Raw genomic sequence first — 57,671 nt, forward strand, 5'->3', positions numbered from 1 at the left:
GTACTGGTTTATTTATACAAGCACATAAGTCTAATCCTGCAGAACCTTTTGTTGAATATTTAGGTAACGGAAAAATGTTTCCTATTCGTTTATCAAGAATTTTTAAATCGATTTTTTTCATAACGATAAATTATTTCATCAAGTAATTTTTGGCTTAATTCAATTTTATTAGAACGTGGTAATTTAGTACAACCATTAGAATCCAATAAAAATAATGAATTAAAGTTATTATTAAATATTTTATTATAAATAGAAATTTTATTTGCGCAAATTAAATCAAGTTTTTTTTCTTGTAATTTTTGATATGCATTTTTTTTTATATTTTGTGTTTCTGCTGCAAAACCAACTACATAAGGACGATTTTGTTTTAAATTACTTACACTTGATATAATATCTGGATTTTTTATTAAAAAAATAGTTTTTTTGTTTTTTTCTTTTTTTATTTTATGTTTTGAAATTTTTTCTGGACGATAATCTGATATTGCAGCGGAACTTATAAAAATATTTTGTTCACTGATTGTTTTATGAACTTTTTTATACATATCTAAACAATTAACAACATTTATTCTAGTGACATTTTTTGGAGTTTTAAGATTAACTGGACCAGTAATTAATGTAACTTTTGCTCCGCGTTTACTTGCTGAATCTGCAATTGCAAATCCCATTTTACCAGAACTGTAATTACCAATAAAACGAATTGGATCTAGATTTTCATATGTTGGTCCTGATGTAATCATTATTTTTATATTTTTAAAATCTTTTTTAATATAAAAATGATTATTTAAAAAATTTATAATTTTTAATGGTGATATCATACAACCCATTCCTATATCACCACACGCTTGTTTTCCTATATCAGGTCCTAAAATTATAAATTCTCGTTGTTTTAATTTTTTTAAGTTATCTTGCGTTGCTTTTGCATAATACATTTGGTTATTCATTGTTGGTACAATGGCAATTGTTGCTTTTGATGCAAGGCAAATAGTTGTAAGTAAATTATTTGCTATACCAGCTCTTAGTTTAGCGATAGTGTTAGCAGTGGCAGGGGCTAAAATGATTATATCAGCCCATTTAGCTAGTTCTATATGATTTATTGTGTTTTTTGTTGATATATCAAATAATGTATTTAAAATGGTATTTCCAGATATTGTTTGTAGTGTTAGTTTAGTAATAAATTTTTTTGCTGATTTTGTCATTACAATACGTACAATTGCACCTTTATTACGTAATAATCTTATTAATTCTGGTATTTTGTAAGCTGAAATCCCACCACAAACACCAAGTATAATATGTTTGTTTAATAACGTATTTTTTTTTTCTTGATTCATTTTTTTATTTTTAATTATATTATAATTATGTTAATATATTATTATATTAACATTTATTTTAATATAAATTAGTAAGTTTTTATTGATTTTATATTTTTATTTTTTTAATAAGTTTAATTATTTCAAAATATTTTAAAATAATTTACTTTTTTATGAAAATAAATTATTTATTTAAAATAAAAAGATTATTTTTGGAGTTGAAATGTCACGAGTTTGTCAAGTTACTGGTAAAAAACCAATGAGTGGGAATAATCGTTCGCATGCTTTAAATGCAACTAAGCGTCGTTTTTTGCCAAATTTACATTATCATCGTTTTTGGGTTGATTCTAAAAAATGTTTTATTAAATTACGTATATCTTCTAAAGGTATAAAAATAATTGATAAAAAAGGTATAGATGCAGTTTTAAATAAACTTATATTATAGGAAAATAGATGTCTAAAAGTATCAGAGAAAAAATTAAATTAGTTTCTTCTAAAAACACTGGTCATTATTATACAACAACAAAAAATAAACGTAATATGCCAGAAAAATTACAATTAAAAAAATTTGATCCCGTTATTCGTAAATATGTACTTTATAGAGAAGAAAAAATTAAATAATTAATGTTATTTTTTAAAATTAAATTTTATATTTATTTTATTATTTTAAAATAAAAAAAGTAAATGATAGTATTTATGTATAAAATATCATGTAAAAATATAAATAATATTATTATTTATATTTAAAAAATGTAATTTTATATAAAAGTAAAAAAAATAAAGTTATTTTTAATATATTATTTTAATTTGTATATAAAATAAATTAATTAAAATCAATAATTTTTATAATAATTATTTTTATAAAAATTTTATAATGTTTATTATTAATTGATTATTTATCATACATATTTATTTATAAAATAAATATGTATTTTTAATTGTATAAAATTATTAGAAAAATAAAAAATATTAAATTAAATAATTTAAATTTTAGTTTTTTTTAAAATTGCTTCAAGAACAATTGAAGGTAAAAATGATGAAATATCACCGTTATATTTTATAATGTTTTTAATTAACGATGAAGAAATAAAAGATAGATTTTGTGATGATATTAAAAATAAAGTTTCTATTTTAGGTTCTAAATGTTTATTTATATTAGCAAGTTGTAATTCATATTCAAAATCAGATACAGAACGTATACCGCGTATTAAAATATTAGTTTTATGTTGTTTAGCAAAAGTTGTTATTAGTTGAGAATAACTAATAACTTCTATATTATCAAAATTTGAAGTTACTTGTTTTGCTAAAGAAACTCTTTCGTTAATTGAAAACATTGTTTTTTTATTTTTATTTTCTGCAATTGCTAAAATAATATGTTTAAAGATAAATGACGCTCTAGATATAATATCTAGATGTCCTAAAGTAATTGGATCAAAAGTTCCTGGAAATATTATTTTATTTTTCATTATTAAAGTTATTTGAAATAATTTTATATTAATAATTAATATTATTTATTTTTTTGTAATTATAAAATTATTTTTTGGTTAGATTTAATTTTATTTTTTTATATATTATTTTAAATCTTAAATTTTATAGTTTTATAAAAAGTGATTTTATGGATAAACTAAAATTAACATTATTGATGTTTTTATATCAAGTTATTTCTTATATTGTTCAACCTTTTATATTTTTAAAAATGATGCTTCGTAGTTTTAAATTTTCTGAATATCGTAAACGTTTAGATGAACGTTATGGTTTTTGTTATGGAAAAGTTGTTTCAAAAGGAATTTTAATACATTCTGTTTCTATTGGCGAAACAGTTGCTGCAGTACCTTTAATACGTTTATTACTTCGTTATTATCCGTTTTTACCAATTATTGTTAGTACTATAACACCGGCAGCTTCTAACTTAGTAGTTTCTGTATTTGGTAAAACTATATATCATGTTTATTTACCTTATGATTTGTTTTTTTCAATGCGTCGTTTTTTAAGATATTTAAATCCTAAGTTAGTAATCATTTTGGAAACAGAAATTTGGCCTAATATGATTAATCAATTATATAAAATGAATATTCCAGTGTTTATTGTTAATGCTCGTTTATCTGACAATTCTTTTATTAAATATAAAAAAATATATTTTTTTATAAAATATATATTATCTAATATAACAAAAGTTTTTGCTCAATCTTTAAATGATGGAGAACGTTTTATTGAATTAGGTTTAAATCGTGTTAAATTAAAAATAATAGAAAATATGAAATTTGATATATATATAAGTAATGATTTAATTGTTTCATCAATGTTGCTAAAGAAAAGAATAGGTATTTGTAGAGATATATGAATTGCTGGTAGTACTCATAAGGGAGAAGAAAAAATCATTTTAAAAACTTATAAAAATTTGTTAAAATTTTTTCCAAAATTATTATTGATTATTGTTCCAAGAGATTTTAATCGTTTTAATAAAATAAAAAAAATGATACAAAAAATGGGTTTTAATTTTATATTACGTAGTAGTAATAAATTACCAACTTCTAATGTACAAGTATTAATTGGTGATTTAATGAATGAGCTTGTATTGTTATATGGAATTTCTGATATTGTATTTATTGGTGGTAGTTTAGTAAAAATAGGTGGTCATAATCCTCTTGAGGCGGCAATATATCATCTTCCTATAATAATTGGTCCTTATATATTTAATTTTAAAAATATTTGTGAAAAATTAATAAAAGCTAATGGTTTAATTGTAGTAACAGATGTTAAATCTATGACATTGGCAATATTTAATTTATTAGTTAATAAAAAATTACGTTTATATTATGGAAATAATGCTGCGAAAGTTTTATATGAAAATCAAGGTGTATCTAATATTTTATTAAAAGAATTAAAACAGTATTTGATATAAAAATATTAAATAAAAAACTATATTTTATTTTTTAAAAAAAATAAATTTTTTATTTAATATTTTTATATTATTTATTAAATTTATTTTTATATTGTAATAAATATATTTTTTGTTTTTATATATATTTACTTTTTTATATTTAACAAATTTAAATAATATTAAATGATATTGATCATTATTAATAGTTATTATAAAATATTATTTAATTTTTTAAATACATCAATAGCTTTAATTGCGGACATTTTTTTGTTATAAGATTTTATAGAATATTGTTTTTCTCCGTAACCGCCAATTAATTTTGGATTAGTAGGACCAAAAATTGTGATGTTTGGTATATTCAATGCAGATGCTAAATGACTTAATCCTGTATCAACAGATACTATTGCTTTTGCATTAAAAATTTGTTGTCCTATTTCTATTAAAGTCATTTTTGGCAAAATATTTACAAAATTAAAATCTTTTGCTAATCTGAAAGCTCTTTGTTGTTCGTATGTATTTGACCAAGGTAATTTTATTTTTATATTTAATTTTTTTATATTAAAAATTAATTCTCTCCAATGATTTTCAGGCCAATGTTTATTTTTACGTGTTGTTGAATGTAAAAAAATAATATAAGGTTTTGATGTTTTGTTTGTTAATTTTGAAAAAAAATTAATGATATTAAAATCACCTTTAGTATTTTTATATTTATATTTTAAACTTTTTGCAAATAATTGTCTGATTCTTTCAACAGCATGTTGTTGTTTTTTTATGTAATGTTTTTGATTATAAAAAAAACTTGCAAGTTTTTCAGTTATACTATAAAAATCATATCCATGTTTTATGCCATTTGAAAAACGAGTAACAAAAAATACACTTTTTAATAACCCTTGCGCATCTATTATAGCGTCATAGTATGTTTTTTGTAATTTTTTATAGAAAATATTACGTTCAATTTTAACTTTTGTGGAAAAAAGATTTTTTCTCCATTGTCTTATTGGTGCTATAAAAATATTTTTAGTTGCATTATGTCATGTTGGGATTTGTGAATAATCTTTTTCTATTACCCAATCAAATTTAATGTTTGGAATAATTTTTTTTGCATCGGTTAAAGCTGGTAAACAATGTATAATATCACCCATAGATGATGTTTTTATTAATAAAACTTTCATATATTATTTTATTTTTTAATTATAGTTATCTTGTAAAAGTTAATTTTATAATATATTTATTAATTAAATTTTATTTAATAATATATTTATAATATTTTTTTTAAAATATATTATTTATTATTTGAGTTTTTTTAATTTTTTTTTTTTTTTTTTATTTTTTTATTTATTATAACATAATAATATTACTTTTAAAATATATAAAATAATATAAAATATATTTTTTATAAGAAATAAAAAATATTTTATTAAATTAATTAAATATATTTTTGGAAAAAAAATGTCAAAAAATTTTTATCAACAAATTAATAATTGTTTGAATGAATTAAAAATTAACAATTTATTAAAAAAAGAATCTATTATTATTACACCACAAAATGTTAATATTGAAATTGTTGGAGGTTATCGTGTTATAAATTTTTGTTCAAATAATTATTTAGGGTTAGCTAATGATCAAAATTTAATTTTAGAAGTAAAAAAAGGAATAGATGATTATGGTTTTGGTATAGCATCAGTACGTTTTATTTGTGGAACACAAAAAATTCATAAAATACTTGAAAAAAAAATTGCTAATTTTTTATGTATGGAAGATGCTATCTTATATTCTTCATGTTTTGATGCAAATTGTGGATTGTTTGAGCCATTATTTGGATTAGAAGATTCTATTATTTCAGATTCATTAAATCATGCATCAATTATTGATGGTATTCGCTTATGCAAAGCAAAAGTTTATATATTTAATAGTAATTCAATGGATGATTTAAAAAAAAGACTTAATGAAGCAAAGATATCTGGATCTAGAAATATTATAATAGCTGTTGATGGTGTTACATCAATGGATGGTATTATTGCAAAATTGCATGATATCTGTGAATTAGCAAATGAATATCAAGCATTGGTAATTGTTGATGATTCACATGGAGTAGGAATTCTTGGGGAAAATGGTAAAGGTTCTCATGAATATTGTAATGTTATTGGTAAAATTGATATTATTACTGGTACATTTGGAAAAGCACTTGGTGGTGTTTCAGGGGGATATATTGCTGCAAAAAAAAATGTAATTGAGTTATTACGTCAAAAATCACGTCCTTATTTATTTTCAAATTCTCTAGCTCCTTGTAATGTTGTTGCATTTATTAAAGCGGTTGATATGATGGTTGATTGTAATCATTTACGTGAAAAATTATGGAATAATGTTAAGTTATTTAGAGAAAAAATGGTTTCAATTGGTTTTAAAATATCTAATTCTAATCATGCTATTATACCTATAATGTTAAATGATGTTAAAATTTCTCAAAAATTTACATATGAGTTATTTAAAAAAGGTATTTATGTTATGAGTTTTTTTTATCCTGTGGTACCAAAAAATAAACCAAGGATTCGTGTGCAAATATCTGCTTCACATAGTGAAAATGATATTTTATATGCAGTTGAATCTTTTGCATCTATAGGTAAAAAACTTAATATCATAAAATAATAAGAAGGTTTTTATGAAAGCTATATCTAAATTAAAAGAAAAACCTGGTTTATGGTTAATTGATACTCCTGAACCTGAACTTGGTGATAGTGATGTTATGATTAAAATCCGTAAAACAGCAATATGTGGTACGGATATACATATATATAATTGGGATAATTGGGCTAAAAAAACAATTCCTGTCCCGATTATTATAGGTCATGAATATATGGGGGAAATTATTAAAATTGGACAATATGTAAAAAATTATAAAATAGGAGATAGAGTTTCTAGTGACGGACATATTGTGTGCTTAAATTGTAGAAATTGTAAAAGAGGTATTTTTCATCTTTGTAGAAAAACTATTAATGTTGGTATAAATAGACCTGGTTGTTTTGCAGAATATTTAGTTGTTCCTTCTTTTAACGTATTTAAAATTCCAGATTTTATTACAGATGATATTGCTGCTATTTTTGATCCTTTTGGTAATGCAGTTCATACTGCTCTTTCGTTTGATTTATCAGGTGAAGATGTATTAATTTCTGGTGCTGGTCCAATTGGAATTATGTCTGCTTTAGTTTGTCATCATGTTGGAGCTAGACATGTGGTTATTACAGATATTAATGATTATAGATTAGAATTAGCAAAGAAAAATGGTATTTTAAAAACAGTTAATGTTTTATATAAAAATATTTTTGATGTAATGGATGAATTAGGAATAAAAGAAGGTTTTGGTGTAGGACTTGAAGCTTCTGGATCAGATAAAGCTTTTCAAAATATGATTGATGTTATTAGTTATGGTGGAAAAATTTCATTACTTGGTATTTCTAAATCACCTAGTACAGTAGATTTAAATAAAATAATATCTAAAGGAGTTTTTATAAAAGGAATATATGGTAGAGAATTATTTGAAACTTGGTATAAAATGACTTCTTTAATTCAATCTGGTTTAAATTTATCTAAAATTATTACTCATGAATTTATTGTTGATGATTTTCAAAAAGGTATTGATATAATGAAAAATGGTTTATCAGGAAAAGTATTATTAAAATGGGATTAGTTTTTTATTATTTAAAATTTAATTTTTTTGTTTTTAGATAATATTTATAATTTTGTTTTTTTTTAAAAATTGTTAAAGTTTTTTATGTAATAAAATATGTTATTTTTAAAATGTTTATTTATAAAAAATTGTAATTTTTTATGGTTTTTATTATAAAACATAAAATGTTTTGTATAAAATATAAATAATTTTTATATTTAAAAAAAACGATAAAATATACTATATACTAAATAATTGTAGTTTTATATAAATTTTTATAAAAAATAATTTTTTTTATATTTTTATTTTATTTTTTTATTTTTTATGATAAAAATAATTTAAATTAAAAAAAATAAAAAGGTTTTTAATGAAGACTTATTCAATTACAATAATTGGTGCTGGTTCTTATGGAACTGCTTTAGCAGTTATGTTATCTAGTAATAAACATGAAGTTGTTTTGTGGGGGCATAAAATAAATCATATTAAGAAATTAAAACAAGATAGAATGAATAAAAAATTTTTACCTGATATCAGTTTTCCTGAAAAATTATTACTTGAAACAAATTTAGAAATTGCTGTTAATATGAATAAAAATATTTTGATTGTTGTTCCAAGTTATGTTTTTGGTGATGTTTTAAGACAAATAAAACCATTTTTAAAAAATGATTCTCGTATAATTTGGGCTACTAAGGGATTAGAAAAAAATACTGGACGTTTATTACAAGATGTAGCTCGTGAAATATTAGGAGAAAAAATTCATCTTGCAGTATTATCAGGTCCGACTTTTGCAATAGAATTAGCAAAAGGAATGCCTACAGCTATTGTTATAGCAGCAAGCAACGATAAATTTGCTGATGATTTACAAAAAATATTTCATTGTGATAAAAATTTTCGTGTTTATAAAAATAGAGATATGATTGGAGTTCAAGTAGGTGGTGTAGTTAAGAATATTATAGCTATAGGTGTAGGAATATCTGATGGTATGGGTTTTGGTTCTAATGCTCGTACTGCATTAATTACTCGTGGTTTAGCTGAAATGAGTCGACTTGGTATTGCATTAGGTGCAAATATATCATCATTTATGGGAATGTCAGGATTAGGTGATTTAGTGTTAACGTGTACTGATGATAAATCTCGTAATCGTAAATTTGGATTAATGCTTGGTTCTGGCTTTTCTGTTAAAGAAGCAGAAAATAAAATTGGAAAAATTATTGAAGGATATCATAATATAAGAGAAGTAAAAATATTAGCTAATTCTAAAAATGTTGAAATGCCAATTACTCAACAAATTTATGAAATTGTTTATTTTAATAAAAATTTATTAGAAGTTGTTCGTTCTTTACTTGAACGTTCAACAAAAGATGAATTTTTTGGATATTCTTAATTTTATATTAAGATATTTTTTTGAATAAAGTTTTTAAAAATTATAAACTTTTTGATAAAAATTTTTTATTAGTATGTATCGACATAATTATTCCAAAACTTGACATTAATACTATTAATGCTGACCCCCCATAACTCATTAATGGAAGTGGTATACCTACAATTGGTAATATCCCGCTTACCATACCAATGTTTACGAAACAATATATAAAAAATATTAATGTTAAACTACCAACTATAATTCGGCCAAAAGTATTTTGTGCATTATTTGCGATATATAAACATCTTATTACTAATAAAATATATAATGTTAATAATATTAATACCCCAATTAAACCTAATTCTTCTGCTAAAACAGCAAAAATAAAATCTGTATGTCTTTCTGGAAGAAATTCAAGTTGTGATTGCGTTCCTTGTAACCAACCTTTTCCAGTAAAACCACCTGATCCTATAGCAATTTTAGATTGAATTATATGATATCCAGCGCCTAATGGGTCAGAATCAGGATTTAACAGCATAATAATACGTGATCGTTGATAATCATGCATTAAAAAGTACCAAAGAAATGGAATAAATAATGATAATATTATTATCGAAATGATTATTAATTTTCAACTTATTCCTGCTAGAAATAAAACAAATATACCAGATAAAGCAATAAGAATTGCTGTTCCTAAATCTGGTTGTATTGCTACTAATAAAGTTGGTATGCTAATAATTATTAATGCTATTAATGTTTTTTTAGAAGATGGTGGATATGAATTTCTGTTTATAAAACGTGCAATCATTAAAGGTACAGCAATTTTAGCAATTTCTGAAGGTTGAAAACGAATAAATCCAAAATCTAACCAACGTTGAGCTCCTTTTGTTATTTCTCCAAAAATGTTAGCTAATATTAATAAAATAATACAAAAAATAAATAAGTGTATAGCTAATTTTTCGTATATACGAGGAGAAATTTGAGCCATTAAAAACATAATTATAATACCACTTATTATTTGTGTAATTTTTTTTTCTATTTTATATATATCTTGTCCACATGCGCTCCACATAACAAATATACTATATATAAGTAATGCAGTAATAATTAATAACATTGGTATATCAATATGAAAACGTTTTAATAATGATTTTTTTTTATTGTTGTTCGTAATATAGTTATATTTCATGTTTTTTATAAAAAAATATTAATAATTTTATATTATATTTATATATTTTTTTTTGACGAAGTATTTTTATTATTATTTATTAATATAAAATCAAATATTTGTCTAACAATATTCCCGATTGAAATATTTCCTACTCCGCCGTTTTCTAAAATAATAGAAATAGCTATTGATGGTTTATCATATGGAGCATATGCTATCATTAATTTATGATCTCTTAAATGTTCTGCTAATTTATTTGCATTATATGTATTATAACTAAAAATTTGTGCAGTACCAGATTTAGCTGCTACTTTATATGTAGTATTAATAAAGTTATGTTGTACTGTACCATTGTATGCATTTGCAACACCATACATTCCTTGTTTTACTAATTGCCAAAAACAAGAATGTATGGTGTTGTTTTGTTTTTTGTTTTCTTTGTAAAAAGTAATTGTATTTCCTAATTTTGTACTGTATAATAAATGTGGTGTTATTATTTTTCCATTATTAATTAGTATCATTAAAGCATTAGAAATTTGAATTGGTGTTGCTGTCCAATAACCTTGTCCAATACCAATTGGTATTGTATCTCCTTGGTACCAAGGTTTTTTATATTTTTTTTGTTTCCATTTTCGATTCGGCATAATCCCTGAACGTTCTTCAAGAATATCAATTCCTGTATTTTTACCGAAACCAAAACGTATCATCCATTTTGATAATTTATCAATACCTAAATCATATGCAATTTGATAAAAAAATGTATCTGAAGATTCAATAATTGATTTTATTATATTAAGTTTACCGTGCCCCCATCGTTTCCAATCACGGTATCGTTTTTCTGATCCAGGTAACTGCCACCATCCAGGATCAAAAATAATTGTATTTGGAGTAATTATTTTTTCAGTTAATGCTGCTATTGAAATAAAAGGTTTTACTGTTGATGCAGGAGGATAAATACCTTGAATTGTTCTATTAATTAGTGGTTTATTTGGATTTTTTAATAATGTTTGATAATCTTTATTTGAAATCCCGTTTACAAATTGATTAGAATCATAACTTGGATTTGATACTAATGCTAATATTTCACCATTTCTTGGATTTGTTACTATAACTGCTGCTCTGCTTGTTTTTAGAATTTTTTCAATGTAAATTTGTAATTTTAAATCTATAGTTAAATATATATCATGTCCAGCTTGAGGTGGTTGTTTATGAAGTTGACGTATTACACGTCCATGGCTATTTATTTCGACTTCTTCATATCCTGTTTTTCCATGTAAAATTTTTTCGTAATATCGTTCTATACCTATTTTACCTATATTATGATCTGCTGTATAATTTGATAAAAGTTTTTCTTTGTCAAGTTGTTCTAAATCTTTATTATTAATTTTTGATACATAACCAATTATGTGTGTGAGTGTTGGTCCATAAGGATATAATCTTCGTTGATAACTTTTTATTTCAACTCCTGGAAAACGATATTGATTTACTGAAAAACGTGCCACTTGAATTTCGTTTAATTGATTTTTTAAAATTATAGGTGTAAAACTATGAGACCGTTTGTGTTCTTTTTGAAAAATAAAAATTTCTTCATTTGTTAAATTGACAATATCACGTAGTTTATTAAATGTTTCTTTTAATGAAAAGATTTTTTCAGGAATTATTTCTAATTGATAATAAGTATTATTTAATGCTAATTGACGTCCCATTCTATCATAAATTATACCTCTGCTTGGTGAAATTGGTAAAAGTTTTATTCTGTTATCATTTGATCGAGTTTTGTAACCTTCATGTTTTATAATTTGTAAATTAAATAAATTAATAATTATAATTAATGTTAAAATAATAATAATTACGAATGAGATAAATGTTCTACGAATAAATAAAATAGATTCAGCTGTATGATCTCGAAAAAAATGATATTGTTTTTTCATGAAATAATTTTATATTTTTATTTTTAATTAATTTTTAATTTAACAAATTATATTAATATTAATTATAAATATCTATTTTATTATTTTTAATAAATTTTTTGATAAAGATTTTGTTGTTTTATATATTGTATAACTGTTTTTGGGGTTAAACTATCACATGATTTATTAAGAAAAATTTTTTGACGTATTTCTGTTGATGAAATATTTTCTAATGGTGTTTTTGCTAGAAAAATATATCCATTTGGAAAATATTTTAATCGTTTATTATCGTTTATTAAATTTTTAAATAACCAATTTTTTATTTTTAAATTATTTATTTTTTTGTAGCAATTTCGTGGGTAAACTAATAAATGACAATTATTTAAGATTTTATCCCATTTTTTCCATGTATTAATAGAAAACAATAAATCTTCGCCTATAATAAAAATTATTGGTTGTTTTATTCCAATTTTTTTTCTTAAATTTATTAATGTATCAATAGTATATGAAGTTATTTTTTTTTTTTCATATAAATTAATTTTAAATAACGGACGATTTTTTATAGCTAAATTAATCATTTCTATTCGTTGTTTATAATTAGCATATGGTTTTTTATGATTAGGAGTAATATTGTTAGGTAATAAATTTATTTTATTTAATCCTATTTGTTTAGCTAAATTCTCAAGAGGTCGTATATGTCCATAATGAATTGGGTCAAAAGTTCCTCCAAAAAATGTATGTAAAATATTTTTTATATTAGTTTTTAACATTTGTTTTTTTAAATTTTAAAAAAAATTGTATTTTTTTTTGATATTAACATAGATAATGATTGTAATTCAAACCATATTGATGAGTAAATATTTTGTTTTATATTTAGTTCTATTTTTGTTAATAATAAAAAAATATTTTGTAATTGATTAAATGTTAATTGTTGTAATGTTTTATTTAATAACCATCTATTGTTTTGATAAATTTTATCTTTGTTTAATGATATTTTAAAATTTTTATTTAATGTTTGATATTTTAAAGTTGTTAATAATATTAGTTCGCGTTGAATGTTTCGTAATAATATTAATGGGTTAATGTTTTCTTGTTTTAGTTTTTTTAAAATATGCCATGAACGATATAAATCACCTTTTAATACTGTATTAATTCAATGGTATGGTGTGAAATAGGCTGAATCTTTTACAATAGTTTTTATACGTGAATAAGTTATTTTTCCATCTGTAAATAACAAAGAAAGTAATTCTAAAGTTTGCATGAGTTCTAATAAGTTTCCTTCATAACAATAGCAAAGTAGTTGATTTGATTTGTCATCTAATGATAGTTTCATATTGTTTGTTTTTTTTGTAAGTCATGTTGATAAATCTTGATATTTAAGTGAAGAACAGTTAATTTGAATACCATTATTAATAATTAATTTAAACCAATCATTATTTTTTTTATTTTTATTAATATTATTAATTATTAAAATTAATAATAAATTTTTATGAAGTAAATTTATTATTTGTTTTATTTTTTCAGAAATATTAAGTGTTATGTTATCATCATAAAATATTAAAGTAATTGTTTGACGAACAGAAAAAATGCTATTTGTTTTACAAAATATAAAAATTTTTTCCCAATCAGTATTTTGTTCTATAAAAAATGTTAAATGTTCATTAAAACCATATTTTTTTGCTATTTTTTTGATTTTATTTAAACTTTCTTTAATAAAAAAATGTTCCGTACCATAAATTAAATAATATTTTTTAAAATTTTTTTGTAAGTAATATGTTAAATTTTCTGGTTTTATGTGATTCATTATTTTATATGTTTTATAATTTTAATTGCGTTTTATTTTTTATGTGAATAAATAAATAGTAAGTTATGTATTAAATTATGAATAGCTTCTTCTTGCATTTCTTGCATAATAGTATCTTTTTCAGTATCTTTTGCTAATGCTTTTAAATTGTTTTCGAAAAAAGTACGTTCAATTTTATTATTTAATTTATAAAATTTATTATTATTTATTATTAATTCTGTATTAATTGTAAATATTAATTGTTTTTCTGCTGCTTTTCCATCACAAAAAATAGATAAAGTTCTTGTATCTTCAAAAAAATTAATTATATTTAATATTGGTGTATTTCTGTTTGTTTTTGATAGATCAAAATTTTTTATTTTTAATTGTTCAATGAGTGTTTTTATAAAATAACTATATTGTTTATTTGAATTCAATTGCAGTTCTTTTTTTTCTGTTTCAGAAAAAATGTTTTTTTGGAAATGAAAACCACATCCTGTATTTATTAAAATAAATAAAAATAGAATTATATAATGCATTTGTTTTTAATAATTAATAAAAATCAATTAATAATAAAATTTAATAATTTATTAGGTATGTAAATAGTATTTATAATATTACCTTTTTTAATATATTTAGATATATTTGATTTTTTTTGTGCTTCATTAAAAATAAAATTTTCGTTTGAGTTATTTGGGACATTAATACATCCTCGTGTTTTTCCATTGATTTGAATAATAATTAGTTGAAAATTATTTTTTATAGCTTTTTTATCAACAGTTGGCCAATTAACAAAATCAATATTTTCTTTGTGTCCTAAAAAATTCCACATTTCAAAACAAACATGTGGAATAATTGGTGATAACATTAATACGATTGCTTCTAAAGATTCTTTAATTAATGCTAAATCTTCTTTTGTTTCTTGTGGTATATTACACAATTTATTTGTGAATTTCATTATAGCCGCGATTGCTGTATTAAATGTATGTCTTCGTTCAATATCATCAGTAACTTTTTCAATTGTTTTATGTAAAAAATAACGTATTTTTTTTTGTTCTGTTGTTAATGATTTTTTAATTAAAATACATGTTGTTTTTTTTTGAGTAAAGTTATAAACTAAACTCCATATTTTTTTAATAAAACGATTAGCTCCTTTAATATTAGATTCTTGCCATTCAATTGTTGATTCTGGCGGAGCTGCAAACATTAAAAATAAACGTAGAGTATCCGCTCCATATTTTTCAATGATTTTTTCTGGATCTATACCATTGTTTTTAGATTTAGACATTTTACACATACCTGCATAAATTAATTTATGACATTTGTTGTCTGTTGCATTAATAATATTATTTTTATTATCACGTTTTAATGAAATATTTTCATTTGACACCCAAATTCGTTGTCCATTATTTTTAATATAGTAAAATGTATCAGAAAGAACCATACCTTGGCATAATAAATTTTTTACTGGTTCATCTGAATTTATTAATTTTAAATCTCTCATTAATTTATGGAATAAACGAAAATACAATAAATGTAAAATTGCATGTTCAATCCCACCAATATACTGGTCTACAGGTAACCAATATGCAGCTGTTATTGGATCAATCATTCCATGGTTATATTTAGGACAAGTGTAACGTGCATAATACCAAGATGATTCTATAAAAGTATCGAATGTGTCTGTTTCTCGAAATGCAAATTTATTTTTTATGGATATATTTTTATATTTATTGTTATTTTTTAATTTGTTATTAATAGTATGTATTACAGGTAATTCTTCTTCTGGTATAGTAATAATGTTTCCATCTTTCATTGTTGCTATTGGAATAGGTGTACCCCAATAACGTTGTCGTGAAATACACCAATCATGTAATTTATAATTAATTTTATGTTTTCCTGCACCAATTGAAATTAGTTTTTTAAGAATACTTTTTGATGCTGTTTCAGGATTCAATCCTGTAAATTCTTCTGAATTAATTAAAATATTTTCTATAGAAATAACTTTTTTTATTGGAATGTTATATTCTTTTGCAAAATTTAAATATGTATTATTATGTGCAGGTATTGCTATATTTGCTTCATCATTTGATTCAACAGGAATAAAATTAATAATCCAAATTGGTAAAAAATTTTTTGTTAATGGATGAATAACATCCATATTTAAATAAAATCCTTTTATATTTGTTTCTTTTAATTTTTTATTTTTTATTTCATTACATTCTTTGATAAATTGAATAATTTTATGATTATTAATATCAATTTCTTTTATTATTGGATGATTAATTGTTATTGCTATAAATGTTGCACCCATAAAAGTACTTAGATTTGTTGTGTATATAGTTATTATTTTACTGGTATTTACTATATTGAAATCAATTTCTATTCCTTCTGTTCTACCAATCCAATTACGTTGCATATTTTTAACTTGTTTTGGCCAATTTTTAAGTTTATCAAGATCATTTAATAATTCTTCTGCATATGCGGTTATTTTAATAAACCATTGTGGAATTTTTTTTAGTTCTATGATGGAATCACAATTCCAACATCTACCATTAATAACTTGTTCATTAGCTAAAACGGTTAAGTCGTTTGGGCACCAATTTACTAATGATAATTTTTTATATACTAATTTTTTTTTGTACAATTTTATAAAAAACCATTGCTCCCAACGATAATATTCTGGTTTACAAGTAGTTATTTCTCGATCCCAATCATAACTAAATCCAAGTGTTTTTAATTGTTTTCTCATATAGCGAATATTATTATAAGTCCATTTTTCCGGTGTTGTATTATTTTTTATAGCTGCATTTTCTGCAGGTAACCCAAATGCATCCCAACCAATTGGTTGTAAAACATTTTTACCTAACATACGTTGATAACGAGATATAACATCTCCAATTGTATAATTTCGTATATGTCCCATATGTAATTTTCCAGATGGATAAGGAATCATTGATAAACAATAATATTTTTCTTTGTTTTTATCTTCAATTACTTTAAATGTTTTATTTTTTTTCCAATAATTTTGTATTTTTTTTTCTATATTTTTATGGCAGTATTGTTTTTTCATTTTAAAAAAATCCTTATACCATGTATTTAAAAAAATATTTTAATAAAAAATTTATGTTTTTTAGTAAAAAATTTTATGTATTTTAAATATTTTATTTAAATTAATTGTTTTTTAACAAAATATATTATTTTATTTTCAACAAAAAACTAATTAAGTAATGTATTTTATATTTTAATTTAATTAATTTTATTGAGTAATTTTATATCTTATGTAGTGAAATATTATATTTGAATATTTTTATTTATTATATAAAAAATATTTATTTATTACGATTTAAAATATATCCTACTATAATAAATATTATTGTAATAATTCATGTTGGAATATTTCCCCAAAAAACATATGGTGTAGTACCTATTGAAGGATAAATTTCACTTGTTAGTACAGTTGTTTTAAATTGTGGTATTATGTTTTGAATTGACCCATAAGAGTTTATTATAGCTGTAATTCCGTTATTTGTAGCATATATCAGTGGTCTACCTAATTCTAATGAACGCATTCTTGCCATTTGTAAATGTTGCCAAGGTCCTATCGTTTTTCCAAACCATACATCATTAGAAACAGTAAGTAAATATTTGCTTGATGTGTTAAAATTATCGTGAATTTGTGTTCCTAAAATAATTTCATAACAAATTGCAGCAGTAATATTGATATTATTTACTATTAATTGTTTTTGTTTGTAATTACCTTTAGAAAATTCTGGTATTTTAAAGTTTAAAAATTGCATAATGGGTTTTATTATTTTTTCTATAGGTAAAAATTCTCCAAATGGAACCAAATGATGTTTATCGTATCTATTTTTTGTTGGGTATTTATATTGTGTTTTATTACCTAATACAATAATACTATTTAATAATTTATTATTTGTATTTTTTTGATCAATATCTATTATTCCTGTTATTAAATTAGTATTAGATTTTTTTAAAATTTCATCTATAGTTTTTAACCAAAATTGATTTTCAAATTCTAATGATGGTATAGCAGATTCCGGCCAAATTATTATGTTGCTTTTTCCTATATATGGTTTCGAAAGATTTATGTATATGTTTTTGATTTTTTTTAAAAAATTAGGTTCCCAATTTAAAGATTGTTTTATATTACCCTGTACTAATGAAACAATTATTTTTTCATTATTTAATGTTTTTGTCCATTTTAAATTTCTTGTTAATGATAAAAAAAATAAAAAAAATATACTATAAAATAATATTAGAATATTTTTACGAATAATTGATAAAGTAATTAAACCGGTTATATTAAATAGTAAAAAAGTTAACATTTCAACACCAAATATTGGTGCTAATGATTTTATTGGACCATTTATTTGGGTATATCCGAATTGCAATCAAGGAAACCCAGTTAGTATAAAACTACGTAAAAATTCAACAGATTGCCATAATGCAGGTGAAAAAAAACATAATCTTCAAATATTTGTTTTTGGTGTAAAATACGTAAGTAATGCTCCAAAAATTCCTGGATATAATGAAAGATATATTATTAATAATATAATTATAAAGATATTAACAAATAAGTGCAAATCAGTAAATTTTGTTAAACTAACATAAATCCAATTAATTCCTGTTCCAAAAAAACCAATTCCCCATAAAAATCCTATAATAAAAGATTGTTTTATATTTTTTTCTATTGTTAATAAAAGAAGAAATAGAATTGAAAGAATCGCTGCTGGCCAAAAATCGAAAGGAGAATAACTTAGTACACCTATTGAACCAAACAGTAAACTTAAAAACATTTGTAAATATTTTTTTGTAAATAAAGATAAATTCATTGTATTTAATTTAGTTTTTAATTATGATTTTGTTTTATTTTTTATTATTTTTATATGCAGAAGAATAATTTTACAATTATCAATAATAACAATTTTAAATTGATAGTTATTTATTGTTATTGTTTTGTTATGTGTATGTAAACTATTAAAAGTTTGTATTATTAAATCGTTTGTATATCTACTTTTTTGTTATTAAAATTAGTTTTAAATGTTTTATTAAAAATTTTTATTTGAGTTATTGTATGTTTTGAATAAAAATAATTATTTAATTGATAAATATTCATGTTGTCTTGATTATTATATTTATTTTTGAATTTTCCTATAATTAGTTTTAAAATATTGTTAATAGTTATAAGTCTAGATATCAATCTAAATTCATTTATTACAATAGTCATATGATAACGTTAAAAAAATTTTTTAATAGTTTATCTATTTTTATTTTTATGAATAATGGTTGTTTTTTTGTAATATTTTATTAAAATTAAAGTTTTTTATGATATTACGTATAAAATAAAGCAAGTTTTTTGTTATCTTAAATAACTTTAAGATTGTTTTTATCTTTTATTGATAACTGAAAAGTGAAAATCAATTGATTTTATAATTATATTTAGATATTTATCTAAATTTTGATTATATTTTAATATAATATTTTGAAAACGTTGAGTTATAATATCTCGAATACGTTTATTTGCAATATTAACAATACTTTTTAACATATCATGTGTTTTTTAAATTAATTAAATTATTTTGTTTAAATTTATTAATTAATATAATTAAATTTTCATATTTTTTTAGGTTTATTATAAAACAAATATTTTAGTAGTTTAAAAAAATACTTTTTAATATTAAAATTACTACTATTCGATAAGTTAATATCAATCATTACGTTTTTGTTTTTTAATTTTTATTAATAAAAATTAAATTTTATGCAAATTTAATTTTATTATTTATAATAAATATATTAATTCATAAAACTAAAATATATAAAGTATTTTTTTATTAATATTTATTTGAATATCCTAATTCTTTTAAAAATTTTTTTTCTAAATATTCCATTTTTTTAGTTTCATTTATTTTTATGTGATTAAAACCTAATAAATGTAAGCAGCCATGAATAATAATATGAGCTCAATGTTCATTTAAATTTTTTTTTTGCTTAATTGCTTCTTGTATAATAAGTTGTTTACAAATTATTATATCGCCTAATATGTGAGATTTTATTTTAAGTAGTGGTTCAAAAGAAAAAGAAAGTACATTAGTTGCTTTGTTTTTACCGCAAAATTTAAAATTTAGATAACGCGATTCGTTTTTATCTACTATACGAATGTTGATTTCACATTTTTTTTTAAATTTAGATAAAACAGTTTTTAATAAAAATTTAAAAAAATTTTTTGAAGGTAATTTATTTTTTGTTTTACATATTATTTGTATATTAAGATTTATTTTATTCATTTTTAAATCGTTATGTAAATAATTTATTTTTTAATTTATGTTAAAATTTCTCCACGTAAAGAATTTGGTAGTATATTTATAATTTTTACATTTATAAAATTACCAACCATATCTATTGAACCTTTAAAATTTACAATGCGATTATTTTCTGTTCTTCCGAAAAAATCATTTGTATTTTTACGAGAAACTCCTTCAACTAAGATTTTTTGTATTGAATTTAGCATATTTTTACTGTATTTCATTGTTTGTTGATTAATAAGTTTTTGTATTAAATATAGTCGTTGTTTTTTTTCATTTTGAGTTATATTATCTTTTAATTTTGATGCTGGTGTACCAGGGCGTTTTGAATAAATAAAACTATAGCTTGCATCAAAGTTTATATCAGAAATGATATCTATTGTTTTTTTAAAATCATCATAATCTTCTCCTGGAAAACCAATAATGAAATCTGAACTTATTGAAATATTTGGTCTAATTTTACGTAATTTGTTAATTATATTTTTGTATTCAAAAACAGTATACCCTCGTTTCATTTTTTTTAAAATTTTATCAGATCCACTTTGTATTGGTAAGTGTAAATGATTAACTATTTTGTGTGTATAATTATAAACTTCAATGATATCCTCAGTAAATTCAATTGGATGGTTTGTTGTGAAACGAATTCTGTCAATTTCATTTATTTTTGATATAAGTCGTAATAATTTTGAAAATGAACAATTATCACCATTTATTGTTTTACTATGATATGCATTTACATTTTGTCCTAATAGATTAATTTCACGAACTCCTTGTTTTGTAAGTTGTGCTATTTCAAATAGTATATCTTTATAAGGTCTACTAACTTCTTTACCTCGTGTATATGGAACAATACAATATGAGCAATATTTATTGCATCCTTCTATAATTGTTACAAATGCTGTTGGTCCTTTTGCATGTGGTTTTGGAAAATTATTAAATTTTTCATTTTTGGTGAAACTAATATCAATTATCAAACTTCGTTTTTTATTTATTTCATTTATCATATTTGGTAATCTGTGCAAAGTTTGTGGTCCAAAAATAATATCAACATATTTAGCGCGTTGATATATAATTTTTCCTTCTTGTGAAGCAACGCAACCACCGACACAAATAATAATATTTGGATTTATTTTTTTTATTTTTTTCCAACGTCCTAATTGATGAAAAACTTTTTCTTGTGATTTTTCACGAATTGAACAAGTATTTAATAATAAAATATCAGCTTCTTCTGCATTTTCAGTTTTTTCAAATCCATGACTATTTTTTAATAAAGAAAAAATTTTAGATGAATCATACTGATTCATTTGGCAACCAAATGTTTTAATGTATAATTTTTTGTTTGTTAACATTTTATTTATCCAAAATTTTTATAAAAACATATTTTATTTTAAATTAATTATTTAAAAATTAATAATTTTATTTTTTTAAAAAAAATTTAAAATTTTTTTAATTTTTATTTTTAATATGTTTTATGTAATATTTAAATAATGTTAGTTTTTTGATAAAATGATTTATTTATAAAAAATAAGTAATAATTTATTTTTTTGTAAGAAATTATAATAAAGTTATATTACAAGTAAAATATTTTAAATATATCAAATGTATTTAAAATTTAGTTATAACTTTAGTTTTTTTTGATTTTAGGTTTTTTAAAATATATTACTGGGGTACCAGGATTTGAACCTGGGATGCCAGGATCAAAACCTGGTGCCTTACCGCTTGGCTATACCCCATTAGAATAAATTATTAATTTTATTAAACATGCGGGAGGCGAGATTTGAACTCGCACACTCTAGGCGCCAGAATCTAAATCTGATGCGTCTGCCTATTCCGCCACTCCCGCAAATAGTGGCTATGACGGGATTTGAACCTGTGACCCCAACGTTATGAGTGTTGTGCTCTAACCATCTGAGCTACATAGCCATTATTTATAAGCTAAAAATATGTTTTTTATTATGATAATAATATTTTATTCAGTCAACATGTTTTTATAGTTTTATAAAATAAAAATTAATTTTTATCTATAAATTTTATTAAAAAATTATAAAAATTTTCTAATAAATAAAATTAATTTTTATATTAAATATTTGTTTTTCAAAGAATGAAAAATTTCATATATAATGTACACTAAGATTTATATAACGGTTATTACGTAATATATATTTTTTTAAAAAAATATAATTAAATTATTAAAATAAATTTGTAAAATTATATTTTTGAAGATTAAAAAATATATGTATGATATTTATATTTTTAAAAGTAACTGTAAAATAATTTATTATTAAAAATTATTAAAAATTTTATGTTAAGGTTTACTAAAAAATGAATGATTTAAATATTCAAAAAAGAAATTTTATTTATCAAATTATAGAAAATGATTTAAATAATAAAAAAAATATTTTTGTACGTACTAGATTCCCACCTGAACCAAATGGACATTTACATCTTGGTCATGTGAAATCAATTTGTTTAAATTTTGGTGTAGCAAAATATTATAATGGTGAATGTAATTTGCGTTTTGATGATACCAATCCTGCAAAAGAAAAAATAGAATATATAAAATCAATTAAAAAAGATATTAAATGGCTTGGTTTTAAATGAAAAGGAAAAATTAAATATTCATCTGATTATTTCGATATATTATATAAATATGCTGTTGAATTAATTAAAAAAAAATTAGCATATGTTGACGAATTAGATTTCAAACAAATTATTGAATATCGTGGAACATTAAAACATTCTGGGAAAAATAGTCCATATCGTGATCGATCTGTGGAAGAAAATTTAATTTTGTTTGAAAAAATGAGATTTGGCGAAATAAAAGAAGGTAAGGCATGTTTGCGTGCAAAAATTGATATGTCATCTTCATGTATTATTATGCGAGATCCGGTTTTATATAGAATAAAATTTATTAAACATCATAAATTAGGAGATAAATGGTGTATTTATCCAATGTATGATTTTTCGCATTGCATTTCTGATGCTCTAGAAGGTATTAGTCATTCATTATGTACTTTAGAATTTCAAGATAATCGTCGTTTGTATGATTGAATATTAGATAATATAAAGATAAATTCTCGTCCTCGTCAATATGAATTTTCACGTTTAAATATTGAATATTCAGTATTATCAAAACGTAAATTAAATGAGTTAGTAAATAATAAATATGTTACTGGTTGGGATGATCCTCGTTTATTAACTATTTCTGGGTTACGACGTCGTGGTTATACACCATCATCGCTTCGTGATTTTTGCGATAGAATTGGCATTACAAGGCAAGATAGTAATGTAAAAATGGAAATGTTAGAATTTTGTATTCGTCGTGATTTAAATAAAAATGCTTCTCGTGTAATGGCTGTGATTGATCCAGTTCGTGTAATTATTAAAAATATGAATGATAAAGTAGAAATGTTAATTGCTAAGAAATATCCAAATAAAATTAATTCTGATATTCGTAGGATTCCATTTAGTAATGAAATATATATTGATCGTTCAGATTTTCGTGAAAATTCTAATAGTAAATATAATCGATTAGTTTTAGGTAAAGAAGTTCGTCTACGAAATGCTTATGTTATTAAAGCAGAAAAAGTAGAAAAAGATATAAACGGTAAAATAATTACGATTTATTGTAGTTATGATCCAAGTACTTTAAATAAAAATCCTAGTGATGGTAGAAAAATAAAGGGTGTTATTCATTGGGTAAGCGTATCTCATTCTTTACCAGCTGAGATTCGTTTATATGATCGTTTATTTAATATTCCAAACCCAGGATTTAAAAATGATTATTTGTCGCATATAAATAATAATTCTTTAATTATACGTAAAGGTTTTGTTGAATTCAGTTTACATAATGCAAAATCTGAAGATGTTTTTCAATTTGAACGTGAAGGATATTTTTGTGTAGATAATAGTTTAAGTAGTAAAAATAATTTAGTTTTTAATAAAGTTATAGGTTTACGTGATATTACGTTAAAAAAAATAAACAAGTGATAATTAAAAATATGGTATTATTAAACAGTAAAAATTTTACTATATTATAAAATAATTAATTGAATAATTTTTATTGAATTTATTATATATTGCTATTTTTGTATTTAAGAATATTAAATATAAGAAAATTTATTTTTTTTAAGTTATTTTGTTAATATTATATAAAGTTTGTTTTATAAAACTAATATTCAAAAGTAGTAATTATGTTTTGAATTTTTAATATTTTATCTTTATATTATTTTATTTTTGTAAAAATTTATATATTAAAAATGTAATTTTATTTTTTTATTTAAAAAATAGTATTTTTATATTTAAAATTATTTAGTTATTGTTAAAAACAAACTGTTATTTAAAATAATTTAAATAAGTTGTTTATATAATTTGATGATTATTATGTTAAATATTAATGTAATTTAAAGATTAAAATGATTAATTTTTAAACTTTGTAATATTTTATTTATTTTTTTGTTAAAAATTATTTTAAGAAAATTAAAAAACAGTTAATATATTTTTTTATTATTTTCACAAAAAAACATTTTAATGAATTATTTAAAATAAAATTATGAATAACTTTTTATTAGAAAAAATTATTAATGATGAACTTAATATTAACGATTTTAAAGATCATTGTCCAAATGGACTTCAAGTCGAAGGATGTTCTGATGTGAATAAAATAATTACAGGAGTAAGTGCCTGTAAAAATTTACTTGAAGTTTCAGTAAAAAAAAAAGCAGATGCTATAATAGTTCATCATGGATATTTTTGAAAAAATGAACATCTAGTTATAAAAGGAATAAAAAAAAATAGATTAAAAATATTATTAAATAATAATATTAATCTTTATGCTTATCATCTTCCTTTAGATGCTCATAAAAAGATGGGTAATAATACTCAATTGGCATATGTTTTAGGTATAAAAATAAAAGGGCAAATTAATCAATTTGTTCAGTTTGGTATTTTAAGAAATCCATTAACTCCATCTGAATTAACTGTAATATTAGAATCACGTCTTGGTAGAAAAATATTACATTGTGGAAATGATGTAAAAAAAGAAATATACAAAATAGCATGGTGTTCAGGCAGTGGTCATAGTTTTATATTGGAAGCAGCTGAATTTGGTGTGGATGCTTTTATAACTGGTGAAATTTCAGAACAATCTTTTCATATAGCAAAAGAAATGATGATACATATGTATATTGCAGGGCATCATGCAACAGAAAGGTATGGTTTAAAAGAATTGACAAAATGGTTAATAAATAATTATGGTTTAGACGTTAATTTTGTTGATATATATAATATAGCTTAATATATATTAATATTTCGGGTAAAATTAAATATTTTTTTATTTTTAAAAATTTATTTTTTTATAATTGTTTTTTAATTATTTTAAAAAAATTATATTTATTTTATAAAATTCATTTTTTAAATTTATAAAAATTATTTTTTTATTTTTTATAAAAAAGTTAATTATGTTGTTTTAAAATATTATAAAATATGGTTTGTTTTTTAATAAAAAATTAAAAAAAATGTAATTATTAAATTTAATATAACTAATTATTATACAATTTTATTGTAGTTTTTTTTAAATTTTTATATGTTTTATAAAAAAATTATTTATAAAAATGCATTTTAGAATTTTTAATGTTTAAAATATAATATTAAAAAAATAATTTTGTATAATTGTTATTTTTTTAATATTTATAAAATTTATTTTAAAATTTTTTAATATTATTTTCTCTATATTAAAAAATTGTTATTAATATATTTTATTTAAAAGTGTATTGGTATTATTTAATTTTATAAATATCTATTTAAATTATTAATTTAAATTATATTTTATAAATTTATCTTAAACAATAAATGCATGTAATATGTTTATTAGTTAAATAAATTTTATGCTATTGTTTAGTAAAGCTAAAATAAATATATAATTTTTAAAATTATAATTTTAACTATTTATAATTTACAATTATATATATTTTATATTTAATATATTAATATTTTTTAATAGTTTTATTTAATAATTTTGTAAATTAAGTATAAAACAACGTTATATAAACAATGTTTAATAAATGTTTTTATTAATAAATTTATATAATGTTAGATTAAAATTTTAAATTAAAATTTTAAATTTTTATAAAAACGTTTTTGTGATTTTTAAAAAATAAAAAAAAATATATTTTTTTATTAGTTATTATATAAGAAATAAATAATAATTTTTGTTTTTTTAATTATTTATTTTTGTTTTATTTTGAAATATTTTATGTGTATGAGTTTTGTAAAAATAAAAAACTACATAGATGATTTATTTTTTTTTTAATTTTTATATAAAAATTAAAATTTAGTTATTAAAAAATTTAATTAAATAAATTATATTTTTTTATTTTATAGGAATAAATATGCGAAAAATGAAAACATGGATAGAATCGAGTTTTTTATCAGCTGAAAATAAATCTTATATAGAATATTTATATGAAAAATATTTAATTGATAATAATTCTGTAAGTGATGATTGGAAAAAATTTTTTCAAGATTATTTCAATTTAAAGTTTAATGTTGATAAAGAATTTAATTTAGAAACAAATACTGACATTAAAAATGAATTAAAAATTTTTTCAAACTATTTAAACAAACAAAATAGTGTATTACAGTTAATTGATGCATTTCGTTTTCGTGGACATGAAAACGCTAATATTGATCCATTAAGATTATGGGAACGAGGAAATGTTCAAGAATTAAATCTTGAATATTATGGTTTTAAAAAAGATGATTTTAATAAAACATTTTATAATGATTTATTAGTAATAAATAAAGATACGTTAAAGCTTAATGAAATTCATGAGAATTTAAAAAGAATTTATTGCGGTTCGATTGGTATTGAATATATGCATATTAAAACTGACGAAAAAAAATGGATTCAAAAACGTATTGAATCTATTAATATTTCGGAATATTTTTCAGATAACGAAAAACGTCTTTTTTTATCAGAATTAATTGCTGCTGAAGGTCTTGAACGTTATTTAAATTCAAGATTTCCTGGATCAAAAAGATTTTCTATTGAAGGTTGTGATGTATTGATCCCATTATTAAAAGATTTAATTTTATATTCAAATAAAAAAAATGTAAATGAAATTGTTTTAGGAATGGCACATCGTGGTCGTTTAAATGTTTTAGTTAATATTTTTGGTAAAAAACCTATTGATTTATTTAATGAATTTGAAGGTAAATATGAAACCGATTCGTTTCCAGGTGATGTAAAATATCATCAAGGTTTTTCTTGTAATTTACAAATAGATAATTCACATATGCATTTATCTTTGCTTTTTAACCCATCTCATCTTGAAATGATAAATCCAGTACTTATTGGCTCAGTTAGAGCACGTCGTGACAGATTAGAAAATGAATGTAAAAATTTCGTTTTACCTATTGTTATACATGGTGATTCAGCTATAACAGGACAAGGTATTGTTCAAGAAACTTTAAATATGTCACAGGTTCCTGGTTATGAAGTTGGAGGTACAATAAGAATTGTAATTAATAATCAAATTGGATTCACTATTTCTAATAGAGAAGAAACGCGTTCATCTGAATATTGTACTGATATCATAAAGATGATAAGATCACCTATTTTTCATGTTAATGCAGATGATTTAGAAGCAGTTATTTTTATTTCTAGATTAGCATTTGATTTTCGTAATAAATTTAAACGGGATGTAATAATTGATCTTGTTTGTTATAGAAGACATGGTCATAATGAAGCTGATGAACCAAATGCAACACAACCTATTATGTATAAAAAAATTAGAAAACACCCAACTATTCGCGAGATATACTCAGAATATTTAATAAAAAAATCTATTTTTACTAAAAATGATATTTTTAATCTTATCAAATTATATCGTGATAAATTAGATTTAGGTGATTGTGTTGTAAAAGAACATAGAAAAATAAATTCTAAAAATTGTATATGGGCTCCATATTTAAATCAAAAATATATTTTTGATTATAGATCAAATTTTAATGAAAACAAATTATATGAGATTGCAATAAAAATTAATACACTTCCTAAATGGATTGATGTTCAATCTAGAGTAAAAAAAATATATGAAGATCGTTTAGAAATGGCAGAAGGAAAAAAATTTTTTGATTGGGGTGCTGCTGAAACATTGGCATATGCTACGTTAGTATATGAAAAAATTAATATTCGTATATCTGGAGAAGATGTTGGTCGTGGTACATTTTTTCATCGTCATGTTGTTATACATAATCAGAAAGATGGTTCAATATATATCCCATTAGAACATGTTGTAAATAATCAAGGTATATTTAGTATATGGGATTCAGTTTTAAGTGAAAATGCTATATTAGCTTTTGAGTATGGATATGCAATAACTGAACCACGTTCATTAATTATTTGGGAAGCTCAATTTGGAGATTTTGCTAATGGAGCACAGGTGGTTATTGATCAATTTATTAGTTCTGGTGAACAAAAATGGGGGCGTATGTGTGGTTTAGTAATGTTACTACCTCATGGTTATGAAGGTCAAGGACCTGAGCATTCATCCGCTCGTTTAGAACGTTATTTACAATTATGTTCTTGCCAAAACATGCAAGTTTGTATACCATCTACTCCATCTCAAGTTTATCATATGCTTCGTCGTCAAGCATTAAATTATATACGTAAGCCATTAATTGTTATATCACCAAAATCTTTATTACGTCATCCATTAGCTGTATCTAGTATAAATGAATTTGTTGATGGAACTTTTAAAACAATTATTGGTGAATTAGATGATATCAATTTAAAATATGTAAAACGTTTAATTATGTGCTCAGGAAAAGTTTATTATGATTTATTAGAGCAACGTCGTAAAAATAAACAAAAAAATGTTTTTATAATTCGTATAGAGCAATTATATCCATTTCCGTATGAAGATTTTCAAAAAATATTAATACAATTTATTAATATAAAAGATTTTGTTTGGTGTCAAGAAGAACCTATGAACCAGGGTGCATGGTTTTTTCTACAAAATATTTTTTATAAAATCATCCCGACAGGAATTATTTTGAATTATGTCGGTCGTGATTATTCTTCATCTACAGCTGCTGGGTGCATATCAGTTCATAAAAGAGAACAACAAAATTTAATTGATAAAGCACTTAATATTAAATAATTAAAGAGGTACAAAGTGAATAATATAGAAATTCTTGTACCAGATCTTCCTGAATCTGTTGCAGATGCTACTGTAATTACATGGCATAAAAAACAAGGTGATTTTGTTTATCGTGATGAAATTTTGGTTGAAATTGAAACAGATAAAGTTATATTAGAAATTCCTGCATCTATAGATGGTATATTAAAAATTGATGTAAAAGAAGGAACAATAGTTTTATCAAAACAACATTTAGGTAGTATTAAACCAACTGATCAAAAAAATAATTTTAAAGATAAAAAAAATGATGTATCTATAGATACAGAAGTTAAAACTGATAAATTTTCTAGTCCAACAGTTCGTCGTATGATTGCAGAGCACGATTTAAATTTACACAAAGAAGATATTAAAGGAACAGGAGTTGGTGGTAGATTAACGCGTAAAGATATTAATAAAATTTTAATTAGTAAAACTATTGAAAATAAAGATAATGATAATAACATTTCATTAAATGAGTCAAATAATCGTGTTGAAAAACGTGTTTCTATGACGAGATTACGTAAACGTATAGCTGAACGTTTATTAGAATCTAAAAAAACAACAGCTATGTTGACAACATTTAATGAAGTTAATATGTCTCCGATTAAAGAATTACGTAAAAAGTATGGTGAAATTTTTGAAGAACGTTATGGTATACGTTTAGGTTTTATGTCTTTTTATGTAAAAGCTGTAGTTGAAGCGTTAAAACGTTATCCGGAAATAAATGCTTCAATTGATGGAGATGATATAGTTTATTATAATTATTTTGATATTAGTATTGCTGTTTCAACGCCACGTGGATTAGTAACTCCTGTTTTACGTGACGCTGATAAAATTAGCATGGCAAATCTTGAAAAAGAAATTAAAAAATTGGCATTAAAAGGACGCGATAGTAAATTAACTATAGAAGAGATGACAGGTGGTAGCTTTACTATAACTAATGGTGGTATATTTGGATCTTTGATGTCTACTCCGATTATTAATTTACCACAAAGTTCAATTTTAGGAATGCATGCCATAAAAGATCGTCCAATGGTTGTAAATGGTAAAATAGAAATACTTCCTATGATGTATTTAGCATTATCTTATGATCATTGTTTGATAGATGGTCGTGAATCAGTAGGATTTTTAAATGTTATAAAAAATATGTTAGAAGATCCAGCTCGTATGTTATTAGAAATATAATATAAGATATTAAAAAAATAAGTTTTTAATTTTTAATTTGACAATATAAAAAATAATAAAAAATATTTATGTTTTTTTTATAATTATGGACATAAAAAAATGAATTTACATGAGTATCAATCAAAACAGTTACTATTACGTTATGGAATCCCAACACCAATAGGTTATGTTTGTTCATCAATTAATGAAATTGTAGATGTAGCTAAAAAAAAATGTAAAGCTCCATGGGTATTAAAATGTCAAGTTCATGCCGGAGGAAGAGGTAAATCTGGTGGTGTAAAAGTTACAAGTAATATAGATGAAGTTAAAATGTTTGCTAAAAAATGGTTTGGTAAGTATTTAATAACATATCAAACAAGCGAAAAAGGACAATTAGTTAACAAAATTTTAGTTGAATCATCTACAAATATAAAAAAAGAATTATATTTAGGAGCTATTATTGATCGTAGTAAAAATTGTATTGTTTTTATGGCGACAACTGAAGGTGGTATTGAAATTGAAAAAGTTGCAAAAAAAACACCAGAATTAATTTATAAGATTAATATTGATCCTTTAACTGGTCCAATGCATTTTCAAGGTAGACAATTGGCATTTAAATTAGGTTTAATTGATAAACAAGTTAATCAATTTTCTGAAATTTTTGTAAATTTAGCGAAATTGTTTTTAAAATATGATCTTACGTTAGCAGAAATTAACCCATTAGTTATAAATAATTTAGATAATTTGATTTGCTTAGATTGTAAATTAGATGTAGATAATAATGCCTTATATCGTCAAAATGAACTTAGTAATATATATGATGAATCACAAGGAGATTCTCGTGAAATATATGCATCTAAATATGGACTTAGTTATGTTGCTTTAGATGGTAATATTGGTTGCATGGTAAACGGTGCTGGTCTTGCAATGGGCACAATGGATATTATTAAATCATATGGTGGTTCTCCAGCAAATTTTTTAGATGTTGGCGGTGGAACCACAAAAGAACGTGTAACTGAGGCATTTAAAATTATTCTTTCTGATAAAAATGTAAAAGTTATTTTTGTTAATATATTTGGTGGTATAGTTCGTTGTGATTTAATTTCTATAGGTATAATTGATGCACTTAAAGAAAGTAATATAACAGTTCCAGTTGTTGTTCGTTTAGACGGAAATAATGCAAAATTAGGCTTAAAAAAAATTAAAGAAAGTGGTTTAAATATTATTGTAACTAATAATTTAATTGATGCTGCTAAAAAAGCAGTAGCAGCCTGTGGGGAATAAATATGTCTATTTTAATTAATAAGGACACTAAAGTTATTTGTCAAGGTTTTACAGGTAGCCAAGGCACATTTCATTCTAAGCAAGCTATAGCATATGGTACTAAAATGGTTGGTGGGGTTACACCAGGAAAAGGAGGTGCAATTCATTTAGGATTACCAGTTTTTAATACTGTTTATGAAGCTGTAAAAGAAACTGGTGCAACAGCTTCTGTTATTTATGTACCAGCACAGTTTTGTAAAGATTCTATTTTGGAAGCTATTGATTCAGGTATAAAATTAATTGTTACTATTACTGAAGGTATCCCAATATTAGATATGTTACTTATAAAATCAAAGTTAAATGAATCTGGCGTTTGTATGATAGGTCCTAATTGTCCTGGGATAATTACACCAAATGAATGTAAGATTGGTATACAACCAGGATATATTCATACTACTGGTAGTATTGGTGTAATTTCTAGATCAGGAACTTTAACTTATGAAGCTGTTAAGCAAATAACAGATGTTGGTTTAGGTCAATCTACTTGTGTTGGTATAGGTGGAGATCCTATTTTAGGATCTAGTTTTATTGATATTTTAAAATTGTTTCAAAATGATCAAAAAACTGAAGCAATAGTTATAATCGGTGAAATTGGTGGCAATTTAGAAGAAGAAGCTGCTTGTTATATCAAAAATTATATTACAAAACCAGTTATTGCTTATATTGCTGGAGTTACAGCTCCTAAAGAAAAGCGTATGGGGCATGCTGGAGCAATTATTTCTGGTGGAAAAGGTACTGCTGATGAAAAAATTTCAATTCTTAAATCTTCTAATGTAAAAGTAGTTTTTAATCTTACAGATATTGGTAAAACTGTTAAATTAGTTTTATCTGAAATTATATAATTTATTTAGTTATTATAAAATAATATTAATATAAATATAATTAAAGCGATATTAAATAAAATGTCGCTTTTTGATTATTAAGTTTAATTAAATATATTATTATGATATTTTTTGTAAAAAAATATAAAAATATATTAAAATTTTGTATTTTGTAATTTTAAAATATAAAATTTATGTTATTAGAATTTTTATAAAAAATATTGTTTTAGATCATTATTCATATAATTGTTGATTAAATTGTACTTTGTTATTTTGAAAATAAATAATTCAAATATTTTTTTATTTTTATTTTTTAAAAAAAATATTATTTTAGGAGTTTTTAATAGTGACTAATATAAATATTATAGATTTATTTTTAAAAGCTAGTTTTATTGTACAATTTGTAATGTTTGTTTTGATTGTTTTTTCTATAATATCATGGACAATAATTATTCAAAAAACTAGAACTTTTAACAATGTTTTCAGAGAAAATTTATTTTTTGAAAAAAAATTTTTTTCTAATTTTGACTTATCAAGTTTATATGAAAAAAGTAAAATACATATTAATAATTTAATTGGTTCTGAAAAAATTTTTTATTTTGGTTTTAAAGAATTCATTCGATTGTATAATGCAAATACTTATAGTTCTGATGCTGTTATGAAAGGAGTATCTCGTGTTATTCGTATTTCGATGAATCGTGAATTAGTATCAATTGAAATAAATATACCATTTTTAGGTACAATAGGTTCAATTAGTCCTTATATAGGATTATTTGGAACTGTATGTGGAATTATGAATACATTTATTGCATTTGGATCTATAAAACAAATAACATTACAGATGATTGCACCTGGTATTGCAGAAGCATTAATTGCAACTGCAATTGGTTTATTTGCAGCAATACCAGCTGTTATGGCTTTTAATAAATTTAATTTATGTATTAATAAATTAGAACAAAATTATGATAATTTTACTGAAGAATTTTTAGTTATTTTACATCGTCAAGTATTTTTTCTAAAATAAATAATAAATGAGAATAAAACTGATGATTAGTAATATTAGAAAAATTAAGTTAAAATCTGAAATTAATATTGTACCGATGCTTGATATTTTATTAGTATTATTATTAATTTTTGTAGTAACATCTCCTATATTAACACAAAGTTTAGAAGTAGATTTACCAGATAGTACAAATACAAAAGCAATAACAACAGATAATTTAATGGTTATTTTAGAAGTAATTGGAATTGATAATTATAATATACTTGTTAATGATGTTCGTATTGAATCTGTTCAACAAAATAAAATTATATCAATAATAAAAGAACAGATAGAAAAAAATTCTAAAATATTTTTTTTTATTGGTGGAGATAAAGAAGTACATTATAATGAAATTATAAAAATGTTAAATATCTTGCATAATTTAGGAATAAAATCTGTTGGTTTACTGACTAATCCTATTTTAGATTAAAATACATGAAAAATTTTTTTAAAAATAATTATGGAAATAAAGAAAAATATTTATTTAATTCGTTATTATTATCTTTTATTTTTCATTTTATTTTAATTTGTTTAATTGTTATAAATTATTTTTTTTCAGATTATAAAATTATTGATGGTAAAAATAGTAAAATTAATGCAATAATGATTGATTCTAATGATGTTATTAAAATATCAAAAAAAAATCAAGAATATCAGAATGTTTTACAAAAAAAAAATAATGTTTTTCAAAAAAAAGAGAATGAAAAAAATATTAATTTAAATGAAAAACAATTGTTTAAAACAGATTTTCAAGGTATTAAAAATAAACATGAATTTATAAAACAAAAAAAACAAGTATTAAAAAGTAATGAAGTTGTTAAATATAAACAAAAAATTAATAAAATAAAAAAAGTAAAAATAAAAATTGAAAAAGAAAAGTTTATAAAAAATGATTTATTAAAAAATAAAAAAGAGAAATTACAAAATAAACAAAAAATAAATTTAAAAAATAAAAAAAATAATAAAAATATTAAAACGTTTATAACAAGTGATAAAATAAAAGAAAAAAATAATAATAAAAATAATAATAAAAATAATAATAAAATTGATAACAATAAAAATAAATTAGATTCAGATTCAAAAATAATTGATAATTTATTGGACGATTTAACTTTATTATCAACGAATAAAAAAAATATACAAAAACTATCTAATATTAATGAATCAAAAATAAATATTTTAAATTCAGAAGTTAATAAATATGCAAGTGAAGTAAAAAATGCTATTCAAAGTAAATTTTATGATTCTGATAATTATAGAAATATGATTTGCGAACTTCAATTAAAATTAGCACCAAATGGTTTATTAGTTAGTATAATTCCTAAAAATACTTTATTTAATAATCAAGAATTATGTAATGCAGCAATAAAAGCTGCTAAGCTTGCTGTGATACCTAGACCACCTAGCATAGAAGTTTATAATACTTTCAATAAAATTGGTAGTGTTCTTATATTTAAACCTTAATTTTATATTTTTATATGATATAATATTGATACTAATTTAATAAAATTAATTTTGTATATTAAGATATAAGAATATGTTATAAGATGATATATACTAAAAGGAGATATAAATGGGATTTTTTTCTAAAACTCTTTTTGTATTTTTTGCTATATCTTCGATAATTTTCGCTGCTGAAGTTCGAATTGAAATTACAGATGGGGTTAATTCAGCGCAACCGATTGGAATCGTACCATTTAAATGTATTGGAATGGGATCTTCAATACAAAAAATTGATAAAATTATTAGTTCTGATTTACGTAATACTGGTAAATTTAATCCTATCGAATTAAATCGTATGCCTCAATTACCAAGTAATTCTACGGAAATAATTCCTAAAATGTGGCGTTTATTAGGTGCTAATGCTATAGTAGTTGGTCAAATTGAATTAGTATCAAATAATAATTTTATTATAAAATTTCAATTAGTTAATATTATAGATAATTTTGTAACTATTTTATCTCAAAATACTTTAAAAATAACAAAAGAAAAATTACGTTATGCAGGGCATAGTATAAGTGATGAAATTTTTGAAAAACTAACAGGTATTCGTGGTGCATTTAGAACTCGTATCGCTTATATTGTTGTTAATAATAGTAGATATTCACATGAATTACGAGTTTCTGATTACGATGGTTATAATAGTTTAATTATTCATCGTTCAAAAGCACCTTTGATGTCTCCAACTTGGTCTCCTGATGGTAAAAGCATAGCATATGTAACTTTTGAAAGCGGAAAATCAATGATTGTAATTAGAAATATACATACTGGATATGTTCGTAATATAGCTTCTTTCCCTAATCATAATGGTGCTCCTGCTTTTTCTTCAGATGGAACTAAATTAGCTTTTGCTTTATCTAAAACTGGAAGTTTAAATTTATATGTTATGGATTTATTAACCGGTAAAATACGACAAATAACTAATGATCGTAATAATAATACCGAACCGAAATGGATGCCAGATAATCAAAATTTGTTATATACTTCTGATAAATCAGGAAGACCACAAATTTATAAAATAAATATTAATAGTAGTGTGTTTGAACGTATTTCTTGGGAAGGAATGCAAAATCAAAATGCTGATATTAGTCCTGATGGAACTTTTATGGTTACGGTAAATTCTAATGGTATCAATCAACATATTGTGAAATATAATTTTGTAAAAAATAATATTGAATTTTTAACTAAAACTTTTTTGGATGAAACACCAAGTATTTCACCAAATGGTATTATGATAATTTATGCTTCTTCTCAAGAAAAAAATAAATTATATTTAGTTTCAGTTAATGGACGTTATAAAACTAATATTCCGATAAATGGTATGCGAGTAAAATTTCCTGCATGGTCTTCATATTTGTAATATATAGTAATGTGGTAATAAATACTTAAGGAATAAATAATGCATTTAAAAAAAATACTTAAAAGTTTGGTAATTGTATTGCCAATAATAATGTTTTCATCTTGTACTTCTAATAAAAATGATGAACAAGATAATATTGAACCTTCAACTAATCAGGTTGATAATGTTTTACCATCAAAAGATTCATTACATCAACAAGGAGAACAATTACAACAAAATAATATTATTTATTTTAGTTTTGATAAATATAATATATCTCAAGAATATATGAATGTATTAGATAATTATATTATGTTTTTACGTGATAATTCTTCTAATGTTATTATTGAAGGTCATGCAGATGAACGTGGTACACCAGAATATAATATTGCATTAGGTGAAAAACGTGCTAATGCAGTAAAATTATATTTACAGAGTAAAGGTATTTCTAATAAACAAATTTCTATTGTTTCTTATGGTGAAGAAAAACCAGCTTCATTAGGATCAACAGAAGATGATTACGCAAAAAATCGTCGAGCTGTAATTGTATCTCAATAGATAATGTTTATCATGAATAATAATTTCAGATGTTTTTTAATTGCTCTGTTGTTATTGGCTAATATAGCGACCAATGAGGTCGCTATTGGAAAAGCTCAAATTTATAATATATCATCTACTTCAATTTTAGAACGTATTTCTAAAATTGAAGAAATGATTGATTATCAAAGTAAACTTTTGTTTCAAATTCAACAACAATTAATTGATAATCAAAATGATATTGATATATTGCGTGGACAAATTCAAGAAAATGAATATAAATTAAATAAATTTATTGCAAATAAAGAAAATTATCGTATTCAACAAGAACAACTTAAAAAATCTGAATTAACTGATTTTACAGAACAATCAAATAATAAATTATTAAATTCAAAATCATCTTTAAATTTATCAAAAACATCAGAAAAAGAACATTATAATTTTGTTGTTGAATTAGCTATAAATAGTAGATCAGAAAAAGAAATAAATAAATCTATAGATGAATTACAAAATTTTATTAAAATTTATCCTAAATCTAAATATCAAGCTAATGTTAATTATTGGTTAGGACAATTGAATTATGTCAAAAATAAAAAAGATGATGCTGCATTTTATTTTGCTATTGTAGTTAAAAATTTTCCTAACTCTAAAAAAAGTAGTGAATCTTTATATAAAATTGGTTTAATCATGCAAGAAAAAGGTTTTAAAGATAAAGCAAAAATTATTTATCAACATGTATTAAAACAATATCCTAATAGCGTAGGAGCATTATTAGCTAAAAAAAAACTTAATATGTTTTAATTGTATTTTATATAAAATATAATATTAAAAATATTATATTTTAAAAATATTAATACATATTTATATATGTAATATGCATGTTGTATTTTACATAAAATATTTTTTATATAAAATGTTTTATTTAAATATTTAGTATAGGTTATATTTTTTTGTGGTTTATTATTTAATAACTTAATTAACATTTTTTAATATTTAATATTTTAGCAAAAAATTTTAGTTTTTATTTTAATATTTTTTATATAAAGATGGGAGTTATAATGAGTAAAGATTTTAATATTAATCAATTAATTTATTCATTTAAATCGAAAAATATATTAAGTCAAGATAAAAAAGATTTTTATTTTAAGCGGATAAAATCATTGTTGGATCAAAAAAATGCTGTTATAGTTGCTCATTATTATACAAACCCAGAAGTCCAGTATATAGCAGAAAAAACAGGTGGATGTGTTGCTGATTCTTTAGAAATGGCTCGTTTTGGCGCTTCCCATCCAGCGGTTACATTAGTAGTTGTTGGTGTTAAATTTATGGGTGAAACAGCAAAGATTTTAAATCCTGAAAAGAATGTATTAATGCCTACATTGAATGCAGAATGTTCGTTAGATATTAGTTGTCCTGAAAAAGAATTTTCAAAATTTTGCGATGAAAATTCAGATAGAACTGTTGTTGTATATGCGAATACTTCTGTAGCTATAAAAGCTCGTGCTGATTGGGTTGCAACGTCTAGTATTGCAGTTGAATTAGTTAATCATTTGAATAAGTTAGGAAAAAAAATTATTTGGGCACCTGATCGTCATTTAGGTTATTTTATTCAACAGAGGACTAAAGCTGATATTTTATGTTGGAATGGGACATGTATTGTTCATGATGAATTTAAAAGTAAATCTTTAAAAAAAATGAAATCTATGTATCCAGAAGCAGCTATATTAGTTCATCCTGAATCTCCTAAAGATATCATTGAACTTGCTGATGTAGTTGGTTCTACTTCTCAATTAATTAAAGCTGCTAAAACATTAGAAAATTCAATAATTATTGTTGCTACTGATAAAAGAATATTTTATAAAATGCAAAAAGATATACCAGAAAAGTTATTTTATATAGCTCCTACATCAAGTGATAATGCAACATGTAAGATATGTGCTTATTGTCCTTGGATGGGGATGAATACATTACAAGGTATTATTGATGCTCTTAAAAATAATACAATAGATCATCAGATTAAAATAAATGAATCTTTAAGAAAAAAAGCATTAATACCATTAAAGAGAATGTTAAATTTTGCAAAAAGTTTAAAAATAAATTAATTTTATATTTTTATTTATTATTTTAAATAATAGTTTTTTATTGGTTTTATGTTTTTATTAAATTCATAAATAATTGGTATTCCTGTTGGAATGTTTAAATTGATAATTTCTTTATCATTTATGTTGTCTAAATATTTTATTAATCCTCTTAACGAATTTCCATGTGCGATAATAATTATTTTTTTACCTTTTATAATATTTGGTTTTATATTTTTTTCCCAATATGGAATAATACGTTCAATAGTATTTTCTAAACTTTCAGTTACAGGTATTTCTTCAGGTAATAAATCAGCATAACGTATATCATTACCAGGATAATTTTGATTATTTTTATTTAATTTTGGAGGTTTTATAGAAAAACTACGACGCCATAATTTTACTTGTTTTTCGCCATATTTAGATATAATTTTTGTTTTGTTTAAACCTTGTAGAGAACCGTAATGACGTTCATTTAATCTCCAACTTTTTTCTATTGGTAACCATTGTTGATTTATTTGATCAAGAATATACCATAGAGTATGTATAGCACGTTTTAATACAGATGTATATGCTAAGTCAAAAGTAAAACCTTTTTTTTTTAATAATTTACCTGCTGTTTTAGCTTCTTCTCGTCCTTTATTGGATAATTCTATATCAATCCATCCTGTAAAACGGTTTTTTTTGTTCCATAAACTTTCACCATGTCTTATTAAAACAACTTTAGTTATAGTCATAAATATTCTTAAAAATAATCTATAGTGTTAAATAGTATATTATTATATATAATAATATAATTTATTATATAAAATAATATTTATATAATTAAAAAAATATTTTAAGTAATTTGTTTTTTATATTATATTATAAAAGTTATAAATTTATTTTTTATAATTAATTACTTAAAATTATTGTTTTTTAATTAAAATATTTTATTAAAAAAATTATTTTTTTATAAAAATACAATTAAATTGAATTTAAAATTATTTTTATTGTTTTAGTTATTTTAGTTAATTGTTTTTTAGTGATTATATAAGGAGGCATTATATAAATAAGTTTTCCAAAAGGACGAATCCAAACTCCATGTTTTACAAAAAGCTTTTGTAAATTAGAAATATTTATTGGTTTTTTCATTTCTATAACACCAATAGCACCTAAAATACGAATATTATAAATATTATTATTATTAATTAAAGGTAAAAGTTCAGTATTTAATTGTTTTTCAATATTAAAAATATTATTTTCCCAATTATTATTCAATAATAGTTTTATATTAGATTCTGCAATTGCGCAAGCTAATGGATTTCCCATAAAAGTTGGCCCATGCATGAAACAATTTGCTTTACCATTACTAATTGTTTCAGCGATATATCTAGTACTAATTGTTGCTGAAAGTGTCATATAACCACCAGTTAATGCTTTTCCTAAACATATTATATCTGGAGATATATTTGCATGATTACAAGCAAATAATTTTCCTGTACGTCCAAAACCTGTTGCTATTTCATCTGCGATTAATAATACATTATATTTATTACATAGATCACGTATACCTTTTAAATATTCAGTATGGTAAAAATACATACCACCTGCCCCTTGAACAATTGGTTCTAAAATAATAGCAGCTATTTTATCATGTTTTATTTCTAGTTGTTGTTTTATATTATTTAAATCATTATTATCTCATTTATCATGAAATTTACATTTAGGAGCTTTAATAAAAATATGTTTTGGTAAGAAGTTTTTATATAAAATATGCATTGATTTTTGTGGATCGCAAACTGACATAGCACCGAATGTATCACCATGATAACTATTTTGTAACGCTAAAAAATATTTGCGTTTTTCACCTTTAGCATGCCAATATTGTAACGCCATTTTAAGTGCTATTTCTATAGCAACTGATCCTGAATCAGCAAGAAAAATACATTCTAAAGAATTTGGTATAATTTTTATTAATTGTTTGCATAGATTTATAGCTGGTTGATGTGTTATACCACCAAACATTACATGTGACATTTTTCTAAGTTGTTTAATTGCGGCATTATTTAAAACTGGATGATTGTAACCGTGAATTGCTGACCACCATGAAGACATTGCATCTATTAATTTTTTTCCATTATACATAATAAGTTCAGATCCTTTAGCTTTTATTATTGGATATACTGGATCTGGATTTATCATTGATGTATAAGGGTGCCATATATGTTTTGAATCGAAATTAATATCTGTAAAATTTAATTTATTTTTCACTTTTTACTTCCATTTATATTAATGTATTAATTTTATTATTTAATATAAGTTGACATGATAATGACAATATTTAAACTAGCAATAACTTTTTAACTGGAGAGTTTTTATGAAACAATTAAAGCAGTGGACAATAGAAGAAACCAATAAACTTTTTTTAATGCCTTTTTTTAACTTATTGTTTAAAGCTCAGAGTATTCATCGTAAACATTTTGATCCGCAACAAATACAAATAAGTGCACTTGTATCAATAAAAACAGGTTTATGTCCAGAAGATTGTAAATATTGTGCACAAAGTGCTCGTTATAAAACTGATTTAAAATCAGAAAAATTAATGAAAATAAAAGAAGTTATTGATTATGCAAAAAAAGCTAAACAATCAGGAGCGACTCGTTTTTGTATGGGTGCAGCATGGCGTAATCCAAAAGAATCTGATATGCCTTATCTTGAAGATGTTATAAAAAAAGTAAAAAAATTAGGAATGGAAACTTGTATGACGCTTGGTATGATTAATTTTGAACAAGCAAAAAAATTAGCAAAAGCAGGTCTTGATTATTATAATCATAATCTTGATACTTCTAAAGAATATTATAATAATATTGTTACAACTCGTACTTATCAAGATAGATTAAATACACTAGAAAATGTACGAAATGTTGGAATAAAACTTTGTTCTGGTGGGATAATAGGGCTTGGCGAAAAAATAAATGATCGTGCGTCGCTTTTGGTTCAATTAGCAAATCTTCCTAAACCGCCTGAAAGTATACCAATTAATATGCTGATAAAAGTAAAAGGTACACCAGCATCAAATAATGAAGAAGTTGATTATTTTGATTTTATTCGTACTATTGCTGTAGCTCGTATATTAATGCCAACGTCTTATGTTCGTCTTTCAGCTGGGCGTAAATATATGAATGAACAAACTCAAGCATTATGTTTTATGGCAGGTGCTAATTCAATATTTTATGGATGTAAATTATTAACTGCTAATAATAATAATGAAAATGAAGATTTAATTTTGTTTAAAAAATTAAATATTAATTGTAAACGAATAGAATTTGATAAAAAAGATGATGATAAAAAAATAAATCAAGTTTTAAAAAATATAGATGAAACACAATTTTATAACGCGGCAAATTAAATGAATTGGGAAAATTTTTTAAAAACTAACATTCAAAAACGTAAATTAACTTCTATTTGGCGTGAACGTTTTTGTATTGATAAGTCAAATAGTAGAACTGTTAGTTTTCAAGGGAAAACTTATTTAAATTTTTCATCTAATGATTATTTAGGTATTAGTCATAATAAAAATGTTATTGATACGTGGAAATCTAGTGTTAATAAATATGGTATTGGTAGTTGTAGTTCTGGACATGTTATAGGTTATACTGCAGCTCATCGTAATCTTGAATATGAGTTAGCTGAATGGCTAGGTTATTCTAATTCATTATTATTTATTTCAGGTTTTGCAGCAAACCAATCTGTTATTACATCTTTAATGAATAAAAATGATCGTATTTTTTTAGATAAATTAAGTCATGCTTCTATAGTTGAAGCATGTATATTTTCAAATTCTAAATTTCGACGTTTTCAGCATAATAATCCTTTTTCATTAAAACATATGATTCAAAATTCTAGTTTAGGAAAAACATTAGTAGTTACAGAAGGTGTTTTTAGCATGGACGGTGATATTGCTCCTATAGATCAATTATATAATATTACTAATGAATATAGAGCATGGTTGATGATAGATGATGCTCATGGTATTGGTGTTATTGGAAAAGATGGGCGTGGTAGTTCTGATATTTTTAATATAAAACCGGAGATTTTAATTGTTACTTTTGGAAAAGCATTTGGATTAAGCGGAGCCGCTGTATTATGTAATAAAGATACAGCAAATTTTTTAATTCAATATGCTCGTCATTTAATATATAGTACTTCTATGCCTCCAGCGCAAGCTGAAACTCTTTCTGAAATTATAAGACAAATTAAAAATTCAGATTTTGCTAGAGCAAAACTTAGTTATAATATTAAATATTTTCGTAATAATTTTAATTTAAAAAATATAAAATTATCTAAATCTGTTACTGCTATTCAACCATTGATTATTGGTAATAATGATCAATGTTTGCAATTATCAAAGTTTTTACGTGATAAAAAAAGCATTTGGGTTCAATCTATTAGACCACCAACAGTTCCTTTGAATAGTTCAAGAATTAGAATTACGTTAAGTGCATTACATCAAAAAAAAGATATTGATGCATTGTTGGAGGCATTAAATGACTTTGTTTTTGTGTCATAAAAAACAAAAAATTGCAGCTGCATTTAGTAAAGCTGCTTCTAAATATGATTTAATAGCTAATTATCAACAATATATAGGTGATATATTGCTATATAAATTAGAATTTGAACTTAAAAAAACAAAAAAAAATGGAATTATTAATGTTTTAGACGCTGGATGTGGAACTGGATTTTTTAGTAAAATTATGAAAAAACGTGGTTTAAATGTAACAGCTTTAGATTTATCATCTGGTATGCTAGAAATAGCAAAAAATAAAAATGCTGCTTGTAGTTATTTGTGTGCTGATATTGAATCAATTCCAATTGAAAATAATACTTTTGATATAGTTTTTTCAAATTTAGCTATTCAATGGTGTCAAGATTTTACTAAAGCATTAATTGAATTTTATAGAGTTACTAAAATAGGTGGCATTATATTGTTCACTACTTTAGCTGAAAACACATTAATTGAATTATCTAAAGCTTGGAGAAAAATAGATAATTTTCAACATGTTAATAATTTTCTTAGTTATACTGAAATTGTTAAAAATTGTGAAATATATCGCAATAAACTTTTTATTCAAAAGGATACTTTGTATTTTTATGATCTTAATACTTTATTATATTCATTGAAAGGTGTTGGAGCTACTTATTTAATATCTAATAGAAAAAGTAAATTAATAACAAGAAAAAGTTTTAAAAGATTATCGGATGTTTATCCTAAAAAAAAACATAAATTTCCTTTAACTTATTATACTGTTTTTGGAACATTATATTGTGATTAAAACATATTTTATAACTGGTACGGATACTGGAGTAGGTAAAACAGTAGTTAGTTGTGGTTTATTACAAGCTGCATCTAAACTTGGATATAAAGTGACTGGTTATAAACCAGTAGCTTCTGGAAGTAAAATAACGTTATGTGGTTTACGTAATAATGATGCACTTGCATTACAAAAAAATAGTTTTTTAAATTTAGAATATGATCGTGTTAATCCTATTGTATTTAAAGAATATACATCACCGCATATCATCAGTAAAAAAACAGGAAAAACAATTAATTTTTCTTTAATGACTAAAGGATTAAAAGAATTACAATTACAATCTAATTGGATAATAATTGAAGGAGCTGGTGGTTGGTTTACCCCATTATCTATGAATAAAACTTATGCTGATTGGGTTTTGGATAATAAACTTCCTGTTATTTTAGTGGTTGGTATAAAATTAGGATGTATTAATCATGCATTACTTACTGTTAATGCAATTTTAAAATCTGGTTTAAATTTAGCAGGATGGATAGCAAATGAAGTTAAACCTAAATGGATTTATAAAAAAGAATATCTTTTGACGCTTAATAAAATGATAGAATTTCCTTGTTTAGGAGTAATTCCTTATTTAGGAAAAAAAGTAATTGAAGTTTTTATAGGTAAGTATTTAAATTTAAAATTATTGGATTAAATAAAATAGTTAACTATTTTATAGTTTTTATAAAAAATGTATTTAAAACATATTAATATTTACTAAAATAAAATTTTTTATTATTTTTAGTTATAGATAATTATTATGATATATTTTTTATCTTTTTTACAGATATAAATAAAAATAATTTTATATTTTTAATAAATATTTTTTTAGAAAAATTAGTTTTTTAAAATATTTATATTTTTAATGATAAATATTAATTAATTATATTTTATTATGAAAAGATGTTTTGTATTTTTTATGTTTTAGATTAATGATATTTAATATATTTTTATTTATCTAATAAAATTTTGTTTTAAATAAAAATATTAAATAAAGTTGTATTTTTTATATATTAATGTATGATATAAAATATTAAATTTTTCATAAAAATAAGTAAAAATATATTTTTAAATATATATAGTTAATTATTTTTTATAATATTTAAAATTATATAAAAGTATAATTGTAAAATAAAATGATAAATAAAATTATTAATATTAATAGTATAAATTTTTATAAAAAATTATAAGAATTGTTTTAATTGTAGTATATTACTACAAGTTATTTTTAAAAGGGTAATCATTATGAATCAATTTGATCAGCGTAATTATTCTATAATACAAAGAACTAATACAAGCGTTCAAGCATTTATGTCGCAGGTGTATGGTTGGATGGTAGTTGGTTTATTGTTAACTGCTTTTGTAGCAATGTATGCTTTAAATACTAATATTTTTTTTACCATTGCAACAAATAATTTTTTATTTTTTGGTATGTTGATAGCTGAATTTAGTTTAGTAATGTGTTTGTCGCTATTTTTACCAAAATTAAGCGCTGCGTTAGCAACTGGAATGTTCATGTTGTATTCTTTGTTAACTGGGTTAACAATTTCAATTACTCTTGCAATGTATACTGGTGAATCTATTACTAGCACGTTTGTAATTACATCTATTATGTTTGCTTCTTTAAGTTTTTATGGATATGTTACTAAACGTAGTTTAACAGGTATAGGTAATTTTTTATTTATGGCACTTATAGGTATTACTGTAGCATCTATTGTTAATATTTGGTTGCAAAGTGCAGGTATATCTTGGATAATAAGTTTTATTGGTGTATTTTTATTTTCGGCGTTAACTGCGTATGATACACAAAAATTAAAAAATATTGGATTGCAGGTTGATGAAAATAATACAGAAACAATGCGTAAATATTCTATTGTTGGTGCATTATCTTTGTATTTAGATTTTATTAATCTTTTTTTAATGTTATTACGTATTGCTGATGACCGCAGATAATTATTTTATAATTTTATAGTGAGTTATATAAAAATTTTGCCGTTGTTATAAAATTTCTAGCAACGGCAGTTTTAATTAACATATTATATTATTAATATAATATGTTAATTAAAAAATTATAATAGATTTGTTAAGAATTTTTTTGTTGATTATATATTTTTATATAAAAATTAATTTTTAAATATTTTTATATTTTTGAGTATTATTTAGTAATTTTATATAAAATGGTTTTAAATTTAATTATTTAACTAAAATTATGTTTTTTTATATATTATAAATATGTTAAAATTTAAGAAAATAAGAATATATTTAATATTAAAATATATTTATATTAAAAATAAAAAAGATCTTGACTATTTATAAAAAAAGTATCATTATCGAAATAATGATATATATTTAAAAAGCTGATAAAAATGTATTTTAATATTTATATTATTGAAAAGTTATTGCTTGCATTTGATGTATTTTTTTAATAATTCAGCGAAATTTAAATTTTTTTATATTTAAAAAAAACAATTGTAATATAATTTAAAGTAATTTGTTTTTATTTTAAAATATGTGTAATATTTTAGCTATTAATTGTTTTGTTTTTAGTATAAAAGTGAAAGAAAAAGCATAGTTTTATATTTGTCCCCTTCGTCTAGAGGACAAGGACACTGCCCTTTCACGGCGGCAACAGGGGTTCAAATCCCCTAGGGGACGCCAATTTAATTAATGAATTAATATAAGTAAAATGTTTTATGTTCTTTAACAATATAAAAATTAACAATTTATAGTTATTAATATTTGTAAATTGTTTGAATCTCTCAAGTCAAAAAAATAAAAAGATGTATTGTTTTAATAAAAACAATTAGACATTTTTGGGTTGTAAGGTTAAGTAATTAAGCGTATATGGTGGATGCCTAGGCAATCAGAGGCGATGAAGGACGTGCTAATCTGCGAAAAGCGTCGGCAAGGTGATATGAACCGTTATTACCCGGCGATATCCGAATGGGGAAACCCAGTATATCAGTATACTATTATTTGATGAATTCATAGTTAAATAAAGCTAACCAAGGGAACTGAAACATCTAAGTACCTTGAGGAAAAGAAATCAATTGAGATTCCCTTAGTAGTGGCGAGCGAACAGGGAACAGCCCAGAATATAAAATCATTTTAACATTAAAAAAACGGTCTGGAAAGTCCGGCAATAATAGGTGATAGCCCAGTATTTGAAAATGTTAAATTGTGTTATTCAAAGAGTAGAACGGGACACGTGTTATCCTGTTTGAAGATAGGGGGACCATCCTCTAAGGCTAAATACTCCTGATTGACCGATAGTGAACTAGTACCGTGAGGGAAAGGCGAAAAGAACCCCGGCGAAGGGGAGTGAAATAGAACCTGAAACTGTATACGTACAAGCAGTAGGAGCATGTAAAAGTGTGACTGCGTACCTTTTGTATAATGGGTCAGCGACTTATATTTTGTAGCAAGGTTAACTGTTTAAGGTAGCCGTAGGGAAACCGAGTCTTAACTGGGCGTTTAGTTGCAGGATATAGACCCGAAACCCGGTGATCTAGCCATGAGCAGGTTGAAAATTAAGTAACATTAATTGGAGGACCGAACCGACTAATGTTGAAAAATTAGCGGATGACTTGTGGTTGGGGGTGAAAGGCCAATCAAACCGGGAGATAGCTGGTTCTCCCCGAAAGCTATTTAGGTAGCGCCTCGTTGATTCATTTTCGGGGGTAGAGCACTGTTTCGGTTAAGGGGTCATCCAGACCTACTAACCCGATGCAAACTACGAATACCGAAAAATGTTATCACGGGAGACACACGGCGAGTGCTAACGTTCGTCGTGAAGAGGGAAACAACCCAGATCGCCAGCTAAGGTCCCGAAGTCATAGTTAAGTGGGAAACGAAGTGGGATGTCTTAGACAGCCAGGATGTTGGCTTAGAAGCAGCCATCATTTAAAGAAAGCGTAATAGCTCACTGGTCAAGTCAACCTGCGCGGAAAATGTAACGGGGCTAAACTATGCACCGAAGCTGCGACAGTAGATATATTATAAGTAGGATTGATATTTAGTTCTATAATATAGAATTATATTTATTGGGTAGGGGAGCGTTCTGTAAGTCTGTAAAGGTGTTTTGTGAAAAATGCTGGAGATATCAGAAGTGCGAATGCTGACATAAGTAACGATAATACGAGTGAAAAACTCGTACGCCGAAAGACTAAGGTTTCCTGTCCAACGTTAATCGGGGCAGGGTGAGTCGACCCCTAAGGTGAGGCTGAAAAGCGTAATCGATGGATTACAGGTTAATATTCCTGTACTGGTGATAATTGCGATTGGGGGGACGAAGAAGGCTAGGCTAGCCAAGCGACGGTTGTCTTGGTTTAAGGATGTAGGTGAGTAAGTTAGGTAAATCCGATTTACTATTTACACTGAGGTCTTATGACTAGTTATTAATACTAACAAAGTAGTTAATGCCATGCTTACAAGAAAAACCTCTAAGCTTAAATTATCATTAATCGTACTATAAACCGACACAGGTGGTCAGGTAGAGAATACTAAGGCGCTTGAGAGAACTCGGGTGAAGGAACTAGGCAAAATGGTGCCGTAACTTTGGGAGAAGGCACGCTAACATTAAGTGAAATAGTATACCTATGAAGCTGAAGTTAGTCGCAGATACCAGCTAGCTGCAACTGTTTATTAAAAACACAGCACTGTGCAAACACGAAAGTGGACGTATACGGTGTGACGCCTGCCCGGTGCTGGAAGGTTAATTGATGGAGTCATCCGTAAGGAAAAGCTCTTGATTGAAGCCCCAGTAAACGGCGGCCGTAACTATAACGGTCCTAAGGTAGCGAAATTCCTTGTCGGGTAAGTTCCGACCTGCACGAATGGCGTAATGATGGCTAGACTGTCTCCACCCGAGACTCAGTGAAATTGAAATTGCTGTGAAGATGCAGTGTACCCGCGACAAGACGGAAAGACCCCGTGAACCTTTACTATAGCTTGGCACTGAATATTGAATTTTGATGTGTAGGATAGGTGGGAGACTTAGAAGTGTATACGCTAGTTTACATGGAGTCGTCCTTGAAATACCACCCTTTAGTATTTAATATTCTAATGTAATCCCATTATCTGGGATACAGACAGTGTCTGGTGGGTAGTTTGACTGGGGCGGTCTCCTCCTAAAGAGTAACGGAGGAGTACAAAGGTTGGCTAAGCATGGTTGGATATCATGCAGTTAGTGCAAAGGCATAAGCCAGCTTGACTGTGAGAGTGACGGCTCGAGCAGATACGAAAGTAGGTCTTAGTGATCCGGTGGTTCTGTATGGAATGGCCATCGCTCAACGGATAAAAGGTACTCCGGGGATAACAGGCTAATACCGCCCAAGAGTTCATATCGACGGCGGTGTTTGGCACCTCGATGTCGGCTCATCACATCCTGGGGCTGCAGTAGGTCCCAAGGGTACGGCTGTTCGCCGTTTAAAGTGGTACGCGAGCTGGGTTTAGAACGTCGTGAGACAGTTCGGTCCCTATCTGTCGTGGGCGTTGGAAGATTGAAAGGAGCTGCTTCTAGTACGAGAGGACCGAAGTGGACGCACCGCTGGTGTTCGGGTTGTCATGCCAATGGCATTGCCCGGTAGCTACGTGCGGAAAAGATAACCGCTGAAAGCATCTAAGCGGGAAACTTGCCTTAAGATGAGTCTTCCCTGATCCCTTGTGGATCCTGAAGGATCGTTTTAGACTAAGACGTTGATAGGCTGGGTGTGTAAGCATAGTGATATGTTAAGCTAACCAGTACTAATAATCCGTGAGGCTTAACCTTACAACACCAAAAATGTTTAAAATAATTTTAAATTAAAACTATAAATTAAGTTATCTGGCGGTTATAGCGCGGTGGTACCACCTGAATCCATACCGAACTCAGAAGTGAAACGCCGAGGCACCGATGGTAGTATAAGGTCTTCTTATGTGAGAGTAGGGAACTGCCAGATCTTATAAATAAAATTTATTATATTTTTATATTGTAAATTGTAATATATAATATAATTATTTTATAGTTTAAAATTATAAGTTATTTTTTTATGAGAGTTGTATTTGTATTTTTTTATCAATTTATGTAAAAATAATTAAGATTTATATAATATTTATTTTAAAAAGTACTTAAAGCACTTACTTTTATAAGGTAGGTGTTTTGTTTTTTAAAATTAGATAGTTATATAATTTATGGTTTTTTAATATTAAAAAAAAATAAAAATATTTTAAATAATATATAAGTTTATTGATGTAAATCCTTTAGGTATTATTTTTGTCAAATAAAAATCTTATTATACGTAAACTTGGGGTTATACCTTATCAAGTAATTTTAAGTTCAATGCATAAATTTATTAAATGTAGAACTATATATACTTGTGATGAATTATGGTTTTTAGAACATCATTGTGTGTTTACTCAAGGTAAGTCTAGTAAACCAGAACATATTTTAAAAAATGAAAATATTCCAATTGTTCAAAGTGATCGAGGTGGTAAAACAACATACCATGGACCTGGTCAACAAATTATATATGTTATGTTAGATATAAAACGCCTTGGAATTAATATAAAAGAATTGATGAATATTCTTGAAAATGTCATTATAGAAACATTAAAATATTTTAGTATTGAATCTCATTTAATTTCTAATGCACCAGGGGTTTATATTAATGGTGAAAAAATCTGTTCAGTAGGTTTACGTGTTAGACATGGTTATACTTTTCATGGAATAGCATTGAATATAAATATGGATTTAAATCCTTTTAATTACATTATTCCTTGTGGTTTTAATAAATTAAAAATGACACAGCTTAGTTTATTTAAACCGAAAATATTATTAAGTGATGTATATCCCATATTAATTAAATATTTTTATAAAAAATTAAGTTTTTATTTTTGTTATGATAAAAAAATATTATTAAATTTTATTTTTTAAAATTGAGAATTTTATGAATAAATTATTTCAGATAATAAATCAAAATCATAAATCTAATAAAAATAATAAATATAAGATTAAAGATAAAAACATAGAACAAAAAGAAATATTATGTAAGCCTTATTGGCTGAAAATTAAATTACCTTTAGATTATTCATATATTAAAAATATTAAATTAATAATGAAAAAAAATGGTATTAATTCTGTATGTGAAAAAGCTTTATGTCCTAATATTTCAGAATGTTTTAATAATAATACAGCATCTTTTATGATTTTAGGAACGATTTGTACACGTCGTTGTCAATTTTGTAATGTAAATCATGGTCGTCCTAATTTACCTGATATTAATGAACCTGAAAATTTATCGAAAACTATAAAAGAAATGAAATTAAAATATGTTGTTATCACTTCAGTGAATCGTGATGATTTATATGATGGTGGTGCTCAACATTTTGCTAATTGTATAAAATTAATAAGAAAAGAAAATTTATCAATAAAAATTGAAATTTTAGTTCCAGATTTTAAAAAATGTGGGGAATTAGCGTTAAATATATTAACTATGAATCCTCCAGATATTTTTAATCATAATATTGAAACTGTTCCAAGAATTTATCGTTATGTTCGCTCAGGTGCTAATTATAATTGGTCTTTAAATTTATTAAAAAATTTTAAAACATTAAATCCTAATATTATAACAAAGTCTGGGATTATTGTTGGATTAGGTGAAACAAATGAAGAAATTTTTAATGTTATGAATGATTTATATAATAATGGTGTTAGTATGTTAACTGTTGGACAATATTTACAACCAAGTCGTTATCATCTGCCTGTTCTTCGTTATTTAAATATTAATGAATTTAATGAAATCAAAAAAAAGGCTATTGATATTGGTTTTTCATATGTAGCATGTGGTCCTTTTGTAAGATCTTCTTATCATGCTGAACTTCAAGCAAAAGGTAAAGAAATTTAAAATTAATTTTTAAATTTTCTTGAAAAATTATTAAATTAATATTGTTAATTTTTTAGTTTTTTAATATTTATAGAATTTTAATTCTAATGTATTCTAAATTAAAAATTTCATTAAAAAAAAATGTATTTGTTGCAGCAATTGATCGTATTAAATGGTTATTTAAAACATTTGAACAAATTAATTTATCATTTTCAGGAGGTAAAGATTCGACTGTTTTATTTCATTTAATTGCTTCGATTGCTAAAAAATATAATAAAAAATTTAATGTTATGTTTATAGATTGGGAAGTGCAGTATTCAGCTACTATAGAACATATCAAAAAGATGAAAATTTTATATAAAGATTGTGTTAAACAATTTTATTGGATTGCTTTACCAATAAGTGCTGAAAGTGGTATTTCTCAATATGAAACTATGTGGACAGCTTGGGATCCTAATAAAAAATGGATTCGACAACCGCCAAAATGTGCTATTACAGATCATAATTTCTTTCCTTTTTATCATCAAAAAATAATTTTTGAAGATTTTACATCTGCTTTTAATCAATGGATTACTAAAAATTATTCTAGTTCAGTTATATTATTAGGCATTCGTGCTGATGAATCGTTAAATCGTTTTTTTGCTATTAGTAATAATAGGAAATTACGTTATGCCGATAATGTTCCATGAACAACTGCTTCTCCAGAAGGATTTTATTATATGGCTTATCCTATTTATGATTGGCATGTAAAAGATATTTGAACATATATTTCACGAAATAAACTTCAATATAATTCTATTTATGATTTAATGCAGCAAGCTGGCGTTAGTTTAAATAAAATGCGTATATGTGAACCATTTGGACCAGAACAACGTAAAGGATTATGGTTGTATCATGTTCTTGAACCAGATACATGGAATTTAGCTTGCGAAAGAGTTAGTGGTGCTGATTCTGGTATGTTATATACAAATCCAAGAAATAAAATGGAATTTTTTGGTTCTAAAAAAATCAGTAAACCAGAACATCATACTTGAAAAACTTATGCTAATTTTTTATTATGTAGTTTACCAGAAAAAACTGCAGAACATTATAAAAATAAAATATCTATTTATTTACGTTGGTATTTTAAACATGGATATCCTAATGATATACCTGATGAACAGTATAATGATACTAATAGTAAAGAAATACCTTCTTGGCGTAGAATTTGTAAAACTATTTTACGTAATGATTTTTGGTGTCGTTCTTTGTCTTTTAGTCCGACAAAATCAAGTTGTTATGAACGTTATTTTAAATTTATACAAAAAAAACGAAAAGATTGGAAAATTATTTAATTTTTAAAAAAAATAAATATATTTATAATTATATAGTATTTTGTATTTTTTATTTTGTAATTATGTGATATATAAAAGTGAAGATAAATGATGAATTTCAACATGTGGTATACAAATATTTTTTGTATTTATTAGTTTTTTTTTGTTTGAATTTATCCAGCATGCTTGCATACCACTATTAATAGCTCCTTTTATATCAGTGATTAAATTATCACCAACATGAAGAATAAATTTAGGTTCTATTCCTAGTTGTTTTGTAGCTAATAGATACATATCTTTTGATGGTTTTAAACGGCCATTAATACCAGCTTTTAATACGAATTGAAAATATTTATCTAATCCGAAAATTTTTGGATCTGCATTTCCATTAGTAATAGCAACTAAAGGAAATTTTTTTACTAATTTTTCTAGAATTATATATGTTGATTCTGGTATATTAATTTGATTACGCCAAAATGTAAATTTAGACATAATTTCGTTAGTTCCTTTTATGGTTTTTTCATGATTATAACCATATTTATAAAACATCATTTCAGTCGATAATCTTCTAAGTTCAGTAATATCATGAGATATTTCAGGTATTTGTTTTTTTATTATTTTGCGAAATTTGTGTAAATCATTATTATTGATATTATTAAAACGAGTATCATATTTACGAATAAAAAGTAAAAGTTTTTCTTCTGTTTTATATATCACAGAATGATTTTCATATAACGTATCATCAAGATCAAATGTTATTGCTTTAATTGGGGTTAATATACGATAAAAATACATTAATTTTCCATTTTTTTATTTTTAAATATATAATAATATAAAATTTATTTTCTACAATATTAAAAATAGTTTTGTAAAAAAATAAATATATGTATAAATTAATAATTAAAATTTATATTAATAAACAAAATTAAAATTATATATTTATAATACCGTTATAAACATGAACAGCTGGTCCTCTCATATATAAAGGACTACCATAACCATTTCAATTAATATTTAAAGTTCCTCCTGTTAAATCTACTTGTACATTATTTTTAAGTAATTTTTGATTAATCCCAACTGCTACTGCAGCGCAAGCTCCAGTCCCGCAAGCTAAAGTTTCTCCAACACCACGTTCATATACTCGTAAACGAATATGTGAAGAATTTATTATTTCCATAAAATCAACGTTTGTGTAATTTGGAAAACGTTCATGAATTTCTAATTTAGAAGCAATATTTTTTATTTCAATTGCATATAAATTTTTTACTTGTATGACACAATGAGGATTACCTATAGATACAACACCGCATATTATTGTACGATTTTTTATTTTAATAATGTATCTTTTTTCTTTTTTTTTAGCATAAAATGGAATTGTTTTAGGGTTAAAATTAGGCTCACCCATATTTACATTAATATCGTTATTATTATTTATTGTTATTAATATATTACCAGATTTCGTGCTTGCTTTTATTTTTTTTTTGTTAGTAAGTTTATTAAGATGTACAAAATATGCAAAACATCTTGCTCCGTTTCCGCATTGTGATGCTTCTGTTCCATTTGCATTAAAAATACGATAATGAAAATCAATATTAGGATCATAAGGTGGTTCGATTAATAATAATTGATCAAAACCAATTCCTGTATGTCTATTTGAAAGATTAGATATTATTTTAGGAGATAAATGTACGTTTTGTGTAATAGCATTTATGATCATAAAATCATTTCCTAATCCATGCATTTTAGAAAATTGCATTTTTACCTCATATGTTATTTAATAATTATAATTAATAAAAATATTATTTTTTTATAATTATATATTTATTAAATTATATTAATAATTTATTTTCGTAAACGTTAAAAATATTTTTTATAAAAGATTATGTTTATTAAATATGATTTTAATATTTTTATATATTATAAAAATATAATAATTTTATATAAAATATTAATTTTTATTAATTGTTTTATCTTTTTTATAAAAATAATCTTTTATTCCATAAAAAATAGATTTAGCTAATTGTTTTTGAAAAAATTTTTTTTTAAGTTTTTTTTCTTCATTTGTGTTGCTAATAAATGCTGTTTCAATTAAAATTGATGGTATTTCTGGTGATTTAAGAATTAAGAATCCTGCTTGATCTACTTTGTTTTTATGTAATTTATTAATTTTGCTTATGTATTTTAGTATTTCATTACCAAATTTTAAACTATCGTTAATTGTAGCAGTTTGAACAAGATCAATTATCGTATGATCTAAATAAATATCTCCACTTTTGTTTATATTAGAAATAAAATTAAAATTGTTTTGGGTTTTAGCTAAATAACTTGCTGTGTTGCTTGTTGCACCTTTTTTTGATAAAGCAAAAATTGAAGATCCTTTAGCTAATGGATTTATATAAGCATCTGCATGTATAGAAATTAATAAATCTGCATGTATTTTTTGCGCAATTTTTAATCTTTCATTTAGAGATATAAAAATATCTTTGTTTCGTGTCATATAAGATTTTATTTTAGGTTCTTTATAAATTAAAAAATTTAGATAACTAGCTATTTGTAATACTATATCTTTTTCATAAGTTTTATTTTTTCCGATTGCACCGGTATCTATCCCTCCATGACCTGGATCGATTACAACGATAAATGAATTTTTATTTGTTGTGTTATTTTTTAATATGTTAAAGTTTTGTTTTTTTAAGATTTTTTTATCATATTCATTAAATATTGTTTCTGATAAATTATTTTTTTTAAAATAAAAATCTAATACTAATCTATGATTAAATTTAGAAAAAGGTAAGATTTGAAAAAAGTGTATAGAAACTTTATTTTTTAATTCAAAAACAATACGAATTTTTTTTTTATTAAACTGTCCAATTCTAATTAATTGTATATGTTGATTATTATTTTGAATTTGAGTCGTAATTTGTTTTAAAATAGAATTTAACTTGATTTTTTCTAAATCAATAATAATGCGTTTAGGATTATCTAGAATAAATTGTTTATATTTTAATTTAATATCAGATTCAAATGTAATACGAGTATAATTTAATGTTTGATATGTACGTGTTGCAATGATATCATCGCTTTTAGCAAAATTGAATGGAATTATATTTAATATTATAATTATAATTGTTTTTTTTGAAATGTTGTACATTGAAAAAATATATTTTTTGAATTTCATTAATAATTCCATGTTTTTACATTAAATATTTTTTTAAAAATAAACTAATTAGTTTTATTAATTTTTTATAAAAAATATATTATTATTTAAATTTATTTTTAAAAATTTTATTTAAATAATCTTTAATATTTTAAAAAAAATTAAAAATATGTTTTTTATTTTTTTTGTTTTTTTTTTTTTTTTTTTTTTTTGCGATAAATAATCTTTTAAGTAAAAAAATATAAAGAATTATTTTTTTAGAATATTTATTAATTTTAATATAATAATAAATTATTTTTTATAAAATAATATTTTAAGTTGTTTTTTTATAAAATTTTATTAAAAAAATAATGTATTGTTGTTATAAAAATAAATATAAATTTAAATGTTTTAATAGAGTTATAAAATTATATAAAATAATATATGTATAAATGTTGTTTTATATAATTTTGTAATTTTTTAAAAGTATATTTTTATATAAATTTTATATTTTTATTATAAATTATTAATAAGATTTTTTATATTTTTAAGATATATATAAATAATGTTATTTTTTTATAATTTTATGATTTTTTTATTTTAATTTTTATAAAAATTATGTTTTTTTATTGGTAATTT

The 57,671-nt window shown here is 23.4% G+C and carries 47 protein-coding genes, 4 tRNA genes and 2 rRNA genes (1 of these 53 only partly in view); 30 read left to right on the top strand and 23 right to left on the bottom strand.

Annotated features, from left to right (window positions below; all coding sequences use genetic code 4):
* Together dut and coaBC are read right to left on the bottom strand one after the other, a co-directional pair.
* A protein-coding gene (gene dut / locus AAGD61_RS00190; protein ID WP_341765037.1) for a dUTP diphosphatase crosses the window boundary here: on the bottom strand, positions 1–121 show its beginning. Its footprint begins 332 nt before the window's first position; only the first 121 of its 453 coding nucleotides appear in the window; it begins with the start codon at positions 119–121; its stop codon lies beyond the left edge, outside the window.
* Positions 90–1,328 (bottom strand): bifunctional phosphopantothenoylcysteine decarboxylase/phosphopantothenate--cysteine ligase CoaBC, encoded by a 1,239-nt coding sequence (gene coaBC / locus AAGD61_RS00195; protein ID WP_341765038.1) that lies wholly within the window; start codon positions 1,326–1,328, stop codon positions 90–92. The genes dut and coaBC overlap by 32 nt, the downstream gene beginning before the upstream one ends.
* A gap of 202 nt (positions 1,329–1,530) precedes the next feature.
* On the opposite strand from coaBC, the gene rpmB reads away from it, so the two are divergent.
* Positions 1,531–1,752 carry a 50S ribosomal protein L28 gene (gene rpmB, locus AAGD61_RS00200; RefSeq protein ID WP_341765039.1) on the top strand — a complete coding sequence of 74 codons (222 nt, stop codon included), beginning with the start codon at positions 1,531–1,533 and terminating at the stop codon, positions 1,750–1,752.
* A gap of 8 nt (positions 1,753–1,760) precedes the next feature.
* The gene (rpmG, locus tag AAGD61_RS00205) at positions 1,761–1,928 is read left to right on the top strand and encodes a 50S ribosomal protein L33 (protein WP_341765040.1); all 168 of its coding nucleotides are present in this window, start codon (positions 1,761–1,763) and stop codon (positions 1,926–1,928) included.
* 362 nt (positions 1,929–2,290) lie between these two features.
* Here rpmG and coaD read toward each other — a convergent pair whose 3' ends face one another.
* Positions 2,291–2,773, bottom strand: a complete 483-nt coding sequence (gene coaD, locus AAGD61_RS00210; RefSeq protein WP_341765041.1) for a pantetheine-phosphate adenylyltransferase — start codon at positions 2,771–2,773, stop codon at positions 2,291–2,293.
* A gap of 170 nt (positions 2,774–2,943) precedes the next feature.
* On the opposite strand from coaD, the gene waaA reads away from it, so the two are divergent.
* Entirely contained in the window at positions 2,944–4,209 is a 1,266-nt protein-coding gene (waaA, locus tag AAGD61_RS00215) for a lipid IV(A) 3-deoxy-D-manno-octulosonic acid transferase (RefSeq protein ID WP_341765283.1), read from the top strand.
* A 188-nt stretch (positions 4,210–4,397) separates the two neighbouring features.
* Here the strand turns inward: waaA and rfaC are convergent, their stop codons facing one another.
* Entirely contained in the window at positions 4,398–5,360 is a 963-nt protein-coding gene (gene rfaC, locus AAGD61_RS00220; protein ID WP_341765042.1) for a lipopolysaccharide heptosyltransferase RfaC, read from the bottom strand.
* A 277-nt stretch (positions 5,361–5,637) separates the two neighbouring features.
* Here rfaC and AAGD61_RS00225 point away from each other — a divergent pair, with 277 nt between their 5' ends.
* The 3 genes from AAGD61_RS00225 (at position 5,638) to gpsA (ending at position 9,236) form a co-directional block, all read left to right on the top strand.
* Entirely contained in the window at positions 5,638–6,834 is a 1,197-nt protein-coding gene (locus tag AAGD61_RS00225) for a glycine C-acetyltransferase (RefSeq protein ID WP_341765043.1), read from the top strand.
* 13 nt (positions 6,835–6,847) lie between these two features.
* Entirely contained in the window at positions 6,848–7,873 is a 1,026-nt protein-coding gene (gene tdh, locus AAGD61_RS00230) for an L-threonine 3-dehydrogenase (protein WP_341765044.1), read from the top strand.
* A 346-nt stretch (positions 7,874–8,219) separates the two neighbouring features.
* Positions 8,220–9,236, top strand: a complete 1,017-nt coding sequence (gene gpsA, locus AAGD61_RS00235) for an NAD(P)H-dependent glycerol-3-phosphate dehydrogenase (protein ID WP_341765045.1) — start codon at positions 8,220–8,222, stop codon at positions 9,234–9,236.
* 40 nt (positions 9,237–9,276) lie between these two features.
* Here gpsA and mrdB read toward each other — a convergent pair whose 3' ends face one another.
* The 14 genes from mrdB to AAGD61_RS00305 all read right to left on the bottom strand — a co-directional run bounded on the left by mrdB (position 9,277) and on the right by AAGD61_RS00305 (position 22,325).
* Positions 9,277–10,389, bottom strand: coding sequence for a peptidoglycan glycosyltransferase MrdB (gene mrdB / locus AAGD61_RS00240; RefSeq protein ID WP_341765284.1), 1,113 nt, complete (start codon positions 10,387–10,389; stop codon positions 9,277–9,279).
* A gap of 53 nt (positions 10,390–10,442) precedes the next feature.
* Entirely contained in the window at positions 10,443–12,314 is a 1,872-nt protein-coding gene (gene mrdA, locus AAGD61_RS00245) for a peptidoglycan DD-transpeptidase MrdA (RefSeq protein WP_341765046.1), read from the bottom strand.
* Positions 12,315–12,400: 86 nt separating this feature from the next.
* Positions 12,401–13,063 carry a nicotinate-nucleotide adenylyltransferase gene (gene nadD, locus AAGD61_RS00250; RefSeq protein ID WP_341765047.1) on the bottom strand — a complete coding sequence of 221 codons (663 nt, stop codon included), beginning with the start codon at positions 13,061–13,063 and terminating at the stop codon, positions 12,401–12,403.
* Between the two features lie 8 nt (positions 13,064–13,071).
* On the bottom strand, positions 13,072–14,097 hold the full coding sequence (gene holA, locus AAGD61_RS00255; protein WP_341765048.1) for a DNA polymerase III subunit delta: 1,026 nt from the start codon (positions 14,095–14,097) through the stop codon (positions 13,072–13,074).
* Between the two features lie 32 nt (positions 14,098–14,129).
* Positions 14,130–14,615, bottom strand: coding sequence for an LPS assembly lipoprotein LptE (gene lptE / locus AAGD61_RS00260; RefSeq protein ID WP_341765049.1), 486 nt, complete (start codon positions 14,613–14,615; stop codon positions 14,130–14,132).
* The gene (gene leuS / locus AAGD61_RS00265; protein ID WP_341765050.1) at positions 14,603–17,149 is read right to left on the bottom strand and encodes a leucine--tRNA ligase; all 2,547 of its coding nucleotides are present in this window, start codon (positions 17,147–17,149) and stop codon (positions 14,603–14,605) included. The genes lptE and leuS overlap by 13 nt, the downstream gene beginning before the upstream one ends.
* Positions 17,150–17,408: 259 nt before the next feature.
* Positions 17,409–18,932: an apolipoprotein N-acyltransferase gene (gene lnt, locus AAGD61_RS00270; protein ID WP_341765051.1), complete on the bottom strand. Its 1,524-nt coding sequence runs from the start codon at positions 18,930–18,932 to the stop codon at positions 17,409–17,411.
* Positions 18,933–19,093: 161 nt separating this feature from the next.
* Positions 19,094–19,327, bottom strand: a complete 234-nt coding sequence (locus AAGD61_RS00275) for a hypothetical protein (RefSeq protein WP_341765052.1) — start codon at positions 19,325–19,327, stop codon at positions 19,094–19,096.
* A gap of 159 nt (positions 19,328–19,486) precedes the next feature.
* The gene (locus AAGD61_RS00280) at positions 19,487–19,648 is read right to left on the bottom strand and encodes a hypothetical protein (protein WP_341765053.1); all 162 of its coding nucleotides are present in this window, start codon (positions 19,646–19,648) and stop codon (positions 19,487–19,489) included.
* A gap of 283 nt (positions 19,649–19,931) precedes the next feature.
* Positions 19,932–20,384, bottom strand: a complete 453-nt coding sequence (gene ybeY, locus AAGD61_RS00285) for an rRNA maturation RNase YbeY (RefSeq protein WP_341765054.1) — start codon at positions 20,382–20,384, stop codon at positions 19,932–19,934.
* A 35-nt stretch (positions 20,385–20,419) separates the two neighbouring features.
* Positions 20,420–21,751 carry a tRNA (N6-isopentenyl adenosine(37)-C2)-methylthiotransferase MiaB gene (gene miaB, locus AAGD61_RS00290; protein ID WP_341765055.1) on the bottom strand — a complete coding sequence of 444 codons (1,332 nt, stop codon included), beginning with the start codon at positions 21,749–21,751 and terminating at the stop codon, positions 20,420–20,422.
* 313 nt (positions 21,752–22,064) lie between these two features.
* Positions 22,065–22,135 (bottom strand) — tRNA-Gln (locus tag AAGD61_RS00295).
* A 29-nt stretch (positions 22,136–22,164) separates the two neighbouring features.
* Positions 22,165–22,245: transfer RNA gene (locus AAGD61_RS00300), tRNA-Leu, on the bottom strand.
* 6 nt (positions 22,246–22,251) lie between these two features.
* Positions 22,252–22,325: transfer RNA gene (locus tag AAGD61_RS00305), tRNA-Met, on the bottom strand.
* A 399-nt stretch (positions 22,326–22,724) separates the two neighbouring features.
* Between AAGD61_RS00305 and glnS the strand changes: the two genes are divergently transcribed.
* From glnS to nadA, 13 genes are all read left to right on the top strand, one after another.
* Positions 22,725–24,395 carry a glutamine--tRNA ligase gene (gene glnS, locus AAGD61_RS00310; RefSeq protein WP_341765056.1) on the top strand — a complete coding sequence of 557 codons (1,671 nt, stop codon included), beginning with the start codon at positions 22,725–22,727 and terminating at the stop codon, positions 24,393–24,395.
* Positions 24,396–24,954: 559 nt separating this feature from the next.
* Positions 24,955–25,698: a Nif3-like dinuclear metal center hexameric protein gene (locus tag AAGD61_RS00315; RefSeq protein ID WP_341765057.1), complete on the top strand. Its 744-nt coding sequence runs from the start codon at positions 24,955–24,957 to the stop codon at positions 25,696–25,698.
* Positions 25,699–26,800: 1,102 nt separating this feature from the next.
* A complete protein-coding gene (locus tag AAGD61_RS00320) occupies positions 26,801–29,566 on the top strand; it encodes a 2-oxoglutarate dehydrogenase E1 component (protein WP_341765058.1) in 2,766 nt (921 codons plus the stop codon).
* Between the two features lie 15 nt (positions 29,567–29,581).
* Entirely contained in the window at positions 29,582–30,769 is a 1,188-nt protein-coding gene (gene sucB, locus AAGD61_RS00325; RefSeq protein ID WP_341765059.1) for a dihydrolipoyllysine-residue succinyltransferase, read from the top strand.
* A gap of 99 nt (positions 30,770–30,868) precedes the next feature.
* Positions 30,869–32,032, top strand: coding sequence for an ADP-forming succinate--CoA ligase subunit beta (gene sucC, locus AAGD61_RS00330; protein ID WP_341765060.1), 1,164 nt, complete (start codon positions 30,869–30,871; stop codon positions 32,030–32,032).
* A gap of 2 nt (positions 32,033–32,034) precedes the next feature.
* Entirely contained in the window at positions 32,035–32,913 is an 879-nt protein-coding gene (gene sucD, locus AAGD61_RS00335) for a succinate--CoA ligase subunit alpha (RefSeq protein WP_341765061.1), read from the top strand.
* Between the two features lie 325 nt (positions 32,914–33,238).
* Positions 33,239–33,916, top strand: coding sequence for a protein TolQ (tolQ, locus tag AAGD61_RS00340; RefSeq protein ID WP_341765062.1), 678 nt, complete (start codon positions 33,239–33,241; stop codon positions 33,914–33,916).
* 22 nt (positions 33,917–33,938) lie between these two features.
* Entirely contained in the window at positions 33,939–34,364 is a 426-nt protein-coding gene (tolR, locus tag AAGD61_RS00345; RefSeq protein ID WP_341765063.1) for a colicin uptake protein TolR, read from the top strand.
* A gap of 5 nt (positions 34,365–34,369) precedes the next feature.
* A complete protein-coding gene (gene tolA, locus AAGD61_RS00350; protein ID WP_341765064.1) occupies positions 34,370–35,398 on the top strand; it encodes a cell envelope integrity protein TolA in 1,029 nt (342 codons plus the stop codon).
* Positions 35,399–35,507: 109 nt separating this feature from the next.
* Entirely contained in the window at positions 35,508–36,794 is a 1,287-nt protein-coding gene (tolB, locus tag AAGD61_RS00355; protein ID WP_341765065.1) for a Tol-Pal system beta propeller repeat protein TolB, read from the top strand.
* Between the two features lie 39 nt (positions 36,795–36,833).
* Positions 36,834–37,331, top strand: coding sequence for a peptidoglycan-associated lipoprotein Pal (gene pal, locus AAGD61_RS00360; protein WP_341765066.1), 498 nt, complete (start codon positions 36,834–36,836; stop codon positions 37,329–37,331).
* A 12-nt stretch (positions 37,332–37,343) separates the two neighbouring features.
* Positions 37,344–38,111 (top strand): tol-pal system protein YbgF, encoded by a 768-nt coding sequence (gene ybgF, locus AAGD61_RS00365; protein WP_341765067.1) that lies wholly within the window; start codon positions 37,344–37,346, stop codon positions 38,109–38,111.
* 257 nt (positions 38,112–38,368) lie between these two features.
* Positions 38,369–39,412 carry a quinolinate synthase NadA gene (gene nadA / locus AAGD61_RS00370; RefSeq protein WP_341765068.1) on the top strand — a complete coding sequence of 348 codons (1,044 nt, stop codon included), beginning with the start codon at positions 38,369–38,371 and terminating at the stop codon, positions 39,410–39,412.
* Between the two features lie 17 nt (positions 39,413–39,429).
* Here nadA and gpmA read toward each other — a convergent pair whose 3' ends face one another.
* Both gpmA and bioA read right to left on the bottom strand, forming a co-directional pair.
* Positions 39,430–40,125, bottom strand: coding sequence for a 2,3-diphosphoglycerate-dependent phosphoglycerate mutase (gpmA, locus tag AAGD61_RS00375; RefSeq protein WP_341765069.1), 696 nt, complete (start codon positions 40,123–40,125; stop codon positions 39,430–39,432).
* Positions 40,126–40,354: 229 nt separating this feature from the next.
* Positions 40,355–41,629: an adenosylmethionine--8-amino-7-oxononanoate transaminase gene (gene bioA / locus AAGD61_RS00380; protein WP_341765285.1), complete on the bottom strand. Its 1,275-nt coding sequence runs from the start codon at positions 41,627–41,629 to the stop codon at positions 40,355–40,357.
* A 118-nt stretch (positions 41,630–41,747) separates the two neighbouring features.
* Between bioA and bioB the strand changes: the two genes are divergently transcribed.
* From bioB to AAGD61_RS00435, 11 genes are all read left to right on the top strand, one after another.
* Complete coding sequence (gene bioB, locus AAGD61_RS00385) at positions 41,748–42,779, top strand: biotin synthase BioB (RefSeq protein ID WP_341765070.1); 1,032 nt, start codon at positions 41,748–41,750, stop codon at positions 42,777–42,779.
* Positions 42,780–43,940 carry an aminotransferase class I/II-fold pyridoxal phosphate-dependent enzyme gene (locus tag AAGD61_RS00390; protein ID WP_341765071.1) on the top strand — a complete coding sequence of 387 codons (1,161 nt, stop codon included), beginning with the start codon at positions 42,780–42,782 and terminating at the stop codon, positions 43,938–43,940.
* Complete coding sequence (bioC, locus tag AAGD61_RS00395; RefSeq protein WP_341765072.1) at positions 43,918–44,703, top strand: malonyl-ACP O-methyltransferase BioC; 786 nt, start codon at positions 43,918–43,920, stop codon at positions 44,701–44,703. Before AAGD61_RS00390 ends, bioC begins: the two co-directional genes overlap by 23 nt.
* Positions 44,696–45,376 carry a dethiobiotin synthase gene (gene bioD, locus AAGD61_RS00400; RefSeq protein WP_341765073.1) on the top strand — a complete coding sequence of 227 codons (681 nt, stop codon included), beginning with the start codon at positions 44,696–44,698 and terminating at the stop codon, positions 45,374–45,376. Before bioC ends, bioD begins: the two co-directional genes overlap by 8 nt.
* Before the next feature lie 590 nt (positions 45,377–45,966).
* Positions 45,967–46,674: a Bax inhibitor-1/YccA family protein gene (locus AAGD61_RS00405; protein WP_341765074.1), complete on the top strand. Its 708-nt coding sequence runs from the start codon at positions 45,967–45,969 to the stop codon at positions 46,672–46,674.
* A gap of 629 nt (positions 46,675–47,303) precedes the next feature.
* A tRNA-Glu gene (locus tag AAGD61_RS00410) sits at positions 47,304–47,379 on the top strand.
* 166 nt (positions 47,380–47,545) lie between these two features.
* Positions 47,546–50,491 (top strand): 23S ribosomal RNA (locus AAGD61_RS00415).
* A 53-nt stretch (positions 50,492–50,544) separates the two neighbouring features.
* Positions 50,545–50,660 (top strand): 5S ribosomal RNA (gene rrf / locus AAGD61_RS00420).
* Positions 50,661–50,974: 314 nt separating this feature from the next.
* Positions 50,975–51,634, top strand: coding sequence for a lipoyl(octanoyl) transferase LipB (lipB, locus tag AAGD61_RS00425; protein ID WP_341765075.1), 660 nt, complete (start codon positions 50,975–50,977; stop codon positions 51,632–51,634).
* Between the two features lie 13 nt (positions 51,635–51,647).
* Positions 51,648–52,604, top strand: a complete 957-nt coding sequence (gene lipA / locus AAGD61_RS00430; RefSeq protein ID WP_431307847.1) for a lipoyl synthase — start codon at positions 51,648–51,650, stop codon at positions 52,602–52,604.
* A gap of 86 nt (positions 52,605–52,690) precedes the next feature.
* The gene (locus AAGD61_RS00435; RefSeq protein ID WP_341765076.1) at positions 52,691–53,917 is read left to right on the top strand and encodes a phosphoadenosine phosphosulfate reductase; all 1,227 of its coding nucleotides are present in this window, start codon (positions 52,691–52,693) and stop codon (positions 53,915–53,917) included.
* 60 nt (positions 53,918–53,977) lie between these two features.
* On the opposite strand, the gene yigB is transcribed toward AAGD61_RS00435, so the two are convergent.
* The 3 genes from yigB to AAGD61_RS00450 form a co-directional block, all read right to left on the bottom strand.
* Positions 53,978–54,691 carry a 5-amino-6-(5-phospho-D-ribitylamino)uracil phosphatase YigB gene (gene yigB / locus AAGD61_RS00440; RefSeq protein ID WP_341765077.1) on the bottom strand — a complete coding sequence of 238 codons (714 nt, stop codon included), beginning with the start codon at positions 54,689–54,691 and terminating at the stop codon, positions 53,978–53,980.
* Positions 54,692–54,827: 136 nt separating this feature from the next.
* Entirely contained in the window at positions 54,828–55,652 is an 825-nt protein-coding gene (gene dapF, locus AAGD61_RS00445) for a diaminopimelate epimerase (RefSeq protein WP_341765078.1), read from the bottom strand.
* Between the two features lie 192 nt (positions 55,653–55,844).
* Positions 55,845–57,074 carry an N-acetylmuramoyl-L-alanine amidase gene (locus AAGD61_RS00450; protein ID WP_341765079.1) on the bottom strand — a complete coding sequence of 410 codons (1,230 nt, stop codon included), beginning with the start codon at positions 57,072–57,074 and terminating at the stop codon, positions 55,845–55,847.
* Positions 57,075–57,671: the final 597 nt, after the last annotated feature.

It is taken from the genome of Candidatus Providencia siddallii (genome assembly GCF_964026685.1).
In the GTDB taxonomy this organism is placed as follows: domain Bacteria; phylum Pseudomonadota; class Gammaproteobacteria; order Enterobacterales; family Enterobacteriaceae; genus Providencia_A; species Providencia_A siddallii_A.